This window comes from Leisingera sp. ABM4_101, assembly GCF_056158725.1.
The window spans coordinates 2,110,977-2,164,961 of record NZ_JBSWTV010000002.1 but is presented as its reverse complement, the minus strand read 5'-3'; the positions used below and the strand labels follow the sequence as shown (position 1 = coordinate 2,164,961).

56 protein-coding genes and 1 pseudogene (2 of these 57 running past the window's edge) are annotated in these 53,985 nt (G+C 64.5%); 25 read left to right on the top strand and 32 right to left on the bottom strand.

From position 1 onward, the window contains the following. Nucleotides 1-638 carry the 5' portion of a pyridoxal-phosphate-dependent aminotransferase family protein gene (locus tag ACXAEK_RS11620; protein ID WP_475042069.1) on the bottom strand. 571 nt of this gene lie to the left of the window's left edge, so the window shows 638 of its 1,209 coding nt (coding positions 1-638); the start codon lies at nt 636-638; its stop codon lies beyond the left edge, outside the window. A 207-nt stretch (nt 639-845) separates the two neighbouring features. On the opposite strand from ACXAEK_RS11620, the gene ACXAEK_RS11615 reads away from it, so the two are divergent. Then, entirely contained in the window at nt 846-2,708 is a 1,863-nt protein-coding gene (locus ACXAEK_RS11615) for an ABC transporter ATP-binding protein (RefSeq protein WP_475045251.1), read from the top strand. A gap of 37 nt (nt 2,709-2,745) precedes the next feature. Here the strand turns inward: ACXAEK_RS11615 and ACXAEK_RS11610 are convergent, their stop codons facing one another. Further along, complete coding sequence (locus ACXAEK_RS11610; protein ID WP_475042067.1) at nt 2,746-3,426, bottom strand: TIGR04283 family arsenosugar biosynthesis glycosyltransferase; 681 nt, start codon at nt 3,424-3,426, stop codon at nt 2,746-2,748. Nucleotides 3,427-3,515: 89 nt separating this feature from the next. Here ACXAEK_RS11610 and ygfZ point away from each other — a divergent pair, with 89 nt between their 5' ends. The 3 genes from ygfZ (at nt 3,516) to ACXAEK_RS11595 (ending at nt 5,656) form a co-directional block, all read left to right on the top strand. After that, the gene (gene ygfZ, locus ACXAEK_RS11605; protein WP_475042066.1) at nt 3,516-4,250 is read left to right on the top strand and encodes a CAF17-like 4Fe-4S cluster assembly/insertion protein YgfZ; all 735 of its coding nucleotides are present in this window, start codon (nt 3,516-3,518) and stop codon (nt 4,248-4,250) included. Further along, nucleotides 4,247-5,050, top strand: coding sequence for a fructosamine kinase family protein (locus ACXAEK_RS11600; RefSeq protein WP_475042064.1), 804 nt, complete (start codon nt 4,247-4,249; stop codon nt 5,048-5,050). The genes ygfZ and ACXAEK_RS11600 overlap by 4 nt, the downstream gene beginning before the upstream one ends. 69 nt (nt 5,051-5,119) lie before the next feature. Beyond that, nucleotides 5,120-5,656 carry a hypothetical protein gene (locus tag ACXAEK_RS11595; RefSeq protein ID WP_475042062.1) on the top strand — a complete coding sequence of 179 codons (537 nt, stop codon included), beginning with the start codon at nt 5,120-5,122 and terminating at the stop codon, nt 5,654-5,656. A 138-nt stretch (nt 5,657-5,794) separates the two neighbouring features. On the opposite strand, the gene efp is transcribed toward ACXAEK_RS11595, so the two are convergent. Further along, the gene (efp, locus tag ACXAEK_RS11590) at nt 5,795-6,358 is read right to left on the bottom strand and encodes an elongation factor P (RefSeq protein ID WP_065270015.1); all 564 of its coding nucleotides are present in this window, start codon (nt 6,356-6,358) and stop codon (nt 5,795-5,797) included. Between the two features lie 219 nt (nt 6,359-6,577). Here efp and ACXAEK_RS11585 point away from each other — a divergent pair, with 219 nt between their 5' ends. Both ACXAEK_RS11585 and ACXAEK_RS11580 read left to right on the top strand, forming a co-directional pair. Beyond that, nucleotides 6,578-6,895 (top strand): DUF6280 family protein, encoded by a 318-nt coding sequence (locus ACXAEK_RS11585; protein WP_008556013.1) that lies wholly within the window; start codon nt 6,578-6,580, stop codon nt 6,893-6,895. A 193-nt stretch (nt 6,896-7,088) separates the two neighbouring features. Then, on the top strand, nt 7,089-8,543 hold the full coding sequence (locus ACXAEK_RS11580) for a cobyric acid synthase (protein WP_475042061.1): 1,455 nt from the start codon (nt 7,089-7,091) through the stop codon (nt 8,541-8,543). 235 nt (nt 8,544-8,778) lie between these two features. Here ACXAEK_RS11580 and ACXAEK_RS11575 read toward each other — a convergent pair whose 3' ends face one another. The 5 genes from ACXAEK_RS11575 to ACXAEK_RS11555 all read right to left on the bottom strand — a co-directional run bounded on the left by ACXAEK_RS11575 (nt 8,779) and on the right by ACXAEK_RS11555 (nt 13,237). Then, nucleotides 8,779-9,951 (bottom strand): hypothetical protein, encoded by a 1,173-nt coding sequence (locus ACXAEK_RS11575; protein ID WP_475042059.1) that lies wholly within the window; start codon nt 9,949-9,951, stop codon nt 8,779-8,781. A 75-nt stretch (nt 9,952-10,026) separates the two neighbouring features. Next, nucleotides 10,027-11,451, bottom strand: a complete 1,425-nt coding sequence (locus ACXAEK_RS11570; RefSeq protein WP_475042058.1) for a TolC family outer membrane protein — start codon at nt 11,449-11,451, stop codon at nt 10,027-10,029. A gap of 137 nt (nt 11,452-11,588) precedes the next feature. Then, complete coding sequence (locus ACXAEK_RS11565; protein ID WP_475042057.1) at nt 11,589-12,242, bottom strand: protein-L-isoaspartate O-methyltransferase family protein; 654 nt, start codon at nt 12,240-12,242, stop codon at nt 11,589-11,591. A 193-nt stretch (nt 12,243-12,435) separates the two neighbouring features. Then, complete coding sequence (locus ACXAEK_RS11560; RefSeq protein ID WP_475042055.1) at nt 12,436-12,756, bottom strand: TraR/DksA family transcriptional regulator; 321 nt, start codon at nt 12,754-12,756, stop codon at nt 12,436-12,438. A gap of 154 nt (nt 12,757-12,910) precedes the next feature. Beyond that, nucleotides 12,911-13,237 carry a TraR/DksA family transcriptional regulator gene (locus ACXAEK_RS11555; protein WP_475042054.1) on the bottom strand — a complete coding sequence of 109 codons (327 nt, stop codon included), beginning with the start codon at nt 13,235-13,237 and terminating at the stop codon, nt 12,911-12,913. Between the two features lie 172 nt (nt 13,238-13,409). Between ACXAEK_RS11555 and ACXAEK_RS11550 the strand changes: the two genes are divergently transcribed. Continuing rightward, nucleotides 13,410-13,547 carry an entericidin A/B family lipoprotein gene (locus ACXAEK_RS11550; RefSeq protein WP_475042052.1) on the top strand — a complete coding sequence of 46 codons (138 nt, stop codon included), beginning with the start codon at nt 13,410-13,412 and terminating at the stop codon, nt 13,545-13,547. 60 nt (nt 13,548-13,607) lie between these two features. Here ACXAEK_RS11550 and ACXAEK_RS11545 read toward each other — a convergent pair whose 3' ends face one another. From ACXAEK_RS11545 to lepA, 3 genes are all read right to left on the bottom strand, one after another. Continuing rightward, a complete protein-coding gene (locus ACXAEK_RS11545) occupies nt 13,608-13,865 on the bottom strand; it encodes a hypothetical protein (protein WP_475042051.1) in 258 nt (85 codons plus the stop codon). A 653-nt stretch (nt 13,866-14,518) separates the two neighbouring features. Next, on the bottom strand, nt 14,519-15,634 hold the full coding sequence (locus ACXAEK_RS11540) for a hypothetical protein (RefSeq protein ID WP_475042050.1): 1,116 nt from the start codon (nt 15,632-15,634) through the stop codon (nt 14,519-14,521). Nucleotides 15,635-15,782: 148 nt separating this feature from the next. Next, on the bottom strand, nt 15,783-17,582 hold the full coding sequence (gene lepA / locus ACXAEK_RS11535) for a translation elongation factor 4 (RefSeq protein WP_475042048.1): 1,800 nt from the start codon (nt 17,580-17,582) through the stop codon (nt 15,783-15,785). A gap of 85 nt (nt 17,583-17,667) precedes the next feature. Between lepA and ACXAEK_RS11530 the strand changes: the two genes are divergently transcribed. The 4 genes from ACXAEK_RS11530 to ACXAEK_RS11515 all read left to right on the top strand — a co-directional run bounded on the left by ACXAEK_RS11530 (nt 17,668) and on the right by ACXAEK_RS11515 (nt 21,012). Continuing rightward, the gene (locus ACXAEK_RS11530) at nt 17,668-18,996 is read left to right on the top strand and encodes a hypothetical protein (RefSeq protein ID WP_475042047.1); all 1,329 of its coding nucleotides are present in this window, start codon (nt 17,668-17,670) and stop codon (nt 18,994-18,996) included. 229 nt (nt 18,997-19,225) lie between these two features. Continuing rightward, a complete protein-coding gene (locus ACXAEK_RS11525; RefSeq protein WP_475042046.1) occupies nt 19,226-19,408 on the top strand; it encodes a hypothetical protein in 183 nt (60 codons plus the stop codon). Between the two features lie 138 nt (nt 19,409-19,546). Continuing rightward, the gene (locus ACXAEK_RS11520; protein WP_475042044.1) at nt 19,547-19,867 is read left to right on the top strand and encodes a hypothetical protein; all 321 of its coding nucleotides are present in this window, start codon (nt 19,547-19,549) and stop codon (nt 19,865-19,867) included. 179 nt (nt 19,868-20,046) lie between these two features. Further along, nucleotides 20,047-21,012, top strand: a complete 966-nt coding sequence (locus ACXAEK_RS11515; protein ID WP_475042043.1) for a LysR family transcriptional regulator — start codon at nt 20,047-20,049, stop codon at nt 21,010-21,012. Between the two features lies 1 nt (nt 21,013). Here ACXAEK_RS11515 and ACXAEK_RS11510 read toward each other — a convergent pair whose 3' ends face one another. Continuing rightward, entirely contained in the window at nt 21,014-21,451 is a 438-nt protein-coding gene (locus tag ACXAEK_RS11510) for a low molecular weight protein-tyrosine-phosphatase (RefSeq protein WP_475042041.1), read from the bottom strand. 70 nt (nt 21,452-21,521) lie between these two features. Here ACXAEK_RS11510 and ACXAEK_RS11505 point away from each other — a divergent pair, with 70 nt between their 5' ends. Beyond that, nucleotides 21,522-22,214 carry an NAD-dependent deacylase gene (locus ACXAEK_RS11505; protein ID WP_475042039.1) on the top strand — a complete coding sequence of 231 codons (693 nt, stop codon included), beginning with the start codon at nt 21,522-21,524 and terminating at the stop codon, nt 22,212-22,214. A 94-nt stretch (nt 22,215-22,308) separates the two neighbouring features. Here ACXAEK_RS11505 and ACXAEK_RS11500 read toward each other — a convergent pair whose 3' ends face one another. The 5 genes from ACXAEK_RS11500 to meaB all read right to left on the bottom strand — a co-directional run bounded on the left by ACXAEK_RS11500 (nt 22,309) and on the right by meaB (nt 25,567). Continuing rightward, nucleotides 22,309-22,797 carry a copper chaperone PCu(A)C gene (locus ACXAEK_RS11500; RefSeq protein ID WP_475042038.1) on the bottom strand — a complete coding sequence of 163 codons (489 nt, stop codon included), beginning with the start codon at nt 22,795-22,797 and terminating at the stop codon, nt 22,309-22,311. Between the two features lie 53 nt (nt 22,798-22,850). After that, a complete protein-coding gene (locus tag ACXAEK_RS11495; RefSeq protein WP_475045250.1) occupies nt 22,851-23,198 on the bottom strand; it encodes a hypothetical protein in 348 nt (115 codons plus the stop codon). A gap of 141 nt (nt 23,199-23,339) precedes the next feature. After that, nucleotides 23,340-23,630: a 50S ribosomal protein L28 gene (gene rpmB, locus ACXAEK_RS11490; protein ID WP_039159598.1), complete on the bottom strand. Its 291-nt coding sequence runs from the start codon at nt 23,628-23,630 to the stop codon at nt 23,340-23,342. A gap of 150 nt (nt 23,631-23,780) precedes the next feature. Beyond that, nucleotides 23,781-24,584 (bottom strand): alpha/beta hydrolase, encoded by an 804-nt coding sequence (locus ACXAEK_RS11485; RefSeq protein ID WP_475042036.1) that lies wholly within the window; start codon nt 24,582-24,584, stop codon nt 23,781-23,783. 5 nt (nt 24,585-24,589) lie between these two features. Beyond that, nucleotides 24,590-25,567, bottom strand: coding sequence for a methylmalonyl Co-A mutase-associated GTPase MeaB (meaB, locus tag ACXAEK_RS11480; protein WP_475042035.1), 978 nt, complete (start codon nt 25,565-25,567; stop codon nt 24,590-24,592). A gap of 349 nt (nt 25,568-25,916) precedes the next feature. Here meaB and hrpB point away from each other — a divergent pair, with 349 nt between their 5' ends. The 3 genes from hrpB to ACXAEK_RS11465 all read left to right on the top strand — a co-directional run bounded on the left by hrpB (nt 25,917) and on the right by ACXAEK_RS11465 (nt 30,602). Next, nucleotides 25,917-28,364 (top strand): ATP-dependent helicase HrpB, encoded by a 2,448-nt coding sequence (hrpB, locus tag ACXAEK_RS11475; protein ID WP_475042033.1) that lies wholly within the window; start codon nt 25,917-25,919, stop codon nt 28,362-28,364. Between the two features lie 207 nt (nt 28,365-28,571). Beyond that, a complete protein-coding gene (locus ACXAEK_RS11470; protein ID WP_475042032.1) occupies nt 28,572-29,030 on the top strand; it encodes an NUDIX hydrolase in 459 nt (152 codons plus the stop codon). A gap of 90 nt (nt 29,031-29,120) precedes the next feature. After that, nucleotides 29,121-30,602 carry an inorganic phosphate transporter gene (locus ACXAEK_RS11465; protein ID WP_475042030.1) on the top strand — a complete coding sequence of 494 codons (1,482 nt, stop codon included), beginning with the start codon at nt 29,121-29,123 and terminating at the stop codon, nt 30,600-30,602. A 75-nt stretch (nt 30,603-30,677) separates the two neighbouring features. Here the strand turns inward: ACXAEK_RS11465 and ACXAEK_RS11460 are convergent, their stop codons facing one another. The 5 genes from ACXAEK_RS11460 to ACXAEK_RS11440 form a co-directional block, all read right to left on the bottom strand. Next, on the bottom strand, nt 30,678-31,400 hold the full coding sequence (locus ACXAEK_RS11460; RefSeq protein ID WP_475042029.1) for an SDR family NAD(P)-dependent oxidoreductase: 723 nt from the start codon (nt 31,398-31,400) through the stop codon (nt 30,678-30,680). Between the two features lie 107 nt (nt 31,401-31,507). Next, nucleotides 31,508-32,080, bottom strand: coding sequence for a cysteine hydrolase family protein (locus ACXAEK_RS11455; RefSeq protein WP_475042028.1), 573 nt, complete (start codon nt 32,078-32,080; stop codon nt 31,508-31,510). 228 nt (nt 32,081-32,308) lie between these two features. Beyond that, on the bottom strand, nt 32,309-32,695 hold the full coding sequence (locus ACXAEK_RS11450; protein WP_475042026.1) for an ACT domain-containing protein: 387 nt from the start codon (nt 32,693-32,695) through the stop codon (nt 32,309-32,311). A gap of 2 nt (nt 32,696-32,697) precedes the next feature. Continuing rightward, nucleotides 32,698-33,624, bottom strand: coding sequence for an ornithine carbamoyltransferase (gene argF, locus ACXAEK_RS11445; RefSeq protein WP_475042025.1), 927 nt, complete (start codon nt 33,622-33,624; stop codon nt 32,698-32,700). Nucleotides 33,625-33,703: 79 nt separating this feature from the next. Continuing rightward, the gene (locus ACXAEK_RS11440; RefSeq protein WP_475042024.1) at nt 33,704-34,879 is read right to left on the bottom strand and encodes an acetylornithine transaminase; all 1,176 of its coding nucleotides are present in this window, start codon (nt 34,877-34,879) and stop codon (nt 33,704-33,706) included. 393 nt (nt 34,880-35,272) lie between these two features. Here ACXAEK_RS11440 and ACXAEK_RS11435 point away from each other — a divergent pair, with 393 nt between their 5' ends. Continuing rightward, nucleotides 35,273-36,184 (top strand): DMT family transporter, encoded by a 912-nt coding sequence (locus ACXAEK_RS11435; RefSeq protein ID WP_475042022.1) that lies wholly within the window; start codon nt 35,273-35,275, stop codon nt 36,182-36,184. 116 nt (nt 36,185-36,300) lie between these two features. Further along, nucleotides 36,301-37,533, top strand: coding sequence for an MFS transporter (locus ACXAEK_RS11430; RefSeq protein ID WP_475042020.1), 1,233 nt, complete (start codon nt 36,301-36,303; stop codon nt 37,531-37,533). A 5-nt stretch (nt 37,534-37,538) separates the two neighbouring features. Here ACXAEK_RS11430 and ACXAEK_RS11425 read toward each other — a convergent pair whose 3' ends face one another. Then, complete coding sequence (locus ACXAEK_RS11425) at nt 37,539-38,351, bottom strand: ABC transporter permease (RefSeq protein ID WP_475042018.1); 813 nt, start codon at nt 38,349-38,351, stop codon at nt 37,539-37,541. Nucleotides 38,352-38,512: 161 nt separating this feature from the next. On the opposite strand from ACXAEK_RS11425, the gene ACXAEK_RS11420 reads away from it, so the two are divergent. Then, nucleotides 38,513-39,109, top strand: a complete 597-nt coding sequence (locus ACXAEK_RS11420; RefSeq protein ID WP_475042017.1) for a GcrA family cell cycle regulator — start codon at nt 38,513-38,515, stop codon at nt 39,107-39,109. 68 nt (nt 39,110-39,177) lie between these two features. Here ACXAEK_RS11420 and ACXAEK_RS11415 read toward each other — a convergent pair whose 3' ends face one another. Then, nucleotides 39,178-40,056, bottom strand: a complete 879-nt coding sequence (locus ACXAEK_RS11415) for a LysR family transcriptional regulator (protein ID WP_475042015.1) — start codon at nt 40,054-40,056, stop codon at nt 39,178-39,180. Nucleotides 40,057-40,130: 74 nt separating this feature from the next. Next, on the bottom strand, nt 40,131-40,346 hold the full coding sequence (locus ACXAEK_RS11410) for a hypothetical protein (RefSeq protein ID WP_475042013.1): 216 nt from the start codon (nt 40,344-40,346) through the stop codon (nt 40,131-40,133). Between ACXAEK_RS11410 and ACXAEK_RS11405 the strand changes: the two are divergent. Further along, nucleotides 40,311-40,937, top strand: a pseudogene (locus ACXAEK_RS11405) (alpha/beta fold hydrolase); the annotation flags it as partial. The gene ACXAEK_RS11410 and the pseudogene ACXAEK_RS11405 overlap by 36 nt on opposite strands. 192 nt (nt 40,938-41,129) lie before the next feature. Here the strand turns inward: ACXAEK_RS11405 and ACXAEK_RS11400 are convergent. Continuing rightward, nucleotides 41,130-41,648, bottom strand: coding sequence for a YHS domain-containing (seleno)protein (locus ACXAEK_RS11400; protein ID WP_475042011.1), 519 nt, complete (start codon nt 41,646-41,648; stop codon nt 41,130-41,132). Between the two features lie 273 nt (nt 41,649-41,921). Here ACXAEK_RS11400 and yghU point away from each other — a divergent pair, with 273 nt between their 5' ends. Continuing rightward, complete coding sequence (yghU, locus tag ACXAEK_RS11395; protein WP_475042009.1) at nt 41,922-42,797, top strand: glutathione-dependent disulfide-bond oxidoreductase; 876 nt, start codon at nt 41,922-41,924, stop codon at nt 42,795-42,797. Between the two features lie 381 nt (nt 42,798-43,178). Here yghU and ACXAEK_RS11390 read toward each other — a convergent pair whose 3' ends face one another. Further along, on the bottom strand, nt 43,179-43,982 hold the full coding sequence (locus tag ACXAEK_RS11390) for an SseB family protein (RefSeq protein WP_475042007.1): 804 nt from the start codon (nt 43,980-43,982) through the stop codon (nt 43,179-43,181). Then, on the bottom strand, nt 43,979-44,596 hold the full coding sequence (locus ACXAEK_RS11385; RefSeq protein ID WP_475042005.1) for a uracil-DNA glycosylase family protein: 618 nt from the start codon (nt 44,594-44,596) through the stop codon (nt 43,979-43,981). The genes ACXAEK_RS11390 and ACXAEK_RS11385 overlap by 4 nt, the downstream gene beginning before the upstream one ends. A 242-nt stretch (nt 44,597-44,838) precedes the next feature. On the opposite strand from ACXAEK_RS11385, the gene ACXAEK_RS11380 reads away from it, so the two are divergent. From ACXAEK_RS11380 to ACXAEK_RS11365, 4 genes are read left to right on the top strand one after another with little or no spacing between them, the layout of a single operon-like run. Beyond that, on the top strand, nt 44,839-45,498 hold the full coding sequence (locus ACXAEK_RS11380) for an ABC transporter ATP-binding protein (protein WP_475042004.1): 660 nt from the start codon (nt 44,839-44,841) through the stop codon (nt 45,496-45,498). Beyond that, nucleotides 45,476-47,203 carry a KpsE/RkpR family capsule polysaccharide export protein gene (locus ACXAEK_RS11375; RefSeq protein ID WP_475042002.1) on the top strand — a complete coding sequence of 576 codons (1,728 nt, stop codon included), beginning with the start codon at nt 45,476-45,478 and terminating at the stop codon, nt 47,201-47,203. Before ACXAEK_RS11380 ends, ACXAEK_RS11375 begins: the two co-directional genes overlap by 23 nt. Before the next feature lie 15 nt (nt 47,204-47,218). After that, nucleotides 47,219-48,052 (top strand): 3-deoxy-8-phosphooctulonate synthase, encoded by an 834-nt coding sequence (gene kdsA / locus ACXAEK_RS11370; RefSeq protein WP_475042000.1) that lies wholly within the window; start codon nt 47,219-47,221, stop codon nt 48,050-48,052. A gap of 22 nt (nt 48,053-48,074) precedes the next feature. Continuing rightward, nucleotides 48,075-49,571: a phosphomannomutase/phosphoglucomutase gene (locus ACXAEK_RS11365; protein WP_475041999.1), complete on the top strand. Its 1,497-nt coding sequence runs from the start codon at nt 48,075-48,077 to the stop codon at nt 49,569-49,571. Between the two features lie 213 nt (nt 49,572-49,784). On the opposite strand, the gene ACXAEK_RS11360 is transcribed toward ACXAEK_RS11365, so the two are convergent. The 4 genes from ACXAEK_RS11360 to ACXAEK_RS11345 all read right to left on the bottom strand — a co-directional run bounded on the left by ACXAEK_RS11360 (nt 49,785) and on the right by ACXAEK_RS11345 (nt 53,632). Next, nucleotides 49,785-51,704 (bottom strand): AsmA family protein, encoded by a 1,920-nt coding sequence (locus ACXAEK_RS11360; protein ID WP_475041997.1) that lies wholly within the window; start codon nt 51,702-51,704, stop codon nt 49,785-49,787. Between the two features lie 214 nt (nt 51,705-51,918). Further along, nucleotides 51,919-52,434, bottom strand: coding sequence for a hypothetical protein (locus ACXAEK_RS11355; protein WP_475041996.1), 516 nt, complete (start codon nt 52,432-52,434; stop codon nt 51,919-51,921). Between the two features lie 34 nt (nt 52,435-52,468). Then, nucleotides 52,469-53,368: a hypothetical protein gene (locus tag ACXAEK_RS11350; RefSeq protein ID WP_475041995.1), complete on the bottom strand. Its 900-nt coding sequence runs from the start codon at nt 53,366-53,368 to the stop codon at nt 52,469-52,471. A gap of 63 nt (nt 53,369-53,431) precedes the next feature. Continuing rightward, nucleotides 53,432-53,632 carry a hypothetical protein gene (locus ACXAEK_RS11345; RefSeq protein WP_475041993.1) on the bottom strand — a complete coding sequence of 67 codons (201 nt, stop codon included), beginning with the start codon at nt 53,630-53,632 and terminating at the stop codon, nt 53,432-53,434. Nucleotides 53,633-53,901: 269 nt separating this feature from the next. Here ACXAEK_RS11345 and rimO point away from each other — a divergent pair, with 269 nt between their 5' ends. Next, nucleotides 53,902-53,985: the 5' portion of a 30S ribosomal protein S12 methylthiotransferase RimO gene (gene rimO, locus ACXAEK_RS11340; protein ID WP_475041992.1), read on the top strand. Its footprint extends 1,332 nt past the window's final position; 84 of the gene's 1,416 nt are visible here — the first part of the coding sequence; it begins with the start codon at nt 53,902-53,904; the stop codon falls past the right edge of the window.

Genomic DNA, 53,985 nt, shown 5'->3' with positions numbered 1-53,985 from the left:
ACGAAGCTGATACCAGGCGGCATCATCAGCCCCTTCTGGCTGGCGGTGACCATCACGTCGACGCCCCAATCGTCCATCTCGAATTGCTCGCAGCCCAAAGAGGCGATGCAATCGGCCATCAGCAGCGCCGGGTGGCCTGCCGCATCCAGCAGGCGGCGCAGGGCCGCGATGTCGTTGCGGATCGAGCTGGAAGTGTCAACATGCACGCCCAGCACTGCCTTGATGCGGTGGCCCGTGTCAGCGGTAAGCGCTTCGGCGATGCGGCCCATGTCCCAGGGGGCGCTGGTGCCGAAATCGAGCACCTCGGTTTCGATCCCCAGCCCCTGGGCCATTTCCGACCAGCCGATGGCAAAGCGGCCCGAGGCGGGGACCAGAACGCGGTCGCCGGGCTGCAGGGTGTTCTGCAGCGCCGCCTCCCAGGCGCCGTGGCCGTTGGCGATATAGATCGCCGCGTGATGATCCGTGCGCGCCACCCGGCGCAGGTCCGGGATCAGGGCGGCGGTCATCTCTACCAGCTCGCCGGCATAGATGTTGGGCGACGGGCGGTGCATGGCCTGCAGCACCTGATCGGGCACAACCGACGGGCCCGGGATCGCCAGATAGGGCCGGCCTGCCGATACGTTCAGTGATCCGCTCATGTCTGATGTTCCTTGCGGCGCGGGCGGGAAGAAAGCCGCCGCAGTTGATCCATGGCGGCACAGTAGCCGGCAGCGGCGCAGGGTCAATTCCCGCTGACGCAGGGTCACGGCGAAGTGCTTGCGCCCTGCCCCCCAGCTGCTTAAATGGCGCTGGAACGACAGGGAAAGGCCCGCAATGACACGAATTTCCCGCCGGAAAGCGCCGAGATGAGCCAGAAACCGCACAAGTCCTCAAAAGAGCTGTTCGGCTGGCTGTGGCGCGGATACCTGCGCCACTACATCGGTCTGCTGGGCATTGCCGTGGTCTTCATGCTGGTGGAGGGCGCCACCATGGGCGCGCTTGGCTATATGATGCAGCCGATGTTCGACCTGGTGTTTGTTGCGGGCAACACAAATGCGCTGGTCTGGGTCAGCCTGGCGTTCCTGGCGATCTTCACCCTGCGCGGCGTCTCCAGCGTCACCCAGAAGGTGCTGCTGAGCAAGGTGTCGCAGACCTCTGCCGCGCATCTGCGCAAGGACATGCTGGCCCGCCTGATCCGCCAGGACCCGGCGTTTCACCAGCAGCACCCGCCGGGGCTGCTGCTGCAGCGGGTGCAAAGCGACGTGGGCGCGATCAATGCGGTTTGGCAGGCGGTGATCACCGGCGCGGGCCGTGATCTGGTGGCACTGGTGGCGGTGCTGGGCGTGGCCTTCAGCATCGACTGGCGCTGGACGCTGATCCTGCTGATCGGGGTGCCGGTGCTGTTGCTGCCGATCTCCACCATCCAGCGCTATGTGCGCAAGAAGGCGTCGCGCGCCCGCGATTTGGGCGCTGATCTGGCCACAAGGCTGGACGAGATTTTCCACGGCATCGTGCCGGTCAAGCTGAACCGGCTGGAAGAGTATCAGACCCGCCGCTTTGGCGAGCGGCAGGACGAATTTGTCAAATCCGAGGTCAAGGCGGCCTTTGGCACCTCCTCGATTTCGGGCATGACCGACATTATGGCCGGTGTCGGCTTCATGGCGGTGCTGCTTTATGGCGGCAACGAGATCATTGCGGGCGAAAAGACCGTCGGCCAGTTCATGAGCTTCTTCACCTCGATCGGGCTGTCGTTTGAGCCGATGCGGCGGCTGGCCAATATTTCAGGCGTGTGGCAGGGCGCGGCGGCGGCGCTGGAGCGGATCAAGGAACTGCTGGACGCGCCGATCCTGCTGAGCGAGCCGGAGGAGCCGAAACCGGCGCCGCAGGGCCTGCCCGCGATCCGGCTTGAGGCGGTGGACCTGAGCTATGGCGATGCGCAGATCCTGAACGGGCTGGGGCTGGAGGCGGAGGCTGGCAAGACCACCGCGCTGGTGGGTGCGTCGGGGGCCGGCAAATCGACGATCTTCAACCTGCTGACCCGGATGGTGGACCCGCAGGCGGGCTCTGTCACCGTGGGCGGTGTTGAGGTGCGCGACCTGAACACCGCCGATCTGCGCGGGCTGTTTTCGGTCGTCACCCAGGATGCGATGCTGTTTGACGAGACCCTGCGCGAGAACATCGTGCTGGGCCGCACCGATGTGAGCGACGAGGAACTGCAGGCCGCCTTGGAGGCCTCGCATGTGGCGGATTTCCTGCCCAAGCTGGAACACGGGCTGGAGACACGGGTGGGGCCGCGCGGCTCTGCCCTGTCGGGGGGCCAGCGGCAGCGGGTGGTGATTGCGCGGGCCTTGCTGCGCAACACGCCGGTGCTGCTGCTGGACGAGGCGACCTCAGCCCTGGATGCGCAGTCCGAGAAGGTGGTGCAGAAGGCGCTGGACAGGCTGGCGGGCGGACGCACCACGCTGGTGATTGCGCATAGGCTGTCGACGATCCGCAATGCCGACAAGATCGTGGTGATGGACCGCGGCCAGGTGGTGGATCAGGGCAGCCATGACGAGCTGCTGGCGCGCGGCGGGCTTTATGCCGATCTTTACCGGCTGCAATTCCAGGACGGCAAGACGGTGGTGGATACCGCGGGCATTGCAGCCCAGGCGGAGCAGGTGCCCGGCGGCGCCCGGCGCGGCAAGGAACGCTGGTTCCGCCGCTTTGCGAAGAAGGTGTTTGGCTAAACGGATTCCGTTTCATGCTGAGGGCCGGGCAAAACAGTTACTTGCTGTAGGACTTTGCCAGGGTTTCCGGCTTTACCCCCAGAAAATACCGCATCAGCGTCCAAAGGTTGCGCGTGCCGCGCCGCAGCCAGCCTGCGCGCTGGTAGCGCGCGGCGCTGGTCAGTGCCGCGCAGGGCAGCAGCGTTATGGTGCCGAGGCAGCGCACCAACGCCACGTCCTCCATCAGCAGCTGGTCCGGGTAGCCACCCGCGGCCTCATAAGTTTCGCGGCGGATCAGCAGCCCCTGGTCGCCGTAAGGCAGCCGGAACAGGTGTGTGCGCAGGTTGGCCCAGCCAGCCACCCAGGCGGGCATCAGCCCGCGCGCCCTGAATTTCAGGCGGAAACAGGCAGGGCTGCCCTGCCCCTCTGCCAGATGCTGCGCCGCCGATGCGGCCCAGCCCGGCTGCAGATGGGTGTCGGCGTGCAGCACCAGCAGCCACCCGCCCTGCGCTGCCGCGCAGCCCCGGCGCAGCTGGCCGCCGCGCGAGGGCGCGCCGCTGATCCATTCGGCGCCCGCCGCTTCAGCAATGGCGCGGGTGGCGTCGGTGGAGCCGCCGTCGCTCACCACCAGTTCGCGGATCAGCCCGGCTGCCAGCCCTTCCATCAGATGCTCCAGCGTGGCGGGCAGCTCCTCAGCCGCGTTCAGGGTGGGGATCACGATGCTGACCGGCGCGGGCATGGGGGCTCCTTGAGTCGGATTTGCTGTTTTCTTCCGCCCTGCTTCCTATATCACTGGGCCAAGCAGTGAAACGCCTTTGGAGAGACCAGATGACCGACCGCCGCATCCTGCGCCTGAGTGGCAGCGACGCCAAGAGCTTCCTGCAGGGGCTTGTCACCAGCAATGTGGACCGGCTGGAGGCGGGGCTGGTCTATGCGGCGCTGCTGACGCCGCAGGGCAAATACATCGCGGATTTCTTTTTGGCCGCCGACGGCGATGCGGTGCTGCTGGATGTGGAGGCGTCCTTGGCCGAGGGGCTGATGAAGCGGCTGAACATGTACCGGCTGCGCGCCGATGTGCAGGTGGAGATGACGGAGCTGCAGGTAAAACGCGGCACCGGGGAGAGGCCGGAGGGCGCGCTGGCTGATCCGCGCCACGCGGATATGGGCTGGCGGCTTTATGGGGCTGAGGGCGGTGATGACGGCAGCGACTGGGACGCGATCCGGGTGGCGCACTGCATCCCCGAAACAGGCGTCGAGCTGGGGCCGGAGAGCTATATCCTGGAGGCCGGGTTCGAGGCGCTGAACGGGGTTGATTTCCGCAAGGGCTGCTATGTCGGCCAGGAGGTGACCGCGCGGATGAAGCACAAGACCGAACTGCGCAAGGGGCTGCGCACGGTAGAGGTCGAGGGCGCGGCGCCGGTGGGGACGGAGATCACCGCAGGCGGCAAACCCGTGGGCACGCTGTTCACCCAGTCGGACGGCAAAGGCATTGCCTATCTGCGGTTTGACCGCGCCAAGGGGGAGATGCAGGCCGGGGACGCCCGCGTCACCTGGCACGCGTGAGCGGGCTGAACGACACCGTTCTGTCCCTGCTGGGCGCCGAGGTTTTGCGCGCCCGCCCGCTCCATGGCGGCGATCTATCGGAGGTTCAGCTTCTGGAGCTGACGGACGGCCGCCACGTGGTGGCCAAGACCGGCCCGCTGGTTGCGGTGGAGGCTGCGATGCTGCGCGCGATCCGGGACGCGGGCGCGCCTGCGCCCGAGGTTCTGGGCGCCGCCGGTCAGGTGCTGCTGATGGAAGCGCTGGAGGAGACCGCGGCCGGCGCCGCAGGCTGGCAGGCGCTGGGGCATTCGCTGCGGCAGCTGCATTCCGCAACCGGGCCGCACTATGGCTGGGCGGAGGGTTATGCCTTTGGCCCGGTGGCGATCCCCAACACGCCACTGGAAAACTGGGCGGAGTTCTGGGCCAGCCGCCGCCTGCTGGCAGCCCCGGACGCCCTGCCCCGCGACCTGCGGCTGCGGGTTGAGGCCTTGTGCAAGCGCCTGCCTGAACTGCTGCCCGCAGCACCGCCTGCCGCCCTGCTGCATGGCGATCTGTGGAGCGGCAATGTGCTGTTCAGCGGACCCGCCGCCTATCTGATCGACCCGGCCTGTTACTGGGGCGACGCCGAGGTGGATCTGGCAATGCTGCATCTGTTTGGCGCGCCGCCTGCCGCGTTTCACAGCACATACGGTGCGCTGGAGCCGGGACACGAGGCGCGCCGCCCCCTCTATCAGCTGTGGCCCGCGCTGGTGCATCTGCGGCTGTTCGGCAGCGGCTATCGCGGCATGGTGGAGGCGCGGCTGGAGGTGCTGGGCTTCTGACAAGCCTCTGTTCACGTGATTGCGTTAGGGTTTCCGCCGGACTTGCTGAAAGGGTAGTTGATGCGTCTGATGTTTGCAGCTTGCTTCGCCGTGCTGGCGGCCTCTCCTGCCTGGGCGGGCTACTGGAGTTTCAAGGACTGGCACGCCGCCACCGAACCGCATGAGACGGAGCAGGACAGCTATACGGCCTGCCGCGCCTGGACCGGCGGCGATGGCGATCCGCTGTTAATGCTGGAGGTGTTTTCCGGCGATGCCGGCCCGCCCGCCTTCTACCCGATGGCCAGGGTGCAGGAATATGCGCCGCGCCATTACCCGACGCTGATGCAGCAGGGCGGCACGGTGGATTTCATCTTTGACTTCGACCGGACGTTTTCCATCGCAGCCGGGATCAACGCCTGGATCAATGAAGAAGGCCTGGCGGAGGCGGAAAGCGTGCTGCAGTTCCGGGATCACCTGCCAATGCTGCAGGCGATGAGACAGGGCCGCTGGGTGGAGATCTGGTCGGGCAGCGACATGTTCTACGAGGCCTCGCTCAGCGGGTTTACTGCGGCCTATGGCAAGATGATGGATGAATGCGGCTTCAGCCTGACGCTGCCTGCCGGGTGATCCATTGGGCAGCCCGCGCAAAAGTTTTGTGAAAACTTTTGCCAAGACTTTTCTGAAAAGTCTTGGGCGCCGCGCAGATACAGAAAAAGCCGCCCCCGAGGGAGGGCGGCTTTTCCGTCTTCCGGGACGCAGCCCTGTTCAGGCGCGCTCGGAGTATTCCATGGTCTCGGTGTTCACCACGATCATCTCGTCCTGGCCGACAAACGGCGGCACCATCACCTTGACGCCGTTGTCCAGGATCGCGGGCTTGAAGGAGTTGGCCGCGGTCTGGCCCTTAACGACCGGCTCGGTCTCGACGATCTTGCAGGTGACTTTCTGCGGCACGGTCGCGTTCAACGCCTCGGATTCGTAGAATTCAACCACGATGGTCATGCCGTCCTGCAGGAACGGGCGGCGGTCGCCCAGCAGTTCCGCAGGCAGTTCGATCTGCTCATAGGTCTCGGCGTCCATGAACACCAGCATGCCGTCGCTCTCATAAAGGAACTGCTGGTCTTTCTGCTCCAGGCGGACGCGCTCCACCTTGTCTGCGGAACGGAAGCGTTCATTGAGCTTGGAGCCGTTGCGCAGGTTGCGCATCTCGACCTGGGCGAATGCGCCGCCCTTGCCGGGCTTGACGTGGTCGACCTTCACCGCTGCCCAAAGGCCGCCATTATGTTCCAGCACATTGCCGGGACGGATTTCGTTGCCGTTGATCTTGGGCATGGGAAAATGCCTTTCAGATGGTTGATGATAATTTGCAAGACCCTATATCTGGCGGGCTGAGCGCTGGCAAGACAAGGATATAGTGTGGAAGATGAGTGAATAAGGTATGCGCAATTTGCATGAAAGCTATGCATCTGCGCTCTATCCGAATCGTCACAATTCCGCCATAAGCAGCGCTACGCCGAAAATTGCAATAGCAAGAACAACAAGGGATACGAGATGCGAGATTTCGTAGACGGCACCGCTTATAATAACGAGCAAGGCAACCGTGCCCGCAAACTGTTTGCTGCGGTTGTCCTGGCCGCACTGGATGATGCCATCGCCGACGACAAGAAATACGGCAATGGCCCGGAACAGATCGCCCGCTGGGCACGCTCGCGCGATGGCCGCGAAGTGCTGTCCTGCGCCGGTATCGACCCGAACGAACGGGTTGTGGAAGGCCTGATGGACTTTGTGGGCCGCGGTGTGCGGACCTCGGTTGCGCTGTCGCGTGAAGAAAGCGAACGCCGCAACGCTGCGCAGGCTGAAGCCGCCTAAGAGCCTCTGCCTGCAGTTTCGAAAAGCGCGTCCCAATGGGGCGCGTTTTTCTTTTGCGCGCTGGGGCTTTCCGCGGCGTCAGCCTGTCGCGCGGCGGCGCCTGCGGGACGCTTGCGGCACAGCCCCCATGGACGGGGGCGTCTAACCTGCTATGCAGGCCCCAGAACGGCGGGGCACAGGCAGGGAGCGGTTGATGGCACGCGCAATCATGATCCAGGGCACCGGCAGCAATGTCGGCAAGTCGCTTTTGGTGGCGGGGCTGGCACGCGCCTATGTGCGGCGCGGGCTGAAGGTGGCGCCGTTCAAGCCGCAGAACATGTCCAACAACGCCGCCGTCACGCCCGAGGGCGGGGAAATCGGCCGGGCGCAGGCGCTGCAGGCGCGGGCTGCGATGCGCGTGCCCCATACCGATATGAACCCGGTGCTTTTGAAGCCTGAGACGGATACCGGCGCCCAGGTGATCGTGCAGGGCAAGCGCCGCGGCACCCAAGGCGCGGGGTCGTTCATGCGTGACAAGTCCGGCCTGCTGGAGGCGGCGCTGGAGAGCTTTCACCGGCTGGCAGCCGATGCCGATCTGGTGCTGATCGAGGGCGCAGGATCACCCGCTGAGACCAACCTGCGCAAGAACGATATTGCCAATATGGGCTTTGCCTGCGCGGCAGAGGTGCCGGTGGTGATTGCCGGCGACATCCACCGCGGCGGGGTGATTGCACAGATCGTCGGCACCCATGCGGTGCTGGAACCGCAGGATCTGGAGCGGGTTGTCGGCTTCATGGTCAACCGCTTCCGCGGCGACCTGAGCCTGTTTGACGGCGGCCGCGACGACATTGCCGCGCGCACCGGCTGGCCCAGCCTGGGGGTGGTGCCGTGGTTCTGGGATGCCTGGAAGCTGCCGGCCGAGGACATGATGGATATCGCCTCGCGCCAGGGCGGCGCCTGCAAGGTGGTGGTGCCGCAGCTGGAGCGGATGGCGAATTTCGACGATCTGGACCCGCTGGCCGCCGAGCCGGAAGTGACGGTAGAGATCGTGCCGCCGGGGCGCGCCCTGCCCGGCGATGCGGATCTGGTGATCCTGCCCGGCAGCAAGTCGACCATCGGCGACCTCAACTACCTGCGTGCGCAGGGCTGGGACATCGACATCCTGGCGCACCACCGCCGCGGCGGCCATGTGCTGGGCCTGTGCGGCGGCTATCAGATGCTGGGCAAGACCATTGACGACCCCGAAGGTGTCGACGGGCGGCCCGGCAAGGTTGACGGCCTTGGCCTCTTGGATGTGCACACGGTTATGGCCGGCGAAAAGCGGGTGACGCTGACCGAGGCAGTGACCCGCGACGGCAACCTGGCTGTCAGCGGCTATGAGATCCACATGGGCCGCACCACAGGTGCCGATTGCGCGCGGGCCTGGCTGAGCATTGATGGCCGCCCGGAAGGCGCGGCCTCAGCTGATGGGCGCGTCAAGGGTTCCTACCTGCACGGTCTGTTTTCCGCAGACGCCTTCCGCGCCAGCGTGCTGGCATCGCTGGGGCATGAAAGCCTGGCCGGTTACGAAGACGGGGTCGACGCCACCCTGGACGCGCTGGCCGATCACCTGGAGCGTTACATGGACCTGGATCAGCTGCTGGTGCTGGCGCAACCGGTGCGGGCCTGACCGCAGCCGCGGGGCGGGCCGCCTTCCCCTTTCTCCGGCGCCTTCGCTGATGCCGTCAGATGGCGGACAGGGTTCTGCGTCTAGGATTTGCCAGATTTGCTGGCGCGCAGCGTCCTTGATGCGGAAGCTTGTCCGCCATAGGCATCCGGCTGCGAAGGGAATTGGGAAAGGGGGAGGCTCCTCCCCCTTATTCTCTTGAGCCGGAAGCGGAAACCTGATCCCGCCCCGGCCCGGATCAAAGCAGATCGTGGGCAGCCAGGGCGCGGTGGATTTCGCGGCGGACCAGTTTGCGCACGTTGCGGGTGATGCGCTCGCCCAAGGGGCCCTGCAGTTCCTCGCGGACGATGGAGGCGACCAGATCGCGCAGGCTGTCCTCGTCCAGATAGCTGTCGCCGCCCTCACCAAGCGCCTCCAGCGCGGCGCCGGTAAAGGCAGCCTCTGCCACGTCTTCTGCGCGGGGTATCGCATCGCCGTCGTTGACGCCCGGCTCCGGCGCCTGGCTGGCACCGCCGTCCTGCGCCGCTTTGGCAGCACGGGGGGCTGCAGCGGGCTCATCCTGCCAGGCGATGGTGGTGTCGGCAGCTGCGCTGGCAAAGGGGCCCTCGGTCTTGCTGTCCGGTTCCCAATGCTGGGGCGCGTCCTCCTGGCTGCGGCTGCCGCGGGCCTCCAGCTCAGCGATCTTGCGCACCACAGATGCCGCGCGGGCGCCTGCGGTCCCGCGGTCCGCGGTGTCTGCCGCGGGTTCGTCCGTTGCGCTGCCCGCTGGCGCGCTGTCCGGCGCGGCGCCTGCTGCAGCGGCAAAAAGCGTAGCAGCCGGGTCCGCCCAGGGTGCCTGCGCGGCGGCCGCAGACGGTTCAGCCCTCAGCTCCTCCTCCTCAGCAGGTGCTTCGGCCTCCACACGCGGTTCAGCCGCCGCAGTTTGCGGCGCAACGTCCCAATTCTGAGGCTGCGCGTCCTCTGCCGCTGGATCGAATTCAGCGGTTTCCGGGACTGCAGGTCCGGCCTCAGGCTCAGGCTCAGCTTCTGCTTCTGCTTCTGCTTCTGCTTCTGCTTCTGCTTCTGCTTCTGGCTGGCTGATGCGATGGTGCCGGAAGGCAATGGGATGTTCGAACTGCAAAGCGGTTGCGGGGTCTACCGGGGCCTCGGCGGTCTGATCCTGCGGCACGGCCAATGGATCCGCCCCTGCCCCTGCACTGTCCTGGTCAGGCTCCGCAAAACCCTGCTCAGGTTCCGCAATGTCAGGCTCTGCAACCTCAGGTTCCGTCTCCTGCACCCGCAGGGCGGGTGTCAGAACCAGCCGGGCGGCAGGTTCCGGTGCTGCAGGTTCGCCGCGGGTGTCTTCGCTCACCAGGCGGCGGATCGAGGACAATACATCTTCAATCTCAGCATGGGTAACTGGGTCGGACATTTTATAAACCACTCTTGCCTCTTGAGTCAGAGTGTAACGGCCTTCCCGTCACCGCACAACAGATAGGATGAATTGTCAGTTCCGCCCCAAGGCCTTGAGCACCCGGTCCAGATCCTTGCCGCGCTTGCTGTGCTGAGCGGGCGCGTCCTTGACCAGGTTGTAGTAGAGCGTGGGGTCATAGATTTCCACCGCAAGGCCCAGGTGTTCGGCGGTCAGCAGACCCTGTGCCTGCAGCAGCTGATAGGCGGCAGTGGCCTGGCTTGCGCGCGAGTTGACCTGTTCGGTCTGCGCGTCCAGGTACTCCTGCTCTGCTTGCAGAACATCCAGCGTGGTGCGGGCGCCCAGGGTGGCCTCTTCGCGGATGCCGTCAAAGGCGACCTTGGAGGCGCGGACGCGCTCATTGGCGGAAATCAGGGTGGCGCGCGCGGTTTCCACGTTGAAATAGGCGGCGCTGACGTTCTGGCGCACGGCGCGCTGGGTGTTGATCAGCGCACCGCGCTCTGCGTCCGCGCTGGCAATTGCCCGGCGCCGGGTCGCTGCATTGCGCCCGCCGGCATAAAGCTCCTGCGACAGGATAACCGAGGCGGAGGCGTCCGAGCTGACGCCGGTGCCGTCGTTCACATCCTCGCTGAGGCCTGCAGTGGCGCGGAAGCTGACGCTTGGCCCCAGCGCCTTGGCGGCGGCGGCCACCAGGTAATCGGCGGATTTGACCGCGTGCTGCTGGCCCAGCAGGTCCGGCTGGTTGCGCACCGCGATGGATTGCGCCTGGTCGATCGAGACCGCGCGGGACGGCAGCCGCGGCTGGCCTGCAATGGCGCCCGGCACGTTGCCGACAACCTGCAGATAGGTGGCGCGGCTGGTCAGCAGGGTGCCTTCGGCATCGGTCAGGTTGGCGCGCGCCGCCGCCACCCGGCTTTCGGCCAGGGCGACATCGGTGCGGGTCACCTCGCCCACTTCGAACCGGTCCTGGGCGGCCTTCAGCTCTTCCTGCAGCAGGCGCAGGTTGTTGCGGCGCAGGGCGACGTTTTCCTGCGCCTGCAGCACGCCGACATAGGCCTGCACGGCGTTGAACAGCACCTGCTGCTCGATGCTGAGCAGCTGCTGGCGGGCGGCCAGCACCAGTTCCTGGGCGGCCAGTTTGCGCAGCCGGGTTTCACCGCCGTCATAAAGCAGCTGGGTCAGCTGCAGCTGGGTCGCCAGGTCATTGCTGGTGTTTTCGCTGAACGCGCCCAGGCTGTTGGTGCCGCGGGAATAGGTATGGCTGGCGGTGATGGTCCATTCGATCAGCGGCCGCAGGCGGGACACCGCAATCGCCACATCCTCGTCCGCGGCGCGCAGCAGCGCCCGGTTCTGCTCCAGCAGGCCGCTGGTCTTATAGGCGCCGATCATTGCATCGGACAGGTTGTCAGCCGCGGCCTTCAGCGGCACCAGCACGGTGGCGGCCACGCCGCCGGCAAAAACAAAAGCTTTAAACACACTCGCCGGAAATTTCATTCGCATCGGTTGCCTTATCTTTTGCCGCGCCGCCAGCCGCGGTTTTTGTTTTATGCATTCCGGCCGCCCCGCACAGGGCGCCCGGCCTCAGTCCTGTTCACGCAGCCGGCCGGACCGGCTGCTGCGCGGCCTGCCCCAAAAGGTCAGAGCGCAAATTCGCGGGCCGCGGCAAAGCCCGGCAGCACCGGGGCGCTGGCGTTGAACGCAAAGCGCCAGGACAGCTGGCCGCCGCTTTTGTAGCCGATTTTCACCTCGCCCAGGGCGCCGGTCATCATCAGCGCGGCGATCCGGCCGCCGTCCTTGAGCTGGTCCAGCAGCGCCGCGGGCAGTTCCCCGGCCCCGCCCTGCACCAGGATCACGTCATAAGGGCCATGCTCTGCCGCGCCTTCGGCCAGCGGGCCGGTGTGGACGATTGCATTGTCCGCGCCGGTTTCCGACAGCAGCGCCTGCGCGTCGTTTGCCATGTCCTCGTCTTCCTCGACGCCGATCACCATCTGCGCCACCCGGGCGGCCACCGCGGTGGAGTAGCCCAGCCCGCAGGCCACATCGAGCACCAGTTCGTCGTTCTGCAGATCCACCGCATCCAGCATCTTGGCCAGGGTGCGCGGCTCCACCAGCACCCGGCCCTGTCCCAGGTCCACATTCTGGTCGGCATAGGCCGCCTCGCGCTGGGAATCCGGCACGAACTGTTCGCGCGGAACCGCCAGCATCGCATCAATGATCGGGTATTTGGTGACATCCGACGGGCGGATCTGGGTGTCCACCATCATGCGGCGGCGCTCAGTGAATTCTGGCATCTGCTAAACTCATTTGTTCAGTCGGTCAGGCAGGTTGTGACATATCCCGGGCACCACGGCAACGGGGCCTTTTGCGCGAATACCTAAAGTAGTGCAGCGCTGCAGCGGGGCAACTGCACGGCGCCGGCACGCCGAACAGCCGGCGCGCCCCGCGGGCGGCCGGCTGCCGGAATGCTTCCTGTGAAGACGCCCGTTAAAGCGCGCAGCTTTTGCAGAAAGGAGAGGCCGGGCGCTGGTCCAGCCAGTCGTCGCCCATGTCATCGCCGCAGATCTGGCAATAGCCATACGACCCCTCGCGCAAACGCGCCAAGGCGGCATCAATCCGGCGCAGCTCCTCGAGCCCGGCGCGGGCCGGGACCGCAGCCCGTGATGCCAGCGCAGACCCGGCTTCGATCCCGGTTCCAGTCCCAGCTCCGCGCAGCTCTGCTGCCGGCGCCAGCCCGGCGTGGGAAAGCACCCCCGCCAGCTCCGTCCGGCGCACCTCAAGCGATTGTTTTCTGGCGGAAAAGTCCATTGTCCATACCCTCCAGCTCAATTTTCGCGGACCTTGCCGCAAGGGCAAGGCTGCAGCCTTGATCCAGATCAAGATACTCGCGATTCACAAGGAATGCACTACCCCATAAGTTGCAAACTTTTGGTAAATCCGCGATTGAGCCGAAAACGGCCGGTCAGCCGGGGCCGGCGCCTGCGCAGGTCTTGCACAGCGGCGCCGCGGGCAGCAGGTCCAGCCGCGCATCCGAAATCAGATCGCCGCAGCGCACGCAAGCGCCATAGGTCCCCGCCCGGATCCGCGCCAGCGCCGCGTCAATGCCGCGCAGCTCATCCAGCTCTGCCTTGCCGAGGCTTTCCAGCACCTCATCCCCCTGGCGCTCGGAGGAGCGGTCCTCCCAGTCCTTGGGCATCGGCGCATCCAGCGCGTGCTCCACCTCTGTCAGATGCCCGGCCAGCTCTGCCCGGCGCGCCTCCAATGCCTGTTTGCGGGTGGAAAGGTCCATGTCTCTGCCCTCCTTTGCGGTTCAGCGGCAGGTTAGGCCGGGGGCGCCGGGCGGGCCTTGATATGCGTCAAGGCTGCTGCCGCGGCGAAGCGGCTGGCCTGCCCCGCCGCGGCTTGCTAGACAGTCCGGCAGATGAACAGAGACGGATGAACGGACATAAGGAGCCTTTGACATGACCCGGATTTTTGCCGTTGGGCTGATGCTGCTGGGGCTGGCAGCCTGCGAGACCGCCAAGGGCGCGGGGCGCGATATTTCCAAGGCCGGCAACGCGATCAGCGGCGCGGCGCAGGACGTGCAGGACGCGCTGTAGGGGTTTGCGGTTTTCGAGGGAAACGCCCGGCCTGACCGCCGGGCGTTTTCTGTTGCGGATCTATTCGATCCCCAGCATCGCCTTGGCTTCGGCCAGAATGGCGACCGAGGACGCATGATCGCCGCCCTCATGCAGGGCCTCGCCCTCGTCGCGCAATTCCTGAACCGTGGCCAGATCGGCCTCGCTGAGATCGGTGCCCGCGGCAATCGCCGCGTCGATCTTGGCCATATCCGCCGGGCATTGGCCTGAGAGCGCCGGAGCGGCCAGCAGGCACAGCGCCGCGGCCAGGGTGGTGAGTTTCACTGTTTTGGGTGTCATGGGGCCATCCTCCGAAAGTTTGGCTGGAGCGAGGATAGCAGTTTTGCGGTTGGTTTTCAGCCGGAGGGGTGGTGGGAGGCCGGAACCGGCGGAGGTTGGCGCATGGGGGTTGGCGGGTTTTGGCCGGGGTGGTGAGGTTAGTTTCCCACCCGGAGGGCAGCGCCCGGCCCGGCGGGGTGGGAAGCGAAGCGCCCGCTCCGTGGGGGACGGGACGGGCGCTGCCCGGTCTGGCGACCGGGCCTTAACACATAAGAATTAGCCGAAAAAAATCTACTTGGGCCTATAATCAAAGCCATACTCCAAGGCTCTCTTCGCGAGTTTCCTGCCTTTTTTTCTTCTTTGACTTGGTCCATGAGGCGCATAATCCGCCAGTGCATGAGCGGGGTTGTTGGGGATAGGATCAGGAGCGCAAGAAATGGATTCATATATGAAGTCATTGCAAGTCACTCCGCAAACGCCAATGGATTCGAGGCCGGATGAAACAAACAAATCAAAGGATTCTTGCGCGGCAATCATCGAGGATCTGTCAGTGCTAAGTTTAAAATCATGGTTCTGTGAGGGATTGAACGCTGAACTATTTATTCGCCCGTTATCATAGTCGTCTGGGTGCAAGTTCCTGAAAAGTCGCTCAGATGCATCTATCTTGTCTTCACTCACGAAATAAATTCCCTTACGTCGATCAAATCCTTCAGAAGCCTAGGAGAAATTCCAAAATACACACGCTCTACGGGGTCCGCATCGGTTTCATCGAACGCCTCTATTCGAATATATTCTTCCCGACACATGACAAGGACTTCAATATCACGAGTTGAGAACTCTATATTGATCCCTCCATCCAGCTCCGGAAAAGTAGAAATCTGCGTGTAGACTGAGCATATGAAACCACTCAAATCTCGCGCCCATTGCAAGGCTCTTTTCGAGGGCGCGCTCCCCACTCCATTCTTCCACCCCTCAACCAGGCCCTCTATGTGCTGGAGGCGTTCGAATAACCTTAAATACTCCGAGTTTTTTTCAACCCTTTCTACGCTTCTGGGAACTTCAACACTCCGAACGTGCCCATTGTGGTGCAGTTTCGCTTCGATTGAAAACTCGATAAATGACGCGATAGGAAACTGTCCCGACCGAATTTCCTCTCTTGAAACTGGATACCTAAACTTCCCGTGTTCGGATAACACTTCTATTTCTTCGGTCGCATCCAGGATTGACTGAACGATCCCTAAACCAGAAACCTCGACTACAGATTTATCTTGAGCGCTCTCCACCAGCGCGTTACACGTTCTGTCAGAGAACCGAGCTCGGTTCCTTTTTCTGTCGAACGAGCTATGTGAAATTACTTCAATCTGCTCTTGTTCTCTCAGACCTGAAAGAAGTCGCTTGAGGTGAACCACCGCTGCCTGTGGGACGCCTTCAATTTTTCGATCCTCATTGGCTGCATTTGCGACCTTAAGAAACCGCGACTGAGCAAGCGCTAGATAGTCAATTGCATACTCATCAGGAAGCAACCCGGCATCTATTGATGCGTCGCTACGCAACACTGCTTCCGCGCTGCCATCTTGGACATGCGAAAAAGATAGGGACAAATTCCGTTTAAAGTTTTTGGGGAGTTTCTTCCTTTCAGGATTCTGCTCTCTCCAAACCTCCTCAGCCAACAATAGGAGAACTTCTTGGTACGACTTAATGTTGTCGAGTAATGAAACAGGTAAGTTGCCTCCGTCAAAGCGCACTCCGGAGAACTTTACCGTAACAAAACCCTCCCCTTCGATTTCCACCAAAATCCACCTGCCTGTTAGTCAAGTAGAAGTTAAGCGCCTCACAAAACCGAGTTCTTAACCCCTGTTCTTCAAAACTATAACCCACAAGAAATTAAAAAAGCGGGACCGAAGCCCCGCCACACTCAACCACTGATAGATCCAACATTCAAGAGTCCATCTTGAGCGCCGAGATGAATGCCTCCTGCGGGATGTCCACCTTGCCGAACTGGCGCATCTTCTTCTTGCCCGCTTTCTGCTTGTCCAGCAGCTTGCGCTTCCGAGTGGCGTCGCCGCCGTAGCATTTGGCGGTCACGTCCTTGCGCAGGGCAGACAGGGTCTCGCGGGCGATCACCTTGCCGCCGATGGCCGCCTGGATCGGGATCTTGAACATGTGGCGGGGAATGAGGTCTTTCAGCTTTTCGCACATTGCCCGGCCCCGCATCTCAGCCCGGTCGCGGTGGACCATGGTGGAGAGCGCATCGACCGGCTCGTCATTCACCAAGACAGACATCTTGACCAGGTTGTCCTCGCGGTAGCCGGTCATCTGGTAGTCGAAGGAGGCGTAGCCCTTGGTCACCGATTTCAGGCGGTCGTAGAAATCGAAGACCACCTCGTTCAGCGGCAGGTCATAGACCACCATGGCGCGGGAGCCGGCGTAGGACAGGTCCATCTGGATGCCGCGGCGGTCCTGGCAGAGCTTCAGCACGTCGCCCAGGTAGTCGTCCGGCACCAGGATGGTCGCCTTGATGCGCGGCTCCTCGATATGGCCGACCTTGGAGGGGTCGGGCATGTCGGCGGGGTTGTGCAGCTCAATCATCTCCCCGTCTTTCATGTAGACGTGGTAGATCACGCTTGGCGCGGTGGTGATCAGCTCAATGTTGTATTCGCGTTCGATCCGGTCGCGGATCACCTCCAGGTGCAAAAGCCCAAGGAATCCGCAGCGGAAGCCGAAGCCGAGGGCGGCGGAGGTTTCCATCTCAAAACTGAAGGAGGCGTCGTTCAGGGCCAGCTTGTCGATGGCGTCGCGCAGGTCTTCGAACTCGGCTAAATCCACCGGGAAGAGGCCGCAGAACACCACTGGCTGGGCCGGTTTGAAGCCCGGCAGCGCCTCTTCGGTGCCATTGCGGTCATTGGTGATAGTGTCGCCGACGCGGGTGTCGCGCACCTGCTTGATCGAGGCGGTGAGGAAGCCGATCTCGCCCGGCCCCAGCTCATCCACCACCTGCATGGCGGGGCGGAACACGCCGATGCGGTCGACGTGGTGCAGGGTGTTGTTCGACATGAACTTGACCCGCATGCCCTTCTTCAGGACGCCGTCCATGATGCGGACCAGCACGATCACACCGAGATAGCTGTCGTACCAGCTGTCCACCAGCATCGCTTTGAGCGGCGCGTCGCGGGTGCCTTCGGGCGCGGGCAGGTGCTGGACAATGCTTTCCAGCGTTTCGCGGATGCCCTGGCCGGTCTTGGCAGAGACCTGGATAGCGCCGGTGGCATCAATACCGATCACATCTTCGATCTGCTCCGCCACCCGGTCGCAGTCCGATGCGGGCAGGTCGATCTTGTTCAGGACGGGGACGATCTCATGATCCGCGTCGATGGCCTGATAGACGTTGGCAAGCGTCTGCGCCTCCACCCCTTGGGTCGAGTCGACCACGAGCAGCGAGCCTTCAACCGCGCGCATGGAGCGGGAGACCTCATAGGCAAAGTCGACGTGGCCGGGGGTGTCGATCAGGTTCAGCACATAGGTCTCGCCGTCATCGGCCTGATAGTCGATGCGCACGGTGTTGGCCTTGATGGTGATCCCGCGCTCGCGCTCGATGTCCATGGCGTCGAGCAGCTGTTCCTTCATATCGCGGTCCTTCACCGTTCCGGTCTCTTGGATGAGCCGGTCAGCGAGGGTGGATTTGCCATGGTCGATATGGGCGACGATGGAGAAATTGCGGATGTGAGCGAGGTCAGTCATGCTGAGGCATATGATTTGGATTCGGGGTTTGGTCAAGGTGGCACGTTCACGGATCAAGCCCCATTTTACATGACGGCTTCATAACGTGACACATACCGACTACCAGTCAGTCTTTCGCAAAGAAATCGCCTACCGGGATATCTCTGTGAGCTGTAATGTGGCTGTGCGCGCCGCATTGCGTAATTTCTTAATTGTGACCCTAAGCTCCTCATTCGATCAGAACGACACGTTCTTACTGACGAGAGCTGCACTTTTGCTGAGAGCCGTTGTCTACTGCAAACTCCCCTCTCCTGAAATTCTTGATTCATTGACATCATCACTTTCCAGGCGCGAAGAGACGCTGGAGCATCAACAATCCACAACTCACTTGGCCGCAAGGTTGGTAGCCAAGCCGAGCAAATACTTAGTGCAAAAAATACTTGTTGATTCCGCCGCAGCGCTTGGCAGCCATGAACTTGATAAAGCCTTCGTTCAAAACCAATACCTCGATCGCGAAGCAGAAGGGGCATACTGGAAGGAGCAAGATCGGATTTTTGCGCTTAGTTGGCAAGACTTTAGCTCGGCGGCTCAGGACGTTTTCCAAACCCCTTTGTGGCTGGACAGCCCAGAACCGGAATCGAAGGTTAGAGACGAGTTACTTTTTGCAAGATACCTATCCTCCGCGGAGTACAGTTTCTGGCGTGAATGGTATCAGGGCTTTCTTGACGGAAAACCGCTCGACTGGGAACTACAGCGCCGCGTTGCCCTGATTGACGACGACATCTGGAAATCAGGCCCCGAAGCCGTCGCCGCCGAAATCGAACGCATAAGGGCTGAATTCAACGCGCCGCCGTCAGACAAGGAAAGGTTCCCAAAGCACGAACCCAAGTCCGTACGGCACTTGTTCGAAAACCGAGTTATTGCCTACGCAAGTCTGCAAGGCCTGGCTGCGCAAGTCACTCACAGTATTGAGCGCTTTCATGCGGAAACCGGCGCCAATGCGCTCCCTGAAGCTTTGGAACCTCTGGCGGCTTTGCCAGCTTTGCTGCTGGCAGTGAATTCAACAATTCAGGATGCCCCCACCGACGGGGTCATTGCGAGTGAAACGGAAGATCAGCTGCGCGCAGAGATTGGCCGCCTCAATGCCAAGGTTGCCGATCTGGAAAGCAAAATCTCCGGGCTGGAAGCTGTCATCGCGGGCCTGCCCACGACTGAACGCAAGGGAATTTTGCATCTGCTGGCCCAAACCGCCCTTTGGGGCAGTCTTGCCGGCGGGCTTTGGATGCTAAGCGGGGAGGATGCCGATCTACGCGACCGTTATGAAAACCTGATCGAAAGAAAAGAACAAATCCGCATTCTACTTATGCAAGAAGGGCTTCCGCAAACACAGGTCGAGAAATCACTCCGCCCGGCCGCAAGACCGGGCCGCGCCTGACCTTCCCCACGGGAAGGCGCGATGCGCCTCCCCAAGGTCAGCCACGGCCCTTCGCTCTGCAGCAGCACCGTCTTCGCCTGCGCCCGCTGACGGCGCCCGCATATCCGCACCAAAACCCCGCAAATCCTCCCCTTCCCCTGCGCGCATCGCCAAAATGCGCTATACTCCCAGGGTACCCGGGAAACGCGCGCCCCTTGACGGGAGACACCAGCACAGGAGGACGATCCGCATGGATGCAATCAAAGCCGCTGAATATGCCCGCGCGCTCTACAGCGCGCATGGCGACAAGGCCGAAGCCGAGGCCGCGCAGAAAATGCGCGCCTGCGAAGCGGCCGGCAAGGACAGTGAGGCGGCGGACTGGAAAGCCGTGCGCCAGGCGATCCGGGCGATGCGCGGCCCCAACCAGGCCTGAGCCCGCGAGGCCGGAGAGCCGCCGGGCGCGGGTCTCCGGACGCCCCGTTTACCACGATTGAAACAGCCGCGGGCATGCGCCATACTGCGGCCAATTCCGCGGGCAGAAGACCCGCTGCCAAAACGGGGCACGAGACAGATGAAACACTTCCTCACCGCAGCCGCCTGCGCCGGTTTCCTGGCAGGCCTGGCATCCCTGGCGCCGGGCAGCGCCGAGGCCGGCGCCATTGAGCGCGCCTGCCGCCAGTCGGACCGCACCGCGGCCTCGCCGTCCTTGTGCAGCTGCATCCAGAGGGCGGCCAACCGCAGCCTGACCGCCTCGGAGCGCAAAAAGGTCTCCAAATGGTTCAAGGACCCGCATCAGGCCCAGGTGGTGCGCCAGTCCTCCAGCCGCAGCGATGAGCGGCTGTGGCAGCGCTACAAGGCGTTTGGCGACCACGCGGCGCAAAGCTGCGGCTGATCCGCCGCCGCCTGTTTTTTCAGGACCAAGGCCAGGGCGCCCTGTTGCGGGCGTCCTTTTATTGATTTGATGCATTTTCTCTGCGGCATTTTCGCAGCCGGGCAGGCACGGCGGCCTGCGGCCCTTGACCGGGCCTGCGCAACGCGAAAAAAACGGCGCAAGGTATTGGAGCAGTTCATATGTTGATCAAGGGTGTTACCTTACGCGGGCTGGAAGTGTTTGAGGCCCTGGCCAAAACCGGGTCCGTGGCGCAGGCCGCCGAGATGACCGGGCTCAGCCAGCCGGCCGTCAGCCAGCAGATGCGCAACCTGGAAAAAGCGCTGGACAGCGAGCTGATCGACCATGGCCGCCGCCCGATGGTGCTGACCGCCGCCGGGCGCAGTTTCCTGGCCCGCACCGAGGCGGTGCTGGGCGAGCTGCGGCTGGCCCAAAGCGAGCTGACGGTGATGGACCTGACCCACCTGCAGGCGCTGTCGATCGGGCTGATTGACGATTTCGACAATGACCTGACGCCGCGGCTGGCAACTATTCTTGCGGATAGCCTGACCCAATGCCGGTTCAAGATGATCACCGCCTCCAGTCATGACATCGTGCGCGCCATGGAAGCGCGCGAGCTGCATATCGCCATTGCCGCCACCGCGGGCGGCCTGCACGAGGGGCTGGTGGAATACCCTTTGGTGCGCGATCCCTTTATCCTGGTGGCGCCGCGCGGCGCGGTCTCGGATGCGGCGCAGGCGGCGGAGCAGCTGCGGGACCTGCCGTTCCTGCGCTACGCCCGCGAGCAGCTGATCTCGCAGCAGATCGAGGGGCTGCTGGGGCGCCAGAAGCTGGAGTTCGAGGACAGGTTTGAGGTCGGCTCGCATCTGGCGCTGATGGCGATGGTGGCGCGGCGGATCGGCTGGGCGATCACCACACCGCTGGGCTACATGCGCGCGGGCCGCTTCCATGACCAGATCGACGCCTTCCCGCTGCCGTTTGGCGAGATGTCGCGGACAATCTCGCTGTTCACCGCCGCCGACTGGGCCGACCGGGTGCCGCGCGATGTGGCCGAGACCGTGCGCCGGCTGGTGCAGACCCAGATGATCGACCCGGCAGTGCAGCAGATGCCGTTCCTGGCGGGCGGCTTCCGGGTGATCGCGGAGTGATTTAGAGCGCCGCCTTGAGGCCCTTGGCGGCCTGTTCGATCAGGTCCAGGCAGCCGTCGAAATCGCGGGTGTAATAGGGGTCCGGCACATGGGTCGCGCCGGTCTCTGGCGCGTAGTCGGTGAACAGGCGCACCGGGGTTTCGCTGCCGGCGGGGCGCAGGGCCTCTATGTTGTCCAGATTGCTGGCGTCCATGGCGATAATCAGATCGAAACTGTTGAAATCATCGCGACGGAACTGGCGTGCGCGCAGGTCCGAGATGTCCAGCCCACGTGTGCTTGCCGCCGCCTGCATCGGGCCGTAGGGCGGCTCGCCCACGTGATAAGATGCCGTGCCGGCACTGTCGGTCTCAGTCTCCGGGCAGAGCGCGCGGAACACGCCTTCGGCCGCCGGGGAGCGGCAGATGTTTCCTAGGCAGACAAACAGAATACGGGTAGGCATTGGGTTATGGCTCCTGCTGGGCAGGGCAGTGATAGGAGGTTTGGGCGCGATGGAAAAGAGGACGGCGGAAATGAGCGCGAAGATCGTCATCCTGACCGGCGCCGGCATTTCCGCCGAAAGCGGGCTGGGCACCTTCCGCGACGAGGGCGGATTGTGGGCGCAGCACCGGATCGAGGATGTGGCAACGCCGGAGGGCTTCGCGCGCAATCCGGACTTGGTGCACGGGTTCTACAATGCGCGGCGCAGGCAGGCGGCGGGTGCTGAACCCAACCCGGCGCATCAGGCGCTGGCGCGGCTGCAGGCAGAGCACCCGGGTGAGGTGGTGATCGTCACCCAGAACGTGGACGGGCTGCATGAGGCGGGCGGCGCAGACGGGGTGCTGCATATGCATGGCACACTGGCAGGCGCGCTCTGCGCCGCTTGCGGCCACCGCTGGGCTGCGCCGATGGAAATGCAGACCGGACAGCCCTGCCCCATCTGCGCGGCCCCTGCCGGGCGGCCCGACGTGGTCTGGTTTGGCGAGATGCCCTATTTCATGGAGGAGATCTATGCCCATCTGGCCGGGGCGGATCTGTTTGCCGCCATCGGCACCTCGGGCGAGGTCTACCCGGCCGCGGCCTTTGTCGACGAGGCGCATCTGGCCGGCGCCCATACGGTGGAATTGAACCTGGAGCCGTCGGCCACCGCCTCCCGCTTTGCCGAGCGGCGTTTTGGCCCGGCCAGCGAGGCCGTGCCCGCCTGGGTAGCGGAGCTGCTTTCCTAGCCCCAGATGGCAAGAAGCCCGCCAAGCGGCGGGCTTTGGGCGCGAAGGAGGGCTGCGGCGCAGCCTGACGCCGCGCCCGCCCTGCCCTTCGGGTTTAGTTGGAGTGGCCGGAGTGATCCATGCTGCCGTGGCCTTCGGCCTTGCGCTCCAGATCCACCGGCACTTCGATCTCGACCTCGCCGGCTTTCTCGAACACCAGCGTGACCTTGACCACATCGCCGTGGTTCAGCGCCTGCTTCAGGCCCATGAACATCACATGGTCGCCGCCGCGCTGCAGCATATGGGTGGCGCCTGCCGGCACGGCAAAGCCTTCCTCCACATGCATCATCTTCATGACGCCGTCATCGCCTTCCTTGTGGGTATGCAGCTGCACCCGCGCCGCCACATCGGAGCGCACGTCGATCAGCTGATCATCGGCTTCGCCCTTGTTCATGATCTGCATGAAGGCGGCACCGGCCTTGGCGGTGGGCGACGAGACCCGCGCGTATTGGTCGTGCACCATGATCATGGCATCGCCCGCAAAGGCGGAAGTGGCAAAGGCGGCAGCAGCCGCGGCTGCAAAGACAACAGACTTCAGGGACATGTTCTGTCTCCTCATAGTTGGGTTTTCAAATTTCAGATGGGTATAGGGGCCGTTCAGGCGGCGGCTGGCGGCGCCCGGGCAGTGGCCTGCAGGACATGCCGCACCGTGGCCAGGGCGGCCTGCTGACCGGCCGTCACTGCGCTGCAGACCGCAGCCGGCAGCACCAGCCCCGCGGGCTGCGCCACCGCATCCAGCACATGCATCACGCAGTCCGGGCAATTGTGCGGCGGCTTTACCGGCCGGCCTTCGCTGTCGACAAAGACAACAACCGCGCCGGTGCCGGTGCAGATCACCATCTGCCCCGCGGCGTCACGCTCCCCCTGCCGGGCGGCGGCGCTGTGCGCGGTCAGGGCAACCGTCAGGGCCAGGAACAGGCCAAAGAATATGCGCAAGGCGTGCATCATCACGGGCAGGTATGCCCCCAAGGCGTGCCATCTGCAAGGCCCGGCTCTGCGGCAGATTGCGCAAACGCAAACACCGCGCAGGGTTGCCCCCGCGCGGTGTGTGTAAGGTGATCCGGTGAAGGGATCAGGCTAGGATTATCAAGCCTGTGCGGCTTGTGCCTTGGCGATCTCTTTCTTCACTTTCAGCGCGGTGGCCGACAGCTCTTCGTCCTTGGCTTTGGCCAGGAACGCGTCCAGGCCGCCACGGTGGTCGACGGAACGCAGAGCAGCTGCGGAGATGCGCAGCTTGATGCCGCGGCCCAGAACTTCGGACTGCAGGGTCACGTCGTTCAGGTTGGGCAGAAAGCGGCGTTTGGTTTTGTTGTTGGCGTGGCTGACATTGTTGCCAGTCATCGGGCCTTTTCCGGTCAGTTCGCAACGGCGCGACATATCATCATCCTTCGTTTTTTGTAGGTCCGGAGCAGCTCCGGTCCAAATCACAAGGGGCGCCGCCATTGGCTGCGCCCGAAAACTGGTCCGCTGCTCTTACGCTCAACCGGCAACAGCGTCAAGTGATTCAACTCAGCTTTCTTGCCGCGCTTACTGCACCTTTTCCTGCGCCGCTGCAAGCCTCTGCAGACCGGCTTCTGCAGCCGCGCCGAGGCCGGGCCTGCCGCGCTGCCGGGCCACCCGGGCGAGCTTTTGCCAATAGGTCCGCGACAGCCTGCGCCGGCTGCGGTGCAGCGCCAGCACCCGGGCCGCGCTCAGCGGGCCGTCGCGCAGCAGCGATTGCAGGTCCCAGAAGCTGCCGCCCTCGCGGATCACCTGGCTGGCCGGATGGCCGCCGCAGGACAGGCGGCACAGCTGCAGATCCGGGAACACCGCCTGGATGAACAGCGCGTGGCTCAGGTCCATCTTGCGGAACGGGTCGAACAGCACCACCCCCTGCAGGTCATGGCGGCCATAGCGCACCAGATCGCCGAGCGCCGCATCAAAGGCCTCTGCCTCCTTGCGGCGCCGGTCATGCGGTACCGCGCCCGCCTCGATGGTGTATTGCGGCGAGACCGCGATCAGGCGTTGCAGGTTCAGCGCCGCCGAGAACCGCAGCGCCCCGTAGCCGCCCATGGAAAACCCCATGGCAGAGACCTCGCCATAGCGCTTGGCCAAATCCTTCAGGCTGCGCGACAGCGCCTTGGTCTCGCTGTTGATGTACCAGTCGTTGTTGCGCGGCTGGATATGCAGATGCGCATAGCCGTGCCGGGTCATGTTTTTGACCGGGCCGCGGTCCTCGAACTCCCCGGCCACGGCAACCCGCTGGCGGAAGGTCACGAACAGCCGCTCCGCGCCCGGATTGAACAGCGAGGCGCGCAGTTTTTCACCGTCAAAGACCCGGGTTTCCTGCATGTGCCCTAGCCCTTCAAGTGGTCCTGCAGCATCTGCCCGGCTGCCGCGGCCGGGGTCAGCGCGCCCTCGGCCACCTGGGTGGACAGCTCTGCCATCGCGGCCTGGGCGCTGGCGGTGTGCAGCCGAGCCAGCAGGGCCTGGCGCACCTCCTGATCGAACCAGTAGCAGGACTGATCGGCGCGGCGGCGGTCCCAGTGGCCGTTTTCCTTGCGCCATTTGGTCAGTGACTGCATTTCCTCCCAGGCCTGCTCCAGCCCGTGCTCTTCCACTGCCGAGACCATCAGCGCCTTGGGGAAGCCCTCCGGGTCCTGCGGCCGCTTGCGCAGCAGGCGCAGGGCACCTGCGTAATCGGCGCAGGTGCGGGTGGCGACGGGTTTCAGCGGCCCGTCGGCCTTGTTCACCAAGATGAGATCGGCCATTTCCATGATGCCGCGTTTGACCCCCTGCAGCTCATCGCCGCCTGCCGGTGCGAGCAGCAGCAGGAACAGGTCCGACATTTCCGCCACAACGGTTTCCGACTGGCCGACGCCGACGGTTTCGATCAGCACGACATCGAACCCGGCCGCCTCGCACAGGGCAACCGCCTCGCGCGAGCGGCGGGCGACGCCGCCCAGGTGGCTTTGGCTGGGGGACGGGCGGATAAAGGCGTTGCGTTCGCGGCTGAGGCGCTCCATCCGGGTCTTGTCGCCCAGGATCGAGCCGCCGGAGCGGGCCGAGCTGGGATCAACCGCCAGCACCGCCACCCGCAGGCCAAGCCCGGTCAGCATCATGCCGAAGCTTTCGATGAAGGTGGATTTGCCCACCCCTGGCGTGCCCGACAGGCCGATGCGCAGCGACTGGCGCTTGTGTTTTGCCAGATCCGACAGCAGCTCCTGCGCCTTGGCGCGGTGATCCTCGCGGCCGCTTTCCACCAAGGTGATAGCCCGGGCCAGCGCCCTGCGGTCGCCATCGAGGATTTTCTGTGTCAGCTGTTCGGTGTCCATGCGCGTCTTCCTGTCGTGTTGGGCGGACCTTGGCGCAAGCCATGCCGCAAAGTCCAGCCCCTGCCGTCTGCCGGGCACCCTACATCAGCAGGCGGTGCAGGAAAGGCGGCAAATCCGCCGCGGTTGGTGCGGTTTGCGCAGCGAAAGAATGGCGATTTGGCGCCGGAGAACCAAATTGCTACTGCGATCTACCGCCCGGCGGCACCGCCGGGCAGCGCCCGTCCACCCCCACGTGCGGGCGCTTCGCTTCCCGCCCTCAGACGGCCGCAGCCCTAAGTGGAGATTTCAAAGGCAGTTATCACAGACACACTGCTAGACCTCCCGCCCCCCTTTGGCGATAAGGCGGGTCATGACCAGATTGCCGATCGAAGACGCCCTCCCCGAATTGCTGGACGCCCTGCACGCCCGCGGCCGTGCCGTGCTGCAGGCGCCGCCAGGTGCGGGCAAGACCACAAGGGTGCCGCTGGCGATGCTGGAAGCCGGCCTCACCCGGGGCCGCATTGTGATGCTGGAACCCCGCCGCCTCGCCGCCCGTGCCGCGGCGGAGCGGATGGCGGAAACGCTAGGCGAAAAGCCCGGCCAGACCGTCGGCTATAGGGTGCGCGGCGATTCAAAAGTCTCCAAATCCACCCGTATCGAAGTGGTGACAGAGGGCATCCTGACCCGGATGCTGCAATCGGACCCGGACCTGCCCGGCGTCGGCGCGGTGATCTTTGACGAGTTTCACGAACGCTCCCTGAACGCCGATCTGGGTCTTGGCTTATGCCTGGAGGTCGCGGGCGCGCTGCGGGATGACCTGATGCTGCTGGCGATGTCGGCGACGCTGGACGCCGGGCCGGTGGCGGCGCTGATGGACGCGCCGATGGTTACCTCCGAGGGCCGCAGCTACCCGGTCGGGACCCGCTGGCTGGAACGCCCCCTGCCCGCGCAAGCGCGCCGCCTGGATGCGCTGGCCGATCTGGTGGTGCAGGCGGAGCGCGACACCAAGGCCACCGGCGGCGGCATCCTGGTGTTCCTGCCCGGCGAGGGCGAGATCCGCCGCACCGCTGCGGCGCTGGAAAAACGCCTGCCCGCTCATTGCCATATCCGCCCCCTGTTCGGCGCCCTGCCCTTTGCCGAGCAGCGCGCGGCGATCCAGCCGGAACCGCAGGGCCGCAAGGTGGTGCTGGCGACCTCGATTGCCGAAACCTCGCTGACCATACAGGACATCCGGGTTGTGGTGGACATGGGCCAGGCGCGGCGGGCAAGGTTTGATCCCGGCTCCGGCATGTCGCGGCTGGTGACAGAGAAAGTGACCCGCGCCGAGGCGACCCAGCGCCAGGGCCGCGCGGGCCGGGTGGCAGAGGGTGTCTGCTACCGGTTGTGGACCAAGGGCGAGGAAGGCGCGCTGATGGCGTTTCCGCCCGCCGAGATCGAAAGCGCCGACCTCACCGCGCTGGCGCTGGAGCTGGCGCTGTGGGGCGCCGCTCCTGACGATCTGATGTTCCTGACCCAGCCGCCCGCAGGTGCAATGGCCGAGGCGCAGGCGCTGCTCGCGATGCTCGGCGCCCTGGATGCGCAGGGGCGTATCACCGAGCATGGCAAGGCGCTGGCCGCCCTGCCGCTGCATCCGCGGCTTGGGCATATGCTGCTGCAGGCAGGCCCCGAAGCTGCACCGCTGGCGGCCCTGCTGGGCGAGCGTGACCCGCTGCGCGGGGCGCCTGCGGATCTGTCCTTGCGGCTGAAGGCGCTGCGCGACCCCAAGGGGTTCATGCGCGGCCACCCCTATCAGCTGAACCGCCCGGTGGTGGAGCGCATCAAAAGCGAGGCGCGGCGGCTGGAGAAACAGGCAGGCCGCCGCGATGCGGGCCTGTCGGCTGCGGCAATGGCAGCGCTTGCCTATCCCGACCGCATCGGCCAGCGCCGCAAGGGCGACAGCCCGCGGTTCGTGCTGTCCGGCGGCAAGGGCGCCATATTGGACGGCGGCGACACGCTGGCAGGCGCGCCTTTCATCGTGGCGCTGGACACCGACGGCAACCCGCGCGAGGCGAAGATCCGGATGGCAGCGCAGATCCCGCAAGGCGAAATCCGGGAGCTGTTTGCCGGGCAGATCGCCTGGGAGGACACATGCGAGTGGTCCAAGCGCGACCGGCGGGTGGCGGCGCGCCAGCAGGAGCGGTTCGGCGCAGTGGTGCTGGACGACCGGATCTGGAAGGACGTGCCGCCGGATGCAGTGGCGCAGGCGATGCTCGACGGGGTGCGCGACCTGGGCCTGCGTCTGACCGGCGCCGCGGCCCGGCTGGCCGCACGGGTGGAGCTGGTGCGGGCGGAAGGCTTTGACCTGCCGGATTTCTCCCTGCCAGGCCTGACGGAGAGCCTGGAGCACTGGCTGCTGCCGATGCTCGGCGGGGTGAAATCGGCGGAGGACTGGAAACGCTTCGACCTCTTGCCCGCGCTCAAGGCCGCGCTCAGCTGGGAGCAGACGCAGGTGCTGGACCGCGAGGCGCCGGGCAGTTTCATCACCCCGCTGGGGCGCAGGATCCCAATCAGCTATGACGGCGAGGTGCCGGAAATCTCAGTGCGGCTTCAGGAGATGTTCGGGGTGACCCGGCATCCGTCTGTTGGCGGCGTGCCGCTGAAGGTCTCGCTCCTGTCGCCCGCCCAGCGCCCGATCCAGATCACCCGCGACCTGCCGGGGTTCTGGGCCGGCTCCTATGCCGATGTGCGCAAAGACATGCGCGCCCAGTATCCGAAACACCCCTGGCCCGAGGATCCGACCCAGGAAGACCCGACGCTCAGGGCAAAACGGCGCAAGTAGCGCCGGTGCGCAGCGCGCCGCAGGCGCGCTGCCGGGCCCAACTGCCGGCGCTGCATCTGTGATGCAGTGTACGGCAGGCGGGAGCCCCGCCTGCGATCTGCCGGACAGCCGCGCGCATCACCTTGCACCTCCGTTCAATCGGGCGTAGATTCCCACAATTGCACACATAAACACGGGAATTCCCCCAACAACAAAGGCTGAGCACCCATGACAAGCCCGCTGACCCGCGCCTGGAACGAGATTATCAAACCGATGCTGCAACGCCCTGCCCGCGTGCAGGTTGCCGCCCTGTGCTACCGCAACGGGGCAGACGGCAAGGAGGTGCTGATGATCACCAGCCGCGGCACCGGCCGCTGGATCCTGCCCAAGGGCTGGCCGGTCGAGGGCAAGGACGGCCCGGAGTTGGCGCTGCAGGAAGCCTGGGAAGAAGCCGGCGTCAAATCAGCCCGCATCACGCCGCAGCCGATCGGCGAATACCATTTCACCAAACGCCACGACAATGGCACCGAGGAGCCGGTGACCACGCTGATCTTCGAGGCCGAGGTGGAGCAACTGGAAGACGATTACCCGGAATCCGCAGAACGCACGCGGCAATGGATGAAGCCCGCGGAAGCAGCCGGGCTGGTGCATGAGCCTCAGTTGCAGGCCGTTTTGCGCCAATTGTAAAAGTTATGTGACATTTTCATGTCAGAAGCTTGAACCGTTTCCTGAGCGGGGGTAGGCGCGTGCGCAGACCCCGGAATCAGGAATGCGATGATGAGCCACGAAGATCAGCGCCCGCAATGGAACACGCTGGATAAGGATCTGAACAGGATCTCCCAGCTTGAGCTGGCCACCAGCTATGCCTCCCGCCCGCTGGTGGCGCCGGGCATCGCCTTGGCCTTCATCGTGCTGGCGGGCCTCGCTGCCGGCGTCTTCTTCGGCGGCTCGGCGATGAGCATGGTGGTGATCGCGGCGGCTGCCTTTGGCGCCTATATGGCGATCAACATCGGCGCCAATGACGTGGCCAACAACATGGGGCCGGCGGTGGGCGCCAATGCGCTGACCATGGGCGGCGCCATCGTGATTGCCGCCGTTTGCGAAAGCGCAGGCGCGCTTCTGGCGGGCGGCGATGTGGTCTCGACCATTTCCAAGGGCATCATCGACCCCGCCGCGGTCTCCAGCAGCAGCATCTTCATCTGGGCGATGATGGCGGCGCTGATCTCCTCGGCGCTGTGGGTGAACCTGGCCACCTGGGTCGGCGCACCTGTGTCCACCACCCACTCCGTCGTGGGCGGCGTGCTGGGCGCCGGTGTGGCCGCCGCAGGCACCGCCGCGGTGAACTGGCCCACCATGGGCAAGATCGCCGCAAGCTGGGTGATTTCGCCGGTGCTGGGCGGGGTGATTGCCGCGCTGTTCCTCGCCTTCATCAAGGCCAAGATCATCTATCAGGACGACAAGATCGCCGCCGCGCGCCGGTGGGTGCCGGTGCTGGTGGGCATCATGGCGGGGGCCTTTGGCGCCTATCTGGCCCTCAAAGGCCTGAAAAAGATCATCAAGATCGACCTGCAGACCGCGCTGCTGATCGGCGCTGCCGCCGGTGCGCTGGCCTATGTCATCACCGCACCGCTGATCAAGCGCCAGTCCGAGGGCATGGAGAACCGCAACAAGTCGCTGAAGGCCCTGTTCGGCCTGCCGCTGGTAATCTCTGCGGGCCTTCTGTCCTTTGCCCATGGCGCCAACGACGTGGCCAATGCGGTCGGCCCGCTGGCCGCCATCGTGCACGCGACCGAGTTCGGCGACTTTGCCTCCAAAGTCGCCATCCCGACCTGGGTGATGGTGATCGGCGCCTTCGGCATCTCCTTTGGCCTGTTCCTGTTCGGCCCCAAGCTGATCCGCATGGTCGGCAGCCAGATCACCAAGCTGAACCCGATGCGCGCCTACTGCGTGTCTCTGTCCGCCGCGATCACCGTGATTGTCGCCAGCTGGCTGGGGCTGCCGGTCTCCTCCACCCATATCGCGGTGGGCGCGGTGTTCGGCGTCGGCTTCTTCCGCGAGTGGCACATGGAACGCCGCCTGAAGAAATCCGCCGCAGGCCGCCCGGCCGAAAAGCGTATCGCGCCGGAGGAACGCCGCCGCCGCAAGCTGGTGCGCCGCAGCCACTTCATGACCATCGTGGCCGCCTGGGTGATCACCGTTCCGGCCGCAGCACTTCTGTCCGCGGTGATCTACCTGCTGCTCAACACCTTCGTGAGCTGATAGGTTCCGAAGCCGGAATAAAGACCCCCGCGCCATCCGGCTGCGGGGGTTTTTCTTTGCCTCAGGGTTCTGGCCCTAGAAGCGCTCCACCCAGGGCCGCAGCACCAGTTCGTCACTCCAGGCGGAGCGGTGCTGGTTGATCAGGTGCATGTATTCCTGTGCAATGGCATCGGGATCCAGCATGCTGTCAGGGTTGTCCGCGCCCTCCACCCGCTCTGGCCGGGCCTCATTGCGGATGCCACCATCGATATTGACCCAGGCCACATGAATGCCCTTGGGGTGCAGCTCCCGCGCCATCGACTGCGCCAGCCCGCGCTGCGCAAATTTGCCCATGGCAAAGGGCGCCGACTGGGCAAAGCCCTTGACGCCCGCCGAGGCGCCGGTGAACAGGATTGTCCCCAGCCGCCCCTCTGCAGGCTGCTGCGCCAGCATCCGCTTGGCCGCCGCCTGCCCCAGCAGGAACGCGCCATGAGCGGTGACCTCCACCGCCTTGCGCACCGCCTCCGGGTCCAGCTCCGCAACAGGCCCGCGCACCCGGGCAGACGGATTGTAGCAGGCCACCCGCAAATCGCCTGGCAAGCCCTCCACCAGCCGGGCCACGCCCGCCGCATCGGTGCCGTCCAGCTGATGCAGCACGGCGCCGGTCTCTGCCGCCAGCGCCTCCAGCTTGGCTGTATTGCGCGCCGCCAGATGCACCGCATAGCCCGCCGCCGCCGAGAGCGCCCGGGCAAAGGAGGCCGACAGCCCAGCCCCTGCCCCTACGATCAGGGCAACCGGTTTTGATGATGTCCGTGCCATGGCAAAGCCTCCGCTGTTCCGACATCAGAAAGCTGGCGGCAAAGGTGATCTGGTTCAAGGGGCAGCAGAGGCAGGCCCTGCCTCCGCAGGCTAGTTTCAGGCCAGGTTCAGGCCGGGACGGCTGGCAGCCGGGCAAGCACTTCGGATGCGGGCAGAACCGGGCCAAAGCCCGCATGCAGCGCCGAGAGCGTCACCTCCAGCACCTGTTCCGCATCCAGCATGCCGCCTTGACGCGCGGGCATGTCAAAAGCAATCAGCGCATCCTCCACCACCTCGATTTCAAACCCGAGGTTTGCGGCAGAACGGGCTGTTGAGTTGACACAGAAGGCCGCAACTCCACCCGCGATTACCAGGGTTTCAATGCCGCTCTTACGCAAATGGTCTTCCAGCCCGGTGCCGGTAAAGCCGGAGGAGCCGGTTTTCCAGAACACCGCCTCGCCTGCTGCCGGAAGCGCGCAGTCCATTGGCTGGCCGCTGGGCAGATCGCGGCGGAACTTGCTTTCGGGGCGCGGGTCGTCATGCATTACATGCACCACCGGCAAGCCCGCCGCGCGGAAACCTGCGGCCAGCTCCGCGATTCTGTCTTCGGCCTGCGGATTGGCCCGCTGGCGCCCGGAGGCTGTCACATTGGCCATCTCCTGCTGCATGTCGACAATCAGCAAAGCTGTGTTCCGGTCCATGGAAATACCCTCGCGTTTGAATACTAGCGCAAGAGTTGCAGAGCCGCGCGGAGGTAACCAGCCCAATCCCCGCGCCCGCCCGGCCGCAAAGCACTTCCGCTGCGTCAAACGCCAAGCGCCAGGCCAAAGGCCCGGCGCCACGCCCAACTGGCAAGGGTCATTCTATTGAATGGCCCGCAGCAGGCGGGAGCGCTTCCCGCCCGGCAGCCGAAACTTAGCAGCCTGGCTTCAGACTTCCACCCGGTGCCCTGCCGCCCGCCAGGCGCTCATTGCCGCGGCCAGCTCCGCCTGCCGGACCAGCAGATAGTCCCGGTAGAAAGTCGAGATGGCAAAGACCCCGAGCCCGGCCTCCGAGACCGGCCGCACCGCCGACAGGACCACCCCCGGCGCGTCGAATTCATAAAGGTCCGAGACCTGGAATGCCGCCCAGCCGGCGGAGCTTTCGGTGCCCCCGGGCACCCGCTCCGCCAGGCAGACCACCGAGGTTTCATCCCCGGCATGGGTCGCATTCACCAGCCCCGGCCCGCTCACCCAGGCAGGCAAAGCGGTGCCGGGCGCAAGCCGCGACACGGCGTATTCACCGGGCAGGCCGCGCAGCAGCAGCTTGATGGCCATGCTCAGCCCTCGAGGCACCAGCGCATGATGGCCTTCTGCGCGTGCAGACGGTTTTCCGCCTCGTCGAAAATAACCGACTGCGGGCCGTCCATAACGGCGGAGGTCACCTCTTCCTCGCGGTGGGCCGGCAGGCAGTGCATGAACAGCGCATCCGGTTTCGCATGGGCCATCAGTGCATCGTTCACCTGATAGGGGCGCAGCATATTGTGGCGGCGCTCCTTGGAGGACTGGCTGTCATGCATCGACACCCAGGTGTCGGCGACAATCAGATCGGCGCCTTCCACGGCTTTCGCCGCATCGCGCTCGACCACGATCTTGGATCCGGCCTTGCGCGCCAGCCCCATGAATTCTTCCTCCGGGTCCAGCTGCGACGGGCCGGTGAAGGTGAGGTCAAAGCCGAACTGCCCGGCGGCGTGGATGAAGGAGGCGCAGACGTTGTTGCCGTCGCCGCACCAGACCACCTTCTTGCCCTTGATCGGGCCGCGGTGCTCTTCATAGGTCAGCACGTCAGCCATGATCTGGCAGGGGTGGGTGCGGTCCGTCAGGCCGTTGATCACCGGCACGTCGGAATATTCCGCCATCTCGGTCAGCACGGTCTCGTCAAAGGTGCGGATCATGATCATATCGACATAGCGGCTGAGGACGCGCGCGGTGTCGGCAATGGTCTCACCGTGTCCCAGCTGCATGTCCTTGCCGCTGAGCACCATGGTCTGGCCGCCCATCTGGCGCACACCGACGTCAAAGGACACCCGGGTCCGGGTCGAGGGTTTTTCAAAGATCAGCGCCACCATCCGGTCCTTCAGCGGCAGCTCATCATCCAGCGCCGCCTTGCGGCGGCCAAGACGCGCCTGCTTGGTGGTCTGAGCCTGGTCGATGATGGCCCGCAGATCGGCCGGATCGGTTTTGTGTATGTCGAGGAAGTGGTTCATAACGGTGTCGCTCTTGGCTGAGGAAGGCCGGGGGCTGTCTGCCCCCGGACCCCCGAGGATATTTCTGGCCAGAAGAAGTTCAGGCGGCTTCTACTTGTGCGGCGGTTTTGTCCAGGCGGCTGACGGCCTCGGCGATGTCCTCGTCCGTGAGGGTCAGCGGCGGCAGCAGGCGGATCACATTGTCGGCTGCCGGAACCGTGATCAGTTCGTTCTCATAGCCTGCATTGACCACGTCAATGTTCACCGCCTTGCACTTGAGGCCCAGCATCAGACCGGACCCGCGCACTTCCTCGAAGACCTCCGGGTGATCGGCGATGAGGCCCTCCAGCTTCTGCCGCAAAAGGCCCGCCTTGCGGTTCACCTCTGCCAGGAATGCTTCATCGGCGACGTGATCCATCACTGCACAGCCCACCGCGCAGCCCAAGGGATTGCCACCGTAGGTGGAGCCATGGGTGCCCGCGGTCATGCCGCTGGCGGCCTCTTCCGTGGCCAGCACCGCACCCAGCGGGAAGCCGCCGCCGATACCCTTGGCGACCATCATGATGTCGGGGGCGATGCCTGCCCATTCATGGGCAAACAGCTTGCCGGTGCGCCCGACGCCGCATTGCACCTCATCCAGGATCAGCAGCAGCCCGTGCTCATCGCAGATTGCCCGCAGCGCCTTCAGCTCCGCATCGGGCACCACACGGATGCCGCCCTCGCCCTGCACCGGCTCGATCATGATGGCGGCGGTGGTCTCTGTGATGGCATTGGTCACACCATCCAGATCGCCAAAGGCCAGATGCACGAAACCCGGCAGCAGCGGGCCGAAGCCCTTGGTCATCTTCTCGGACCCCGCCGCGGCAATCCCCGCCGACGACCGGCCATGGAAGGAGCCGTCAAAGGTGATGATCTCCACCCGCTCAGGCTGGCCCTTGTCGTAGAAATACTTGCGCGCCATCTTCACCGCCAGCTCGCAGGCCTCGGTGCCGGAATTGGTGAAGAACACGGTGTCGGCAAAACTATGCTCGACCAGCTTGTCCGCCAGCGCCTGCTGCTGCGGGATCTGGTAGAGGTTGGAGACATGCCACAAGGCCTGCGCCTGGGTGGTCAGCGCCGCCACCAGTGCTGGATGGGCATGGCCCAGCGCATTGACCGCAATGCCCGCCCCCAGATCCAGAAAGCGTCGCCCGTCCGCCGTGGTCAGCCAGGCGCCTTCGCCTTTGACGAACTCAAGCGGTGCACGGTTGTAGGTCGGCAGAACGGACGGGATCATCAGGATCATCCTTTTGGTGATGTGAAGCCAAAGCTGTGACGCAAGCCAGGCCATAGGTCAACGGAATTGGAAAGGAATGTGCCTATCGGCGGCACAACAGATCAAAGGGCCGGTTACGCCTGGCGGCGTCGGCGTCGCGAGATGGTGATATTTGCGCGTTTGATCATGGGCAGGTTCCATAACGGAGGTTTTCCCGAAAGAAAACCCCTTCCGTGCACGCGCCCCGCCTTTTCGGAAGCACCCCGCCTGCCGCCTTCCTCTTGCCTCAAATATCCCGGGGTGAATTGGCCGTCAGGCCAAGAGGGGCAGCGCCCCTGCCCCTGGGTCAGAATTCGGCCGCTGCCGCAGCCTTTCCCCTTGCATCCCGCGGCGGCTTGCCGCACCGCTGGGGCCATGAGCATTGCCACGCCGCAGAACCCAGCCCTGGCCGCCGCCCTTATCCTGGCGGCAACCACCTTCATTGCCGCCACCACCCTGCTGGCCAAGGCATTGGGGACCGAGGCCCTCGGCACGCCGCTGCACCCGATGCAGATCAGCCACGGGCGGTTTCTGTTTGCCTTCATGGGGATTTCAACGGCAGTGCTGCTCCTGCGGCCCCGCTTCATCCGGCCGCATTGGGGCTATCATATCGGGCGCACCTCATTTGGCTGGGCGGGGGTCACGCTGATGTTTGCCTCGGTGGCCTATATCCCGCTGGCGGATGCCACCGCGATCACCTTCCTCAATCCGGTCTTCGGCATGCTGCTGGCGATCCCGCTTCTGGGCGAGCGGGTCGGCCCCTGGCGCTGGGGCGCGGCGCTGATTGCCATGATCGGGGCGATGATCCTGCTGCGCCCCACTCCTGCCAGCTTCCAGCCCGCAGCACTGCTGGCGCTGACCGCGGCTGCGGTGATGGGAATGGAGCTGATTTTCATCAAGAAACTGGCAGGCCGCGAAGCGCCCTTGCAGGTCTTGTGGTTCAACAACCTGTTGGGCCTGGCCATTGCCAGCTGCGCGGTGCTGCCGGTCTGGCAGATGCCCTCCCCCGGCCAATGGGCAGCCCTGGCCGCCCTGGGCCTTTTGATGGCCTGCGCCCAGGCCTGTTTCATAAACGGGATGGCGCGGGCCGATGCCTCCTTTGTGGCGCCCTTCAGCTATGCCACGCTGGTCTTTGCCGCGCTTTATGACTTCCTGGGCTTTGGTGCGGTGCCGGATGCCATCTCGGTGCTGGGCGCGGTGATCATCCTGGCCGGCGCCGCCATCCTCGCCTGGCGGGAGGGGCGGCAAAGACCCCAGGCCCGCGCCTCGGCGCCCGCCGCGAAATAGGCTTCACGGAAAGTTTCTCCCAGCCCCAGGCCCGGCAGCGACCGCCGCGTCGAAAACCGGCATTTTCCGCATATGTTCCGCCGCCACCCTGACCCCCAGCAGGACAGGAGGGACAGATGCACGAGCGGCGAATACCTGATTGGCTGCGCCATGCGCCGGTGCCCTCGGTCCGGGATTTCGGCATTCTCGCGGGGCTTGAGGCGGTGGTGCGCGGCATCCTGATCTCGGTGTTTCCGCTGATCATGTACCGGGCGCTGGGGGATGCCGGGCTGGTCTCGGCCTCATATTTTGCCGTCGGCGTCTTGTCGCTGATTGCCGGGATGATGGTGCCAGGGCTGATCCGGCTGCTGCCGCGCCGATGGGCCTATTCGCTGGGGGCTGCGATGTTTGTCCTGTCCGCCGGTTTTGCCATTGAGGGCAGCCCGGCCTCGGTTCTGGCCGCGCTGGCGCTCAACACCGTGGCCTCCGTTGTCACCTTCATCTGCTTCAACGCCTATGTGCTGGATTACATCGCCCGGGTGGAGCTGGGCCGGTGCGAGACCTCGCGGATGTTCTATTCCGCCGTCGGCTGGACCGCCGGGCCGGTGGCGGGCGTGCTGCTCTTGGAGTGGCGGGCGCCTGCCCCCTTCCTGATCTCGGGCGGCGCGGCGCTGATCCTGCTGGCGGCCTTCTGGTGGATGCGGATGGGCAACGGCAAGCAGATCGCCCGGGCGCGCGGGCCTGCCTCCAGCCCCTTGAAATACCTGCCCCGGTTCCTGGCCCAGCCGCGGCTGGTCACCGGCTGGCTGTTTGCGGTGATCCGCTCGGCGGGCTGGTGGATCTATGTGGTCTACTTGCCGATCTTCGCCATCGAAAAGGGCTTGGGCGAGGAACTGGGCGGTGTCCTTTTGTCCGCCACCAATGCCGCCCTGTTCGGCGCGCCGTTGCTGCTGCGGCTGGTGCAGCGGCATTCGATCCGGCTGGCGGTGCGTGCCGGCTTCCTGGGCGTGACCTTGTGCTTTGGCGCAGCGGGCTTTGCGCAGGGATGGCCGATGGTGTCGATTGCGCTGCTGGTCGCGGGGTCTGCCGCGCTGATCCTGCTGGATATCTGCGCCGGTCTGCCGTTCCTGATGGCGGTGAAACCCTCGGAGCGGACCGAGATGTCGGCGGTCTATTCCAGCTACCGCGATATTTCCGGCATCCTGACACCGGGTGCCGCCTGGCTGGTGCTGCTGGTGGCGCCTGTTGCGGGCATCTTCACCGCGGGCGCCGCCGCCACCGCGGCCGCCGTCTGGCTGACCGGCAAGCTGCATCCGCGGCTGGGGCGGCGCAAGCCGGCGCCGGCAGCGGAGCCGGTGCCAGCCGAATAACGGGATCAGGGCTTCAACCGGTAGCCGGTCCGCAGCATCACCCAGGCCAGGGTGCAAACGGCAAGCGTGGCGCCGCTGCAGACCGCCAGCCCCAGCAAGGGCGGGCTGTCAGAGGTGCCGATCACCCCGAATCGCACCCCGTCGATCAGGTAGAACACCGGGTTCAGATGCGAGATCACTTTCAGAACCGGCGGCAATGCCTCTACCGAATAGAAGGTGCCGGAAAGGAACGCCAAGGGCGTGACGATGAAATTGGTGATCGCCGCCATCTGGTCGAACTTGTCCGCAAACACGCCCGCCACAATGCCCAAGCCCCCCAGGAACGCCGCGCCCAGCACGATGAACACCAGCGCCGTCAGCGGGTGCGCGGGCACGATCTGCAAGACCGCCATCAGCCCCAGCCCGATGCCCAGCGCCACCAGCGTGCCGCGCGCCACCGCCCCCGCCAGGTAGCCCAGCAGGATCTCCAGCCCCGACAGGGGCGGCATCAGAGTGTCGACGATATTGCCCTGCACCTTGGCAATAACGATGGAGGATGAGGTGTTTGCAAAGGCGTTCTGGATCACCGTCATCATCATGATGCCCGGCGCCAGGAAGGTCAGGAAGGGCACCCCCATCACATCACCGCGCTTCGGCCCGATGGCGATGTTGAAGATCATCAGGAACAAGGCCGCAGTGACCAGCGGCGCCAGCAGGGTCTGGGTCCAGACCGCCAGGAACCGCTTCACCTCGCGCCAGGCCAGCGCCTTGAGGCCCAGCCAGTTCACCCGCCCGAACCGGCGCGCGCCCAATTCCACCTGATAGCCCTGATCCGCCATGCTGCCCCTCGCGTTTCCTTGCCCGGACTGCATAACGGCTGTGCCAATAGGCGCAAGATGCCTTGTAACTCCGCCCGCAGTGATTAGAATAGGGCGATCACACGGAATATGATGGCGGCCGCAGAACCCCTGGGGCCGCTATTAGCTTGGAAAGGCAACAGATGTCCTGGACAGACGAGCGCGTCGAACTGCTCAAGAAAATGTGGGGCGAGGGCCAGTCGGCCAGCCAGATCGCCAAGGAACTGGGCGGCGTCACCCGTAACGCCGTCATTGGCAAGGTGCACCGCCTCGGCCTGTCCAACCGCAACAGCGGCTCTGCCAAGGCTGCCGAGCCGAAGGAAAAGCCCGCAGCCGCCCCCGCCGCCGCGGCGCCGAAACCTGCGGCAGCCCCCAAGCCCAAGCCGCAGCCCAAGACCGAACCGGCACGGCCCGCCGCCGCGCAGCCCGCGGCCGAAGCCAAGCCGGCAACGCCTGCGCGCCGCCAGATCATCCCGGCCGGCCAGCCGCTGCCGCCGCAGCCCTCCGCCAATGAAATCAGCCCCGAGGCGCTGGCCAAGGTCAACGAGATCGAAAAGAAAGCCAAGAAGCTGGGCCTGATGGAGCTGACCGAGCGCACCTGCAAATGGCCGGTCGGCGACCCCGCGACCGAGGATTTCTGGTTCTGCGGCCTGCCCGCGCAGCAGGGCAAACCCTATTGCGAGGCGCATGTGGGCGTGGCCTTCCAGCCGATGTCCTCGCGCCGCGACCGCCGCCGCTGACCGGCGCCGATCGTACAGTATTCGAAACCCGCGCCCCGGCGCGGGTTTTTTGTTTTGACCGCCGCGGGCTACGCGGCGCTGACACGGTTTTGCCCGCCCGCCTCGCGGACAATCTCCGCTGCCAGCGCCTTGGCCGCAGCCGAGCGGGACTTCGCCGCAATCCGCACCACATAGGCAAGCGGCGGCGGCGGCGGCCCCATCACATGGTCGATGACCTCCATCTGCGGTGTAATATGGCGGGCGTTGAGCAAGGCCACACCCAGCCCCGACACCACGCCAGAGGCAATCCCGGCAACGCTGGCGCATTCCAGAACCGTGACCAGCCCCGCACCGCGCTCTGATCCGGCCTCTTCGGCCCAATGCTTGTAGAAACACTGCGCATCAAAGGCCAGGAACGGCACCGGGCGGTCCGGCACCAAGGGCAGATCCGGCGATTTCACCCAGTGCAGGCTGTCTTCATAAAGCACCGTATCCGACGGCTGCAGCCGGCTCTGGAAGATTTGCATCACCGCCAGATCCGCCTCGCCGCGCGCCAGCTGCTGCTCCAGCGTCAGGCTTTGCGCCACATGGGTGCGCACCTGCACCTCCGGATGCAGCCGGGCAAAGCGGCCCAGGATGCGCGACAGCCCGCTGCTGGTGGTGTCCTCGGTCATGCCCAGCCGGATGCTGCCCTTAAGCGGCTGGCTGATCAGGCTGGCCAGGGCCTCGTCATGCAGGGCGAGAATGCGGCGGGCGTAGCCCAGCAGCCGCTGGCCGTCTTCGGTGAACAGCGGCCCGCCGCTGCGCCGGGCCAGCAGGCCGCGGCCAAGCCGCTCCTCCAAGCGTTTGATTTTATGCGAGACCGCGGATTGCGACAGCGCCAGATGCTCCGCCGCCCGGGTCACCCCGCCGCAGTCCTGCACCGCGCAAAGCGCCTGCAGCGCGTCAATTTCCATGCGGTGGCTCATGCGGGTCTCCTGTCTCCGGTTCTTGCGCCAATCATGACAAATTTCGATCACACAATCAAATCAACTCATTTGAGTCATGCATAATCCGGAGGCATGTTCCATTCCAGCAAACAAGGAGCTGACACATGGACCACATCGTCACCGAACACATATTGATCAACGGCACCCGCATCACCCATGGCGTGCATGGCGCGGGCACGCCGGTTGTGCTGATCCACGGCACCCCGTCCTCCTCGCTGATCTGGCGCAATGTCATGCCCGCGCTGGTCAAGGCAGGCCATCAGGTTCATGTCTACGACCTGCTGGGCTACGGGCTGTCAGAACGCCCGGCCGATCCGGCCATCGACACCTCGATCAGCGCTCAGGTGCCAATTCTGGAGGGTCTCCTCTCCCATTGGGGGCTGGAGAGCGCTCATATCATTGCCCATGACATCGGCGGCGCCGTCGCCAAGCGTCTTGGCATCTTCTCCCCCGAACGGCTGCGCTCGCTGACGCTGATCGACGCGGTCAGCTATGACAGCTACCCCTCCAAACGCACCCGCCAGCAGATGCAGGAGGGGCTGGAGGCGCTGATCAGGAAACCCGATGCGGATCACCGGGCGCATTTCCGGGAGTGGCTGCTGTCCGCGGTGCAGAACAAGCAAAGGCTGGCAGAGGGGCCGCTGGAGACCTACCTCGATTTCATCTCCGGCCCCATCGGCCAAGGCAGCCTGTTCCAGCATCAGATCCGCCATTACGACCCGAAACACACGATGGAGATAGCAGACCGCCTGCATGAGCTGGGCAAGCTGCCGGTCAAACTGATCTGGGGTGCTGATGATGCCTGGCAGGCCGCGGATTGGGCCTACCGGCTGCAGGAGGCCATTCCGGGCGCGGAACTGGACGTGCTGGAGGACTGCGGCCATTTTGCAATGGAGGACCAGCCGGAACGGATCGCCGCCCTGCTGACCGGTTTTCTGGCCGGGCCGGCTGAGGCCAGCGTTGCAAAAACCAGCAAAAAACCCGCGCTCGCCAGCGCGGGTTTCCTGTCTTGCCTGTTGAAAACGCAGGCGCCCTGCGGCCCGCGGGCCGGATCAGTTCGCAACCGGGCCTTCAGAGGTGAACTTCGGGATCACGCTGTCCGAGGCCGCCTTGGGTTCGATCCCCGGCCAGTTGCCCTCTGCCAGGTTAATGTTGCCCGGGATGTCTTCTTCCCAGAAACCGACCACCACATCGGTGATGTTCAGGTACAGCTTGTCATCGACGATGCGCCACAGGTTCGGGTTGGCCGGAACCTTGCCGCCCTTGGAGACGCCATAGGCGCAGTGGCCGTCATACTGCGGCGCGTAATAGGCGGGATCGGCCGCGAATTTGTCGCGGTTCTCCGCCGAGGAGAACGCCCAGGTGGCGCCATTGTACTCGGCGGTGAATTCGGTGCTGCCGCGCACCGGCGCGGTCTGCGGGGTGCCGACCGGGTTCATCTCCAGGCTGCGGTAGGCCACCACGTCATAGCCCGACACCGCATAGCCGGTGCCGTCGACATACTGCTCACCGGCAAAGGCCGGCATTGCAAAGCTCAGCGCTGCCGCAGCAGCAAATGCAAAACGCTTCATGAAATCATCCCTTTCATCGGTGATCGCTTCAAGTTGGGCACCGGCATCCCGTCCGGCTTCGAAACAGACATTATAGGGCCTGCAGCAAATGCGAAGGGGGGTTCACGCCTCTGTGTCCGCAAGCGCCGCTTCTGTGAGGTTTTGAAAAATTTCCGCTGCCCATACCTTCCAGTCATTGGAATTTGTAAATATCCCCTTATCTCTGCCAAAGCCAATTGCCGCAGCGCGTGCGATTGACCGGTTTCAGGAAACAATCAAAGCAAGGCCCGACAGATGTGCGATACCCCCTATACCCCGCCCAAGGTCTGGACATGGGACCAGGAAAACGGCGGCGAGTTTGCCTCCACCAACCGTCCCATCGCCGGTGCGACCCACGATAAGGAGCTGCCCGCGGGCAAGCACCCGCTGCAGCTTTACTCGCTGGCGACCCCGAACGGGGTGAAAGTGACGGTTATGCTGGAAGAACTGCTGGCCAAGGGCCACGCAGGCGCCGAATATGACGCCTGGCTGATCCGGATCGGCGATGGCGACCAGTTCGGCTCGGGCTTTGTGGAGATCAACCCCAACTCCAAGATCCCGGCGCTCCTGGACCGCAGCGGCGATGAACCGGTGCGGGTGTTTGAAAGCGCCTCGATCCTGATGCATCTGGCGGAGAAATTCGGCGAGTTCCTGCCCGAGGGCGGTACTGCGCGCACCGAGACGCTGAACTGGCTGTTCTGGCAGATGGGCAGCGCGCCCTACCTCGGCGGCGGCTTTGGCCATTTCTACGCCTATGCGCCGGAGAAATGGCAGTACCCGATCGACCGCTTCGCGATGGAGAGCAAGCGGCAGCTGGACGTTCTGGACCGGCAGCTGGCAGAGCGGACCTATATCGCGGGTGAAGACTACACCATCGCCGATATGGCGATCTGGCCCTGGTACGGCCAGCTGGTGCTGGGCCGCCTCTATGATGCGGCGGAGTTCCTGGACGTTGAAAGCTACACCAATGTGGTCCGCTGGGCCAAGGCCATCGACGCCCGCCCGGCGGTGCAGCGCGGCCGCATGGTGAACCGCTCCTTCGGCGATCTGGAGCTGCAATTGCACGAGCGCCACGACGCCAGCGATTTCGAGACCCGCACCCAGGACAAGCTGGAACCGGCGGCAGAGTAACCGCTTGGCCGCAAACACCCCGGCCCAGGCCTTGCCGGGTGCTCCCGCGCCCGCGCACCCCCGGGCAAGGCCCGGGCTTGCTTATGCGGCCTTGGGCACGGCGCCGCGCTGACGCGCGGCGCGCCACCGTCTGCGGGCTACCCCTGCCAGTTTCCGGGTCAAGGGCTGCGCCAGCAGCCGCGCATCGCGCGGTTTACCCTTGACGCGGCAATTGGCAGGCACAGCCTTGCCATGGCGCCTTAAGGGCAGGCCTGCCCTTAAGCGCTTCTCAGCAGGCTTCCTTGCGCTGTGCGCTGCACAGCGCCACCCCCAACTGTGAGGCACATTCCCCGAATGTGCTGGAACAGGCGGGAGCCTCCCCCCTTCCTGTTCTTTCAACCGCTAAACCAGCCGCGGCGGCTTGTCCGGGTTGCTGCCCGGGATTTCCGGCTGATAGCTCTGCGGCTCAGGCGGCTGCGGCAGATCGAACCGCAGCCCAACCCGGGCCAGGCTGGCGGCCACCGGGTCCGCGGCCTCGAAAAACGCAACATCCATCGCCCCCGCCTCAATCCCGGAGAAGGTCAGCGCCTCGCTGGCGGCCTTGGCAAGCGAGGCCTGCGCGGCCTCCTTTGCGCCAACAAAACCCAGCAGATGCCCCTGCCCGCCGCCCTCGTAGCGGACCCCGGCCAGATAGGCCGCCGCCGCAAGCCCGCCCGCAGTGGCAAGCTTGGCATCCAGTGCGGTCAGCAGCGCCTCCGGCAGACCCTTGGGGGCGGTGAACCCGGTGACGCCTGCCTCCACCTCTTCCGGTGCATGGCCGAGGGTCTGATGCAGCCAGGCGATGGCCTCTGCCGGGATCAGGAACGCCGAAGGCGCCACCTCAAGGTTCAGCCCCAGGCCAATTTCCTGGCCGCCCCCCTGCCCGGCCAGCATCTGCGCAACCACCCGGCCCGACAGCGCCGCATAGGGCACCGCTTGGCCTGCAAAGGCCGCCAGCCGCTCCTCGCGGTCAAAGACCAGCACAAAGGCGCCCTCCGGCGTCTCAAACAGCTCCGGCGTGATCTGATCGCCATCCGCCTCCGCCGCCAGCATCAGGAACAGCTCTGCATCGGCCAGCCGCTCATAAAACCGCAGCCGCGCAGCATCGTCCTCGGGCGCGGCCTCCATCGCGGCATGGGCCAGATCCAGCGGGGTCTCTTCTGTCATCGCATCAGCTCCTTCACCCTGGCCTGCAGAACCGGCAGCAGCTCCGCCTCGAACCAGGGGTTTTTCTTCAGCCATCCGGTATTACGCCAGGAGGGATGCGGCAAGGGGAAGACCTGCGGCGCATGATCCCGCCAGCCCTGCACCAGCGGCGTCACAGAGCCCTTCCAGCCCAGGTGGTAGCGCTGCGCATGGGCGCCGACCAGAACCTTCAGCTGCACATCCGGCAGCTGCGCCATCACCTGCGCGTGCCAGGTCTTGCCGCAGATGGCAGGCGGCGGCAGGTCGGCCTTTTTGCCGTTGTAGCCGGGAAAGCAGAACCCCATCGGCACCACCGCAACCCGGTCCTTGTCATAAAACTCAGCCTCGCTCAGCCCCAGCCAGGCCCGCAGCCGGTCGCCAGAGGGATCGGTGAAGGGCCGGCCGCTCTCATGCACCCGCGCGCCCGGCGCCTGGCCTGCGATCAGGATCCGGGCGGAGGGGCGGAACCAGACCACCGGGCGCGGTTCATGCGCGGTGGCGGTGGCCGCAAAGCGCGCGGCACAGATCCGGCAGCCGCGAATTTGTTCCTTCAGCTGCCGGCTGGCTTTGATTGTTTCTGAACCGGAAACAGACATGTTGCGCCCCGCACTCCCCGTCTGCCTGCAATTTCCCGCCGCTGCGGCGCGGATACAAGGCAATTTGGTTAAGACTTGGTTGATGATTTATGTCACAATTCGACATAATAAGGCCAAATTCCCCGCGTAGGCCATTAACACTCTTTTGATAACAAAGAGCCATGGGCGCGGGTCAGCGCCTGTGAGATAATGAGGCAGACAGAGCCCCCAAGCGGGCCGCACGAGCAGCACCGGAACAAGCGATGCTTGAGTTTGAAAACGTCAGCAAGTCCTTCTGGACCGGAACCCAGCGCAAGGTGATCCTTGATCGCGTGTCGTTCCGTATCGAGCCCGGCAAATCGCTGGGCGTGCTGGCGCCCAACGGCACCGGCAAGACAACGCTGATCAACATGATGGCGGGGCTCGAAAAACCGGATGAGGGCGAGATCCGCCGCAATTGCAAGATTTCCTTTCCGCTCGGCTTCATGGGCGGGGTGATCACCCGCCTGTCGGCGATGGAAAACTGCCGCTACATCGCCAAGCTCTACGGGCTGGACCCGGACTATGTGGAGGCGTACTGCCGCTGGCTCTGCGGCCTGGGGGAGTATTTCGACCAGCCGGTGGGCACCTATTCCTCGGGGATGCGGGCGCGGTTCAGCTTTTCGCTGATGCTGGCGCTGGACTTCGACGTCTACCTGATCGACGAAGGCATGCCCAGCACCACCGATGTGGAGTTCAACCGCAAGGCAGGCGAAATCCTGCAGGAGCGGCTGGCCACCACCACCATCATCATCGTCTCGCACCAGGCCAAGACGCTGGAGAAATTTGCCCGTTCGGCTGCTGTTCTGTTGCAGGGGCAGCTGCATATGTTTGACACTTTGGAAGAAGCGAAACAGCTCTATGACTACGAAACCGAGAGCTAAGAAGTTCCGCATCCGCCGCAGCCCCGCTGCCGCAGGAACCAGCACCCCGCCGCAGGACCAGGCCGCAGCCGCCGCTGCCCCGCGCCCGGCTGAACAGCCGCCGCAGCCGCAGGCGGCAGCGCCAGCGGAGGCCCCGGCGGCACCTGCCCCGTCTTCCCCGCGGTCTGCTGCGCCCTCTGCCTCGCCTTCTGCCGCGCCCTCCGGCAGCGCCGCCGCGGGCGCGCCGGTGTCGGGCATGGTCAGCTCGGCCCGCGAAACCAGGATGGAAACCGATATCGACGCCATCCGCCAGGAAGGGCTGACCGGGCGCCAGCTGCGCCTTGCCCGCCGGATGGCGCAGAAGCACAACCTGCCCGCCACCTCCGATTTCGAGGCGGTGCGGATGCTGCGCGAGCGCGGCATCGACCCGTTCAAGCGCGCCAACATGCTGGAACTGGTGGTGCCGCAGAACAAGGCGCAGCCCGCGGGCACCCCGCCGGCGCCCGGCTCTGTGCAGCTGCCGCAGACCGTGCCGGCCGCCAAGACCACCCTGCCCTCCACCGAGCTGAGCCCGGCAGAGCGGCGGACCCGCGAAATCCAGGAAATCCAGCGCGATATCGCCCGCCGCCGCCGCCGCAAGCTGTCGCTGCTGGCCGCCCGGGTGGCGTTCTTCGTGATGCTGCCGACGCTGGCTGCGGGCTATTACTTCTACTCCGTCGCCACGCCGATGTACTCCTCCAAATCCGAGTTCCTGGTGCTCAAGGCCGACAGCGCCGCCGGCGGCGTCGGCGGGCTGCTGTCGGGCACCCAGTTTGCCACCAGCCAGGACTTGATCGCGGTGCAAAGCTACCTGATGTCTAAGGAGGCGATGCTGCGGCTGGACCGCGAGGCGGGCTTCAAGGCGCATTTCACCCAAGACTGGCTGGACCCGATCCAGCGCCTGGAAAGCGACCCTACCAACGAGGAGGCCTATGCCACCTACAGCCGCAACGTGAAGATCGGCTATGACCCGACGGAGGGCGTGGTGCGGATGGAGGTCTCTGCCGCCGATCCCGAAGCGGCGGCGGAATTCTCCCGCAAGCTGATCTCCTATGCGCAGGAGAAGGTGAACAACCTGTCGCAGCAAAAACGCGCCGACCAGATGTCAGAGGCGGAATCCGCGCTAGCCGATGCCGAGGCCCAGCGCCGCGCCGCCCAGGAACAGCTGGTGGTGCTGCAGCAGCAGGGGTCGGTTCTGGACCCCGAAGGCGTGGTCGCCTCGCTGCGCCAGCAGATCAGCACTTTTGAAATCCAGCTGGAGGAAAAGCGGCTGGAACTGGCCGCGCTGCAGGACAATGCGCGCCCCAACCGGGCCAAGGTCTCCGGTGCTGAGGCCGACATCCGGCGGCTGGAGGCGGTGATCGCCAGCCTGAACAACAAGATGGTCGATGCCTCGGCCGGCGAAAACTCGCTGGCCAGCCTGCGCATCCAGATCCAGATGGCCCAGGCCGATCTGGCGACCCGCGACCTGATGCTGCAATCCGCCTTGCAGCAAGTGGAAACCACCCGTCTGGAGGCCAACCGCCAGGTGCGCTATCTGACCACCGCGGTGGAGCCAGTGCCGAGCCAGGAACCCTCCTATCCGCGCAAGTTCGAGAATACCGTTTTGGCATTCCTGATCTTTTCCGGTATTTATCTGATGTGTTCGCTCACCGCGTCGATCCTGCGGGAGCAGGTATCCTCGTAAAGCTATCGGAAGCTCATGAAAAACATCGATATCGCCGGCCTCACCGTTGGCAACGACCGCCCGCTGACCATCATCGCAGGCCCCTGCCAGCTGGAAACAGCGGACCACGCCCGGATGATCGCGGGCCAGCTGCAGGACGCCTGCGGCAAGGCCGGCGCCCAGTTCGTGTTCAAGGCCTCTTACGACAAGGCCAACCGCACCTCGCTCTCGGGCAAGCGCGGGCTCGGGCTCGACGAGGGGCTGAAGGTGCTGGACATGATCCGCAGCGAGTTTGGCGTGCCGGTGCTGACCGATGTCCACACTGAGGCGCAATGCGCAGCCGCGGCTGAGGCCGTCGATATCCTGCAGATCCCGGCCTTCCTGTGCCGCCAGACCGACATGCTGCTGGCCGCGGGCAGCACCGGCAAAGCGGTGAACATCAAAAAGGGCCAGTTCCTGGCGCCCTGGGACATGGCCAATGTGGTTGCCAAGGTGGAAAGCACCGGCAACCAGAACATCCTGCTGACCGAGCGCGGCACCTCATTCGGCTACAACACGCTGGTGGCCGACATGCGCTCGCTGCCGCAGATGGCGCAGGGCGGCTACCCGGTGGTGATGGATGCCACCCACTCCGTCCAGCAGCCCGGCGGCAAGGGCGGCTCCACCGGCGGCCAGCGTGAATTCGCACCGCTGATGGCGCGCGCAGCCGTATCGCTGGGGATCGCATCGGTGTTCATCGAGACCCATCAGGACCCCGACAACGCGCCTTCCGACGGGCCGAACATGATCTACCTTGACCAGATGCCGCAGCTGATCGAAAGCCTGATGCGCTTTGATGCGCTGGCCAAGGCCGATCCGATCCGTATTTGACCCCAAAAAGAGATTTCGAGACATGACCAAACCCCAGTCCGAGGTGACCCCGAACACCTGGAGCTTCCTGCGCGACGCGATGATCAAGCCCACCGGTTTCCGCGAGTATGACGCCCGCTGGAAATACCCGGAGGAGATCAACCTCCCCGGCATGACTGCCCTGGGCCTGGGTCTGGGCACCCAGATGCGCAAGCGCGGCATCGACCCGGTGATCGCGGTCGGCAACGACTACCGCGACTATTCCCTGGCGATCAAAAATGCGCTGATCCTGGGCCTGATGCAGGCCGGCATTCAGGTCAAGGACATCGGCCCGGCGCTGTCGCCGATGGCCTATTTCGCCCAGTTCCACCTGGATGTGCCCGCGGTCGCCATGGTCACCGCCAGCCACAACCCCAACGGCTGGACCGGCGTCAAGATGGGCTTTGACCGCCCGCTGACCCACGGCCCCGACGAGATGGGCGAACTGCGCGATATCGTGCTGAACGGCGAAGGCCAGCCCGCGCCCGGCGGTTCCTATGAATTCGTGGACGGCGTCAAGGAGGCCTATCTGGACGATCTGACCGGCGGTTTCAAAATGTCCCGCCCGCTCAAGGTTGTCTGCGCCACCGGCAATGGAACCGCCTCTGCCTTTGCGCCGGAGCTGTTCAAGCGCATCGGCGTTGAGGTGGTCGAAAGCCACAACCGGCTCGACTACACCTTCCCGCATTACAACCCGAACCCCGAAGCCATGGAAATGCTGCACGACATGTCGGCATCGGTGAAGGCTTCCGGCGCCGATCTGGCGCTTGGCTTTGACGGCGACGGCGACCGCTGCGGCGTGGTCGACGACGAGGGCGAGGAGATCTTTGCCGACAAGGTGGGCGTGATCATGGCCCGCGATCTGTCGAAGCTCTACCCGAACTCCACCTTTGTCGCGGATGTGAAATCCACCGGCCTGTTTGCCAGCGATCCCGAGCTGCAGAAGAACGGCGTCACCGCGGATTACTGGAAAACCGGCCACAGCCACATGAAGCGGCGGGTCAAGGAAATCGGCGCCCTGGCAGGGTTTGAGAAGTCCGGCCACTACTTCCTGGCCGAACCGGTGGGCCGCGGCTACGACTGCGGCATGCGGGTGGCGGTCGAGGTCTGCAAGATGCTGGACCGCAACCCGGGCCAGTCGATGTCCGACCTGCGCAAGGCGCTGCCCAAGACCTGGTCGACCCCCACCATGTCGCCCTATTGCGCCGACACCGAAAAATACACCGTGCTGGAGCGGCTGGTTCAGAAACTGGTCGCCAAGCATGAGGCAGGCGAGCAATTTGCAGGCCGCGCCATCAAGGACGTCGTGACCGTGAACGGCGCCCGGGTGATCCTGGACAACGGCTCCTGGGGGTTGGTGCGGGCGTCCTCCAACACGCCGAACCTGGTGGTGGTCTGCGAAAGTTCCGAAAGCGAAGCGGAAATGCGGGCGATCTTTGCAGATATCGATGCGGTAATCCGCACCGAACCGCTGGTCGGTGACTACGACCAGACTATCTGAGCCCCGCTTGAATGAGGGATTTCGCCTGCTGACGCAGGCGACCGGCGCCCGCCTTCGGCGGGCGCTTTTTGTTTGGCTGAGAAGCGATCTAAGGTCAGGTCTGCCCTTAGATGCGCGTTCTCCAGTGTAAAACGCCTGCAGCCGCGTCAAGGACAGGCCGGGCTGCGCCCGGGGGCCTTCGGCCCTCCTTGACCCGGCCTCCGGCCGGGGCGCTCAGTCGCCGCCGAGCAGTTTCAGCAGCTGATCGCGGGCTTCCTGCTCGATGCGCTGTTTCAGCACATCGTTGACGTCCTGTTCCGGTGCGATCTCCGTTTCCAGGTTCAGCTCCTCCGCCAGCTTCTGGCGCACCCGGTCCTTGGCCTCCTGCTCCACATCGCCGATCCGGTTTTGCAGTGCCTGGCTCAGATCCGGGCGGATCTGCGGGTCTTCCCAGGGGCCGGTGATCCGCACCGGAATGGTCAGCACCTGATCGCTGCCCGCCCGCACGATCTGCGGTGTGAACAGATAGTCGAGATCGCGCGCTCCCAGGCCGATCCGCCCCTTGCCATCAGCCCGGAACCCCTTGAGCAGCACCAGCAGGTCCTGGTTCCGCAGGTTGCCGCCCTCAATCGTGTAGCTGGCGGTCAGCTGGTCGAACACAGTGCTGCCGCCATTGCCGCCGGAACGCATCAGCTGTTCCAGGTCAAAGCCGGTGAAGAACCCCTTACCCGCTTCCAGCCAGCCCTTGCCGCTGAGCGAGCGCATGATCGCATCCACCGAATTGCCGGAGCCGAGAAACTCCAGCTCCCCCAGCGCCTCGCCGTTGAGGCGGCTGTAGCCCGCGGTCTCCCCCAGGGCGCGCTCCAGCCGGATGCCGTTGAAATTCAGCTTGCCGCCGACCGACAGCCCGTTCCGGTTGTTGGCGACCACCTGCCCCTGCACCTGGCCGCCGAACATCGACGCGGGCAGGAACTTCAGCACCGCCCGGCTGCGGTCGATCTCCAGGTTCAGCTTGCTCGCCCCCAGGGTGACGCCGCCGGTCTTCAGGCTGTCAAAGCTCAGCCCCACCACCGCATCCGCAAGCCCCAGCGCCGAGGCGTCGATTGCCTCCTTCGGCCAGCCGCCCGCCGCAGCGCCGCCGCCGGAACCGCCCTGGCTGCCGCTGAAGTCGGAGAAATCCAGCGCCCCGCCCTGCAGCTGCGCGGTGATCCTGGGACGCGCGCCAAGCTCCACATCCGCCGCACCGGTCACCCGGTTGCGGCCCAGTTCCGCCGACAGGTCGCGCATCGACAGCCGCCCGTCCGCGGTATAGGTCACATCGGCGCCAAACACCGCCTTCTGCGCCAGCGCATCCGGCAGGAACACCCCCAGCGCCACCCCGGTCTGCAAGGCATCCTCCGCCCCGAAGGTCAGCCGCCCGCTGGCCTCGCCGCTGATCGCCGCGTGGCCGTCAAACCGGCCGATGCCGCCGGGCGCCGTGACCGAGGCGCCGACCGAGGACACCTCCCCCGCCAGGAAGGCCGCAAAGGTGCCGATTTCCGCGTCAATGACAACCGGCTCCCCCGCCGGGCGCAGGGTGGCCTTGACCGCCACGGTGCCGGCAGGATCCGGCCACCGCAGGCTGAGGTCGGTGTTCTTCATCTCCACCGGCGCCTGCCCATGTGCCGCATAGCGCAGCGAGGCGCCGGTCAGCTCCACCGCCTCGATCCTGAGCGGCAGCGCGCCGCCACCGCTGCTGCCCGCTGCGCTGCCGCCCGCTGCCGGCGCGCCGCTGTCAAACACCCAGTTGCCGGTGCCATCCTCCCGCGTTGCCAGGTTCAGATGCGGCAGGATGGCGGAAATCTCGGTGACCCGCACGTCGCCCTGCAGCAGATCCGCCGCCGACACCCCGATGGTCAGCCGCTCCGCGCTCAGCATCGGCGCCGGCCCGGCCCAATCGGCGTTGGACAGCGTCACCGCATCCGCCTTGACCCCCAGCGTGGGCCAGAAAGTGAACCGCGCCTTGCCGCCGATCTCCAGCTTGCGCCCGGTCTGCGCCTCCAATTGATCCGCCGCCAGCTGCGCGATCTTCTCGCCCGGCAAGAGCAGCACCAGCCCCAGCAAGACAGCCACCGTCAGCACCAGCGCCGTCACGACCCGGATAATCAGCTTCATCGGCCCACTCCTCATGTCTTGTCCCCCGTTGCGGCAAGGTGTTCCACCGAGGGTCTTTTCCCCAGCTTAGCGCCTGGGAGAGAGGGTGCAATGCGGGAAGTGGTTCCTCGAACGTGAGGTTCGCGCCCGCCGCCGTGCTGCTAGCACGCCTCCGGCATGACGGGGCGGGCCGGGCGCGAACCGGATCGCTATGCGATCCGGGAAGAGTGTCCTTCTACCGAAGCCTAAACCGCTGGCGCAGCCCCAGGCCGAGGAAGAACAGCAAAGGCAGGCTGGCAACGGTCTGGAGGCCGGAGTAGAATTGCAGCACCGGAGGCAATTCCCTGAAAAAGCCTGCCTCGAAGTACACCCGCCCGAACCCGAAAACCGGAAACAGGTTGGAGAAGCTGAGCGCCATCGCCGATCCCATCGGCCGCTCAATCACGCTGTCCGGCGCCGGCACGCAACAGCCTGCGAGGTAGCCCCAGAAGGCAGCAAAGCCCAAGGCCCAGATCCCCAAGAGCCACAGCGTCGGCCGCAGGATAGAGTAGCCGTATTCCGAGAACAGGCCGAACAGCAGATAGGGCAGCCGCTGCCAGTGGGAGCCGATCTTGCCCGCAAAATGCATCTCGCGGCGGAAGAAGAAATGCTCTTCTTCGGGGAGGCCTTGTTTGGCGAGGAGGTGGCGGATTGTGGCGCAACTTTCGCGGGCTATTAGTGGCTCTTGCTTAGGGTCGGGACTTATAGTCAATAAATGACGAGTGCGTAAATGATCACAGTCACAGCTAACGCTCAATCACAGAACAGCTCTTTAAAATGAGATCATCAATGATCTTTATGCTATCCTGCTTTTGAGCACCCCTGGGAAGCCCATCCCAGTACAGAATTTTCATCAAGAGAAAATCAAAATCCGACAGTTCAACATCGCCCGCTTCACGGGAAAATGGATAGTAAAAAATGTCATGACCAGCAGCTACGCCAGATAGTCCAAATGACCTGTACATTGTGTCCGCAATACAGCGTCGCATTTCAAATTCGCTTAGGTCACTACGGATCCAGACTTGAGCTTTCTCAATTTCGTCATATCTTGTATGACTTACACTTCCAAAATGATGAACCGTCAAGCAGTTCTGCTGCTGATCCAAAAATTGTTGAAACAACATAGTCAACTGCTTCTTCCGGCCTGAGCTTATAGCTACGCTATTTGGCGCTATCCATGCTGAGATATATTCATCAAACCTGCGCAGCGCAATCTCCTCATCAACATAGACCAGAAAAACAAAGTTTCTTGTGCCTTTGGGTTTCTCCCTGATCGCCTTAACGCCAGTAACAAGTTCTATTTTCGCGAGTACAGTTGATAACGCGTCTTCAGCCACTTCAGCTATTGCCGTAGACGAAAAATGCTGATCCCCTTTGATTACAACATAATAGTCTTGAACGCGCTTTCTAATGGGCTCAATGCAAGCGTCATCGCTCTGCCCACACCAATGGAAGTCGTGAGCCAATTGTGCAAAATGCTCTGCAAACGGCCTGTTCTCGGAGGTCGAGTATTCTTCAATCAGCCGACAATCGCTCTTCGATAGCAAACCTTCAGCATTCAACCCGCTTGCACTCAGAAGAGCCGTAACAACACTGCCCACAAAAACGTTCTGTTTCAGTACGTGATACATCATGCTTACAGCCAATGTATGCCCCCCTCATTTAGGTTGTCGCGGCAGGAGAGCACGTCATTTTCCACTACCAGAAGCTTAGTTTTTTAACGGATACGCTACTTTTAAGACCCCTCCCCGCACAAGCCCTTTCCTAGGCTCAGAACCCATTGATTTCCGGTTTGCTTCTTGATGACCCCCATAAAGCGTCATCAGCACATACCAGGGGTTCTCATTGGCGGGGGTCAGCTTGCGCTGCGGGGCGGATGGGGCCTCCGGCGTTTCAGTCTTGTCACGCATCAATTGCTCTCGTCATGCAAATTCGCTTTGCCGCAAGCTTCGGGCTTTTGGGCTGCCGCTTCAACATCTAACGGAGGGCAGCGCCTGAACCTGGGTGGGTGCGAAGCGCCCTCCCGTGGGGAGGGTCGGGCGCTGCCCGGCCTGCGGCCGGGCGATGGCAAAAAACGGCAAAATGCACCGCCCCGGTGCACAGGGGGTGCACAGGCGGTGCACGGCCGGCACTCCCCGTTTTCCTTGCCTCCTGCCGCATTCCTGATATATGCGCGCGCATGACCCGTACCCCGTCCAGCAACCCGCCCAGCCTCCGCCCTGACCTTGCCCCGGAACCGCAGTTCCGCGACGCCCCCCGTGAC

What these genes read in the sequence shown, in the direction of transcription:
- ACXAEK_RS11500 (WP_475042038.1), bottom strand. Translation starts at nt 22,797, where the DNA reads ATGTCCCTGAAGTCTGTTGTCTTTGCAGCCGCGGCTGCTGCCGCCTTT.
- ACXAEK_RS11520 (WP_475042044.1), top strand. Translation starts at nt 19,547, where the DNA reads ATGAAACACTTCCTCACCGCAGCCGCCTGCGCCGGTTTCCTGGCAGGC.
- ACXAEK_RS11575 (WP_475042059.1), bottom strand. Translation starts at nt 9,951, where the DNA reads ATGTCCGACCCAGTTACCCATGCTGAGATTGAAGATGTATTGTCCTCG.
- ACXAEK_RS11385 (WP_475042005.1), bottom strand. Translation starts at nt 44,596, where the DNA reads ATGTCTGTTTCCGGTTCAGAAACAATCAAAGCCAGCCGGCAGCTGAAG.
- ACXAEK_RS11485 (WP_475042036.1), bottom strand. Translation starts at nt 24,584, where the DNA reads ATGCAGGAAACCCGGGTCTTTGACGGTGAAAAACTGCGCGCCTCGCTG.
- ACXAEK_RS11580 (WP_475042061.1), top strand. Translation starts at nt 7,089, where the DNA reads ATGGCACGCGCAATCATGATCCAGGGCACCGGCAGCAATGTCGGCAAG.
- ACXAEK_RS11435 (WP_475042022.1), top strand. Translation starts at nt 35,273, where the DNA reads ATGAGCATTGCCACGCCGCAGAACCCAGCCCTGGCCGCCGCCCTTATC.
- rpmB (WP_039159598.1), bottom strand. Translation starts at nt 23,630, where the DNA reads ATGTCGCGCCGTTGCGAACTGACCGGAAAAGGCCCGATGACTGGCAAC.
- ACXAEK_RS11565 (WP_475042057.1), bottom strand. Translation starts at nt 12,242, where the DNA reads ATGCCAGAATTCACTGAGCGCCGCCGCATGATGGTGGACACCCAGATC.
- ACXAEK_RS11345 (WP_475041993.1), bottom strand. Translation starts at nt 53,632, where the DNA reads ATGCGTGACAAGACTGAAACGCCGGAGGCCCCATCCGCCCCGCAGCGC.
- ACXAEK_RS11425 (WP_475042018.1), bottom strand. Translation starts at nt 38,351, where the DNA reads ATGGCGGATCAGGGCTATCAGGTGGAATTGGGCGCGCGCCGGTTCGGG.
- ACXAEK_RS11440 (WP_475042024.1), bottom strand. Translation starts at nt 34,879, where the DNA reads ATGATCCCGTCCGTTCTGCCGACCTACAACCGTGCACCGCTTGAGTTC.
- ACXAEK_RS11525 (WP_475042046.1), top strand. Translation starts at nt 19,226, where the DNA reads ATGGATGCAATCAAAGCCGCTGAATATGCCCGCGCGCTCTACAGCGCG.
- ACXAEK_RS11515 (WP_475042043.1), top strand. Translation starts at nt 20,047, where the DNA reads ATGTTGATCAAGGGTGTTACCTTACGCGGGCTGGAAGTGTTTGAGGCC.
- meaB (WP_475042035.1), bottom strand. Translation starts at nt 25,567, where the DNA reads ATGGACACCGAACAGCTGACACAGAAAATCCTCGATGGCGACCGCAGG.
- efp (WP_065270015.1), bottom strand. Translation starts at nt 6,358, where the DNA reads ATGCCCAAGATCAACGGCAACGAAATCCGTCCCGGCAATGTGCTGGAA.
- ACXAEK_RS11615 (WP_475045251.1), top strand. Translation starts at nt 846, where the DNA reads ATGAGCCAGAAACCGCACAAGTCCTCAAAAGAGCTGTTCGGCTGGCTG.
- ACXAEK_RS11555 (WP_475042054.1), bottom strand. Translation starts at nt 13,237, where the DNA reads ATGGACCTTTCCACCCGCAAACAGGCATTGGAGGCGCGCCGGGCAGAG.
- ACXAEK_RS11430 (WP_475042020.1), top strand. Translation starts at nt 36,301, where the DNA reads ATGCACGAGCGGCGAATACCTGATTGGCTGCGCCATGCGCCGGTGCCC.
- yghU (WP_475042009.1), top strand. Translation starts at nt 41,922, where the DNA reads ATGTGCGATACCCCCTATACCCCGCCCAAGGTCTGGACATGGGACCAG.
- ACXAEK_RS11495 (WP_475045250.1), bottom strand. Translation starts at nt 23,198, where the DNA reads ATGCACGCCTTGCGCATATTCTTTGGCCTGTTCCTGGCCCTGACGGTT.
- ygfZ (WP_475042066.1), top strand. Translation starts at nt 3,516, where the DNA reads ATGACCGACCGCCGCATCCTGCGCCTGAGTGGCAGCGACGCCAAGAGC.
- ACXAEK_RS11455 (WP_475042028.1), bottom strand. Translation starts at nt 32,080, where the DNA reads ATGGACCGGAACACAGCTTTGCTGATTGTCGACATGCAGCAGGAGATG.
- ACXAEK_RS11460 (WP_475042029.1), bottom strand. Translation starts at nt 31,400, where the DNA reads ATGGCACGGACATCATCAAAACCGGTTGCCCTGATCGTAGGGGCAGGG.
- ACXAEK_RS11510 (WP_475042041.1), bottom strand. Translation starts at nt 21,451, where the DNA reads ATGCCTACCCGTATTCTGTTTGTCTGCCTAGGAAACATCTGCCGCTCC.
- ACXAEK_RS11585 (WP_008556013.1), top strand. Translation starts at nt 6,578, where the DNA reads ATGCGAGATTTCGTAGACGGCACCGCTTATAATAACGAGCAAGGCAAC.
- hrpB (WP_475042033.1), top strand. Translation starts at nt 25,917, where the DNA reads ATGACCAGATTGCCGATCGAAGACGCCCTCCCCGAATTGCTGGACGCC.
- ACXAEK_RS11420 (WP_475042017.1), top strand. Translation starts at nt 38,513, where the DNA reads ATGTCCTGGACAGACGAGCGCGTCGAACTGCTCAAGAAAATGTGGGGC.
- lepA (WP_475042048.1), bottom strand. Translation starts at nt 17,582, where the DNA reads ATGACTGACCTCGCTCACATCCGCAATTTCTCCATCGTCGCCCATATC.
- ACXAEK_RS11610 (WP_475042067.1), bottom strand. Translation starts at nt 3,426, where the DNA reads ATGCCCGCGCCGGTCAGCATCGTGATCCCCACCCTGAACGCGGCTGAG.
- ACXAEK_RS11400 (WP_475042011.1), bottom strand. Translation starts at nt 41,648, where the DNA reads ATGAAGCGTTTTGCATTTGCTGCTGCGGCAGCGCTGAGCTTTGCAATG.
- ACXAEK_RS11375 (WP_475042002.1), top strand. Translation starts at nt 45,476, where the DNA reads ATGACTACGAAACCGAGAGCTAAGAAGTTCCGCATCCGCCGCAGCCCC.
- ACXAEK_RS11550 (WP_475042052.1), top strand. Translation starts at nt 13,410, where the DNA reads ATGACCCGGATTTTTGCCGTTGGGCTGATGCTGCTGGGGCTGGCAGCC.
- ACXAEK_RS11505 (WP_475042039.1), top strand. Translation starts at nt 21,522, where the DNA reads ATGAGCGCGAAGATCGTCATCCTGACCGGCGCCGGCATTTCCGCCGAA.
- ACXAEK_RS11470 (WP_475042032.1), top strand. Translation starts at nt 28,572, where the DNA reads ATGACAAGCCCGCTGACCCGCGCCTGGAACGAGATTATCAAACCGATG.
- ACXAEK_RS11360 (WP_475041997.1), bottom strand. Translation starts at nt 51,704, where the DNA reads ATGAAGCTGATTATCCGGGTCGTGACGGCGCTGGTGCTGACGGTGGCT.
- ACXAEK_RS11380 (WP_475042004.1), top strand. Translation starts at nt 44,839, where the DNA reads ATGCTTGAGTTTGAAAACGTCAGCAAGTCCTTCTGGACCGGAACCCAG.
- kdsA (WP_475042000.1), top strand. Translation starts at nt 47,219, where the DNA reads ATGAAAAACATCGATATCGCCGGCCTCACCGTTGGCAACGACCGCCCG.
- ACXAEK_RS11570 (WP_475042058.1), bottom strand. Translation starts at nt 11,451, where the DNA reads ATGCGAATGAAATTTCCGGCGAGTGTGTTTAAAGCTTTTGTTTTTGCC.
- ACXAEK_RS11560 (WP_475042055.1), bottom strand. Translation starts at nt 12,756, where the DNA reads ATGGACTTTTCCGCCAGAAAACAATCGCTTGAGGTGCGCCGGACGGAG.
- ACXAEK_RS11545 (WP_475042051.1), bottom strand. Translation starts at nt 13,865, where the DNA reads ATGACACCCAAAACAGTGAAACTCACCACCCTGGCCGCGGCGCTGTGC.
- ACXAEK_RS11390 (WP_475042007.1), bottom strand. Translation starts at nt 43,982, where the DNA reads ATGACAGAAGAGACCCCGCTGGATCTGGCCCATGCCGCGATGGAGGCC.
- ACXAEK_RS11365 (WP_475041999.1), top strand. Translation starts at nt 48,075, where the DNA reads ATGACCAAACCCCAGTCCGAGGTGACCCCGAACACCTGGAGCTTCCTG.
- ACXAEK_RS11595 (WP_475042062.1), top strand. Translation starts at nt 5,120, where the DNA reads ATGTTTGCAGCTTGCTTCGCCGTGCTGGCGGCCTCTCCTGCCTGGGCG.
- argF (WP_475042025.1), bottom strand. Translation starts at nt 33,624, where the DNA reads ATGAACCACTTCCTCGACATACACAAAACCGATCCGGCCGATCTGCGG.
- ACXAEK_RS11465 (WP_475042030.1), top strand. Translation starts at nt 29,121, where the DNA reads ATGAGCCACGAAGATCAGCGCCCGCAATGGAACACGCTGGATAAGGAT.
- ACXAEK_RS11415 (WP_475042015.1), bottom strand. Translation starts at nt 40,056, where the DNA reads ATGAGCCACCGCATGGAAATTGACGCGCTGCAGGCGCTTTGCGCGGTG.
- ACXAEK_RS11450 (WP_475042026.1), bottom strand. Translation starts at nt 32,695, where the DNA reads ATGGCCATCAAGCTGCTGCTGCGCGGCCTGCCCGGTGAATACGCCGTG.
- ACXAEK_RS11410 (WP_475042013.1), bottom strand. Translation starts at nt 40,346, where the DNA reads ATGAACCTGATGGCCTGCCTTGACCAGCGCGGGCATGACATTGCGCCA.